General features: G+C 66.4%; 52 protein-coding genes, 1 tRNA gene and 1 pseudogene (2 of these 54 cut by a window edge). 29 read left to right on the forward strand and 25 right to left on the reverse strand.

All coding sequences use genetic code 11. The annotated features are described in order from the left end of the window. Positions 1 to 395, forward strand: partial view of a sensor histidine kinase gene (locus EF834_RS02685; RefSeq protein ID WP_127945517.1) — the 3' end only. Its footprint begins 757 nt before the window's first position; only the last 395 of its 1152 coding nucleotides appear in the window; its start codon lies off the left edge, out of view; it ends in the stop codon at positions 393 to 395. A gap of 303 nt (positions 396 to 698) precedes the next feature. Then, positions 699 to 1688: a rod shape-determining protein gene (gene mreB, locus EF834_RS02690; RefSeq protein ID WP_127945519.1), complete on the forward strand. Its 990-nt coding sequence runs from the start codon at positions 699 to 701 to the stop codon at positions 1686 to 1688. Positions 1689 to 2119: 431 nt separating this feature from the next. On the opposite strand, the gene EF834_RS02695 is transcribed toward mreB, so the two are convergent. From EF834_RS02695 to EF834_RS02715, 5 genes are all read right to left on the reverse strand, one after another. Continuing rightward, positions 2120 to 4975, reverse strand: coding sequence for an FtsW/RodA/SpoVE family cell cycle protein (locus EF834_RS02695; RefSeq protein WP_127945521.1), 2856 nt, complete (start codon positions 4973 to 4975; stop codon positions 2120 to 2122). After that, on the reverse strand, positions 4975 to 5535 hold the full coding sequence (locus EF834_RS18420; RefSeq protein ID WP_235870963.1) for a hypothetical protein: 561 nt from the start codon (positions 5533 to 5535) through the stop codon (positions 4975 to 4977). Before EF834_RS18420 ends, EF834_RS02695 begins: the two co-directional genes overlap by 1 nt. A gap of 1049 nt (positions 5536 to 6584) precedes the next feature. Then, on the reverse strand, positions 6585 to 7481 hold the full coding sequence (locus EF834_RS02705; protein WP_127945525.1) for a universal stress protein: 897 nt from the start codon (positions 7479 to 7481) through the stop codon (positions 6585 to 6587). A gap of 36 nt (positions 7482 to 7517) precedes the next feature. Then, a complete protein-coding gene (locus tag EF834_RS02710; RefSeq protein ID WP_127945527.1) occupies positions 7518 to 8558 on the reverse strand; it encodes an LLM class F420-dependent oxidoreductase in 1041 nt (346 codons plus the stop codon). Positions 8559 to 8609: 51 nt separating this feature from the next. Continuing rightward, on the reverse strand, positions 8610 to 9536 hold the full coding sequence (locus EF834_RS02715) for a universal stress protein (protein ID WP_127946049.1): 927 nt from the start codon (positions 9534 to 9536) through the stop codon (positions 8610 to 8612). A 248-nt stretch (positions 9537 to 9784) separates the two neighbouring features. On the opposite strand from EF834_RS02715, the gene EF834_RS02720 reads away from it, so the two are divergent. The 7 genes and pseudogenes from EF834_RS02720 to EF834_RS02750 all read left to right on the forward strand — a co-directional run. Continuing rightward, entirely contained in the window at positions 9785 to 10249 is a 465-nt protein-coding gene (locus EF834_RS02720) for an RrF2 family transcriptional regulator (protein WP_127945529.1), read from the forward strand. Between the two features lie 41 nt (positions 10250 to 10290). Then, positions 10291 to 11514, forward strand: a complete 1224-nt coding sequence (locus EF834_RS02725; protein ID WP_127945531.1) for a globin domain-containing protein — start codon at positions 10291 to 10293, stop codon at positions 11512 to 11514. 107 nt (positions 11515 to 11621) lie between these two features. Then, positions 11622 to 12644 carry a Dyp-type peroxidase gene (locus EF834_RS02730; RefSeq protein ID WP_127945533.1) on the forward strand — a complete coding sequence of 341 codons (1023 nt, stop codon included), beginning with the start codon at positions 11622 to 11624 and terminating at the stop codon, positions 12642 to 12644. Then, the gene (locus EF834_RS02735; protein ID WP_127945535.1) at positions 12641 to 13438 is read left to right on the forward strand and encodes a family 1 encapsulin nanocompartment shell protein; all 798 of its coding nucleotides are present in this window, start codon (positions 12641 to 12643) and stop codon (positions 13436 to 13438) included. The genes EF834_RS02730 and EF834_RS02735 overlap by 4 nt, the downstream gene beginning before the upstream one ends. Positions 13439 to 13533: 95 nt before the next feature. Further along, a tRNA-Arg gene (locus EF834_RS02740) sits at positions 13534 to 13606 on the forward strand. Positions 13607 to 14327: 721 nt separating this feature from the next. Further along, on the forward strand, positions 14328 to 15194 hold the full coding sequence (locus EF834_RS02745) for a YncE family protein (RefSeq protein ID WP_127945537.1): 867 nt from the start codon (positions 14328 to 14330) through the stop codon (positions 15192 to 15194). A gap of 163 nt (positions 15195 to 15357) precedes the next feature. After that, positions 15358 to 15501 (forward strand): annotated as a pseudogene (locus tag EF834_RS02750) (IS30 family transposase); the annotation flags it as partial. Between the two features lie 119 nt (positions 15502 to 15620). On the opposite strand, the gene EF834_RS18705 reads toward EF834_RS02750, so the two are convergent. Then, a complete protein-coding gene (locus tag EF834_RS18705; RefSeq protein ID WP_206615160.1) occupies positions 15621 to 16709 on the reverse strand; it encodes a YVTN family beta-propeller repeat protein in 1089 nt (362 codons plus the stop codon). 469 nt (positions 16710 to 17178) lie between these two features. Between EF834_RS18705 and EF834_RS02765 the strand changes: the two genes are divergently transcribed. The 5 genes from EF834_RS02765 (at position 17179) to EF834_RS02785 (ending at position 21778) form a co-directional block, all read left to right on the forward strand. Continuing rightward, on the forward strand, positions 17179 to 17898 hold the full coding sequence (locus EF834_RS02765) for a hypothetical protein (protein WP_127945539.1): 720 nt from the start codon (positions 17179 to 17181) through the stop codon (positions 17896 to 17898). Between the two features lie 210 nt (positions 17899 to 18108). Further along, positions 18109 to 19329 (forward strand): PucR family transcriptional regulator, encoded by a 1221-nt coding sequence (locus EF834_RS02770; protein WP_127945541.1) that lies wholly within the window; start codon positions 18109 to 18111, stop codon positions 19327 to 19329. 199 nt (positions 19330 to 19528) lie between these two features. Further along, positions 19529 to 20341, forward strand: coding sequence for a class II aldolase/adducin family protein (locus tag EF834_RS02775; RefSeq protein ID WP_127945543.1), 813 nt, complete (start codon positions 19529 to 19531; stop codon positions 20339 to 20341). Positions 20342 to 20400: 59 nt separating this feature from the next. After that, positions 20401 to 21063, forward strand: coding sequence for a TetR/AcrR family transcriptional regulator (locus EF834_RS02780; RefSeq protein ID WP_127945545.1), 663 nt, complete (start codon positions 20401 to 20403; stop codon positions 21061 to 21063). Continuing rightward, positions 21050 to 21778, forward strand: a complete 729-nt coding sequence (locus EF834_RS02785) for an HD domain-containing protein (RefSeq protein WP_127945547.1) — start codon at positions 21050 to 21052, stop codon at positions 21776 to 21778. The genes EF834_RS02780 and EF834_RS02785 overlap by 14 nt, the downstream gene beginning before the upstream one ends. Before the next feature lie 48 nt (positions 21779 to 21826). Here EF834_RS02785 and EF834_RS02790 read toward each other — a convergent pair whose 3' ends face one another. From EF834_RS02790 to EF834_RS02830, 9 genes are all read right to left on the reverse strand, one after another. Continuing rightward, on the reverse strand, positions 21827 to 24064 hold the full coding sequence (locus EF834_RS02790) for an ATP-dependent DNA ligase (protein ID WP_127945549.1): 2238 nt from the start codon (positions 24062 to 24064) through the stop codon (positions 21827 to 21829). A gap of 81 nt (positions 24065 to 24145) precedes the next feature. Then, the gene (locus tag EF834_RS02795; protein WP_127945551.1) at positions 24146 to 25474 is read right to left on the reverse strand and encodes a PucR family transcriptional regulator; all 1329 of its coding nucleotides are present in this window, start codon (positions 25472 to 25474) and stop codon (positions 24146 to 24148) included. Between the two features lie 95 nt (positions 25475 to 25569). Beyond that, a complete protein-coding gene (locus EF834_RS02800; protein WP_127945553.1) occupies positions 25570 to 27057 on the reverse strand; it encodes a class I adenylate-forming enzyme family protein in 1488 nt (495 codons plus the stop codon). Between the two features lie 150 nt (positions 27058 to 27207). After that, positions 27208 to 28830 carry a substrate-binding domain-containing protein gene (locus EF834_RS02805; protein WP_127945555.1) on the reverse strand — a complete coding sequence of 541 codons (1623 nt, stop codon included), beginning with the start codon at positions 28828 to 28830 and terminating at the stop codon, positions 27208 to 27210. 224 nt (positions 28831 to 29054) lie between these two features. After that, positions 29055 to 30251, reverse strand: coding sequence for a lipase family protein (locus EF834_RS02810; RefSeq protein ID WP_235870964.1), 1197 nt, complete (start codon positions 30249 to 30251; stop codon positions 29055 to 29057). 17 nt (positions 30252 to 30268) lie between these two features. Beyond that, positions 30269 to 31933 (reverse strand): Na+/H+ antiporter, encoded by a 1665-nt coding sequence (locus EF834_RS02815; RefSeq protein WP_127945557.1) that lies wholly within the window; start codon positions 31931 to 31933, stop codon positions 30269 to 30271. A gap of 79 nt (positions 31934 to 32012) precedes the next feature. After that, complete coding sequence (locus tag EF834_RS02820) at positions 32013 to 34478, reverse strand: HAD-IC family P-type ATPase (RefSeq protein ID WP_127945559.1); 2466 nt, start codon at positions 34476 to 34478, stop codon at positions 32013 to 32015. A gap of 127 nt (positions 34479 to 34605) precedes the next feature. After that, entirely contained in the window at positions 34606 to 35703 is a 1098-nt protein-coding gene (locus tag EF834_RS02825) for an MBL fold metallo-hydrolase (RefSeq protein WP_127945561.1), read from the reverse strand. A gap of 11 nt (positions 35704 to 35714) precedes the next feature. Continuing rightward, entirely contained in the window at positions 35715 to 36446 is a 732-nt protein-coding gene (locus EF834_RS02830; protein ID WP_127945563.1) for an enoyl-CoA hydratase, read from the reverse strand. 195 nt (positions 36447 to 36641) lie between these two features. Here EF834_RS02830 and EF834_RS02835 point away from each other — a divergent pair, with 195 nt between their 5' ends. Continuing rightward, entirely contained in the window at positions 36642 to 37712 is a 1071-nt protein-coding gene (locus EF834_RS02835) for an NAD(P)-binding domain-containing protein (RefSeq protein ID WP_127945565.1), read from the forward strand. Positions 37713 to 37722: 10 nt separating this feature from the next. Here the strand turns inward: EF834_RS02835 and EF834_RS02840 are convergent, their stop codons facing one another. Next, positions 37723 to 38781 (reverse strand): DUF1254 domain-containing protein, encoded by a 1059-nt coding sequence (locus tag EF834_RS02840; protein WP_127945567.1) that lies wholly within the window; start codon positions 38779 to 38781, stop codon positions 37723 to 37725. A gap of 69 nt (positions 38782 to 38850) precedes the next feature. Here EF834_RS02840 and EF834_RS02845 point away from each other — a divergent pair, with 69 nt between their 5' ends. Then, positions 38851 to 39333, forward strand: a complete 483-nt coding sequence (locus EF834_RS02845; protein WP_127945569.1) for a cupin domain-containing protein — start codon at positions 38851 to 38853, stop codon at positions 39331 to 39333. Positions 39334 to 39347: 14 nt separating this feature from the next. Here EF834_RS02845 and EF834_RS02850 read toward each other — a convergent pair whose 3' ends face one another. Beyond that, positions 39348 to 39920 (reverse strand): hypothetical protein, encoded by a 573-nt coding sequence (locus tag EF834_RS02850; protein ID WP_235870965.1) that lies wholly within the window; start codon positions 39918 to 39920, stop codon positions 39348 to 39350. 125 nt (positions 39921 to 40045) lie between these two features. Between EF834_RS02850 and EF834_RS02855 the strand changes: the two genes are divergently transcribed. Beyond that, on the forward strand, positions 40046 to 40774 hold the full coding sequence (locus EF834_RS02855; RefSeq protein ID WP_127945571.1) for a Crp/Fnr family transcriptional regulator: 729 nt from the start codon (positions 40046 to 40048) through the stop codon (positions 40772 to 40774). 68 nt (positions 40775 to 40842) lie between these two features. After that, the gene (locus tag EF834_RS02860) at positions 40843 to 41388 is read left to right on the forward strand and encodes a peroxiredoxin-like family protein (RefSeq protein ID WP_127945573.1); all 546 of its coding nucleotides are present in this window, start codon (positions 40843 to 40845) and stop codon (positions 41386 to 41388) included. A 63-nt stretch (positions 41389 to 41451) separates the two neighbouring features. Here the strand turns inward: EF834_RS02860 and EF834_RS02865 are convergent, their stop codons facing one another. The 4 genes from EF834_RS02865 to EF834_RS02875 form a co-directional block, all read right to left on the reverse strand. Next, the gene (locus tag EF834_RS02865) at positions 41452 to 41745 is read right to left on the reverse strand and encodes a DUF427 domain-containing protein (protein WP_127945575.1); all 294 of its coding nucleotides are present in this window, start codon (positions 41743 to 41745) and stop codon (positions 41452 to 41454) included. Positions 41746 to 41870: 125 nt separating this feature from the next. Beyond that, positions 41871 to 43364, reverse strand: coding sequence for a DHA2 family efflux MFS transporter permease subunit (locus EF834_RS02870; RefSeq protein ID WP_127945577.1), 1494 nt, complete (start codon positions 43362 to 43364; stop codon positions 41871 to 41873). After that, on the reverse strand, positions 43361 to 43486 hold the full coding sequence (locus EF834_RS18605; RefSeq protein ID WP_268960895.1) for a hypothetical protein: 126 nt from the start codon (positions 43484 to 43486) through the stop codon (positions 43361 to 43363). The genes EF834_RS02870 and EF834_RS18605 overlap by 4 nt, the downstream gene beginning before the upstream one ends. Before the next feature lie 67 nt (positions 43487 to 43553). Beyond that, positions 43554 to 44390 (reverse strand): aldo/keto reductase, encoded by an 837-nt coding sequence (locus EF834_RS02875; RefSeq protein WP_127945580.1) that lies wholly within the window; start codon positions 44388 to 44390, stop codon positions 43554 to 43556. Positions 44391 to 44540: 150 nt separating this feature from the next. On the opposite strand from EF834_RS02875, the gene EF834_RS02880 reads away from it, so the two are divergent. The 3 genes from EF834_RS02880 to EF834_RS02890 are packed head-to-tail and all read left to right on the forward strand — an operon-like array spanning position 44541 to position 45960. After that, positions 44541 to 45143 carry a class I SAM-dependent methyltransferase gene (locus tag EF834_RS02880; RefSeq protein WP_127945582.1) on the forward strand — a complete coding sequence of 201 codons (603 nt, stop codon included), beginning with the start codon at positions 44541 to 44543 and terminating at the stop codon, positions 45141 to 45143. Then, positions 45140 to 45688: a LapA family protein gene (locus EF834_RS18430; protein ID WP_235870966.1), complete on the forward strand. Its 549-nt coding sequence runs from the start codon at positions 45140 to 45142 to the stop codon at positions 45686 to 45688. Before EF834_RS02880 ends, EF834_RS18430 begins: the two co-directional genes overlap by 4 nt. Before the next feature lie 14 nt (positions 45689 to 45702). Beyond that, on the forward strand, positions 45703 to 45960 hold the full coding sequence (locus EF834_RS02890; RefSeq protein WP_127945584.1) for a hypothetical protein: 258 nt from the start codon (positions 45703 to 45705) through the stop codon (positions 45958 to 45960). A 170-nt stretch (positions 45961 to 46130) separates the two neighbouring features. On the opposite strand, the gene EF834_RS02895 is transcribed toward EF834_RS02890, so the two are convergent. From EF834_RS02895 to EF834_RS02905, 3 genes are all read right to left on the reverse strand, one after another. Beyond that, on the reverse strand, positions 46131 to 47324 hold the full coding sequence (locus tag EF834_RS02895) for a Dyp-type peroxidase (RefSeq protein ID WP_127945586.1): 1194 nt from the start codon (positions 47322 to 47324) through the stop codon (positions 46131 to 46133). After that, positions 47317 to 47904, reverse strand: a complete 588-nt coding sequence (locus EF834_RS02900; protein WP_127945588.1) for a copper chaperone PCu(A)C — start codon at positions 47902 to 47904, stop codon at positions 47317 to 47319. Before EF834_RS02900 ends, EF834_RS02895 begins: the two co-directional genes overlap by 8 nt. A 133-nt stretch (positions 47905 to 48037) precedes the next feature. Continuing rightward, positions 48038 to 48580, reverse strand: a complete 543-nt coding sequence (locus EF834_RS02905) for a hypothetical protein (RefSeq protein ID WP_127945590.1) — start codon at positions 48578 to 48580, stop codon at positions 48038 to 48040. A 112-nt stretch (positions 48581 to 48692) separates the two neighbouring features. On the opposite strand from EF834_RS02905, the gene EF834_RS02910 reads away from it, so the two are divergent. The 8 genes from EF834_RS02910 (at position 48693) to EF834_RS02945 (ending at position 57055) form a co-directional block, all read left to right on the forward strand. Next, on the forward strand, positions 48693 to 48983 hold the full coding sequence (locus EF834_RS02910) for a helix-turn-helix transcriptional regulator (RefSeq protein WP_127945592.1): 291 nt from the start codon (positions 48693 to 48695) through the stop codon (positions 48981 to 48983). Beyond that, positions 48976 to 49524 (forward strand): hypothetical protein, encoded by a 549-nt coding sequence (locus tag EF834_RS02915; RefSeq protein WP_127945594.1) that lies wholly within the window; start codon positions 48976 to 48978, stop codon positions 49522 to 49524. The genes EF834_RS02910 and EF834_RS02915 overlap by 8 nt, the downstream gene beginning before the upstream one ends. Next, on the forward strand, positions 49521 to 50420 hold the full coding sequence (locus EF834_RS02920; protein ID WP_127945596.1) for an ABC transporter ATP-binding protein: 900 nt from the start codon (positions 49521 to 49523) through the stop codon (positions 50418 to 50420). Before EF834_RS02915 ends, EF834_RS02920 begins: the two co-directional genes overlap by 4 nt. Further along, the gene (locus tag EF834_RS02925; RefSeq protein ID WP_127945598.1) at positions 50417 to 51619 is read left to right on the forward strand and encodes an ABC transporter permease; all 1203 of its coding nucleotides are present in this window, start codon (positions 50417 to 50419) and stop codon (positions 51617 to 51619) included. Before EF834_RS02920 ends, EF834_RS02925 begins: the two co-directional genes overlap by 4 nt. Positions 51620 to 51811: 192 nt before the next feature. After that, positions 51812 to 52264 carry a YiiD C-terminal domain-containing protein gene (locus tag EF834_RS02930; protein ID WP_127945600.1) on the forward strand — a complete coding sequence of 151 codons (453 nt, stop codon included), beginning with the start codon at positions 51812 to 51814 and terminating at the stop codon, positions 52262 to 52264. A 137-nt stretch (positions 52265 to 52401) separates the two neighbouring features. Continuing rightward, positions 52402 to 53919 (forward strand): acetyl-coenzyme A carboxylase carboxyl transferase subunits beta/alpha, encoded by a 1518-nt coding sequence (locus tag EF834_RS02935; protein ID WP_127945602.1) that lies wholly within the window; start codon positions 52402 to 52404, stop codon positions 53917 to 53919. 138 nt (positions 53920 to 54057) lie between these two features. Then, positions 54058 to 55983 carry a propionyl-CoA synthetase gene (locus EF834_RS02940; protein WP_127945604.1) on the forward strand — a complete coding sequence of 642 codons (1926 nt, stop codon included), beginning with the start codon at positions 54058 to 54060 and terminating at the stop codon, positions 55981 to 55983. Positions 55984 to 56221: 238 nt separating this feature from the next. Then, positions 56222 to 57055: a hypothetical protein gene (locus tag EF834_RS02945; protein ID WP_127945606.1), complete on the forward strand. Its 834-nt coding sequence runs from the start codon at positions 56222 to 56224 to the stop codon at positions 57053 to 57055. A gap of 67 nt (positions 57056 to 57122) precedes the next feature. On the opposite strand, the gene EF834_RS02950 is transcribed toward EF834_RS02945, so the two are convergent. Continuing rightward, on the reverse strand, positions 57123 to 57671 hold the 3' portion of the coding sequence (locus EF834_RS02950; RefSeq protein WP_127945609.1) for a cryptochrome/photolyase family protein. 783 nt of this gene lie beyond the right edge of the window; 549 of the gene's 1332 nt are visible here — the last part of the coding sequence; its start codon lies off the right edge, out of view; it ends in the stop codon at positions 57123 to 57125.

Here is a 57671-nt window from a genome sequence, read left to right on the forward strand (position 1 = left end):
CGCTCACCTCTCATGTTCCCGCGGACCTTCCCCAACTGTGGGCCGACCCGGTAAGGCTCGGGCAGGTGCTGGGGAACGTACTCGACAACGCTTTGCGCCACACACCCCGGGGTGGTCGAGTGAGCGTGACCGTGGAGCGAAGACACCAAGTGCTCGTGTTCGCGGTGACCGACAACGGCGACGGAATCCCTGCAGAACATCTCCCGTACCTGTTCGAGCGGTTCTATCGGGTCGATGCGGCTCGCGACCGTGAGCATGGAGGAGCGGGGATTGGTCTCGCGATCGCCAAGGCGCTCGTCGAGGCGCAGCAGGGTCAAATTGCGGCGAGCAGCCGTGGTCTCGGACTGGGAAGCACCTTCACCATTACCTTTCCTCTGCACCGGGACCAGAGATGAGGAGGTACCCCGGACGCGACACCGGACGTCGGCACGACTGCCACGCTTCGAGCGCGCCCTCAGTTGCTCTACGACACGGCGCTTCTCGCTGACGGCTGCGAGTAGAAGGGCTGGCATACTTCGCGAAACCGCTTGCAAAACAACGCATTGCCGACAAATGCGGCAGTATGCCGTCGAAACCACGCCGCATGACCACCGTACAGAGAACTACCTCGCGAAACCGGCCATGAATCTCCCTGGTGTGCGTAGCATCTAGACCATCTCGTCCAGACCATCTCGTTCGATTCCCTTCGGGAGGCCGGCGTGCGCGGACTTGGCATCGATCTCGGAACCACGAACACTGTCGTCGGGACCCTCGAAGACGGGATCGTCCTGAACGAACCGTCTTTCATGCTGGTGCGGAACAAAGATCCGCACCGCGCCCTCGCGATCGGCCACGATGCGCGGAACCTCATCGGTCGCACGCCTGCAGGGATCACGCAGGTTCGCCCCATGCGCGACGGCGTCGTCGTGGATCTGGACTCGGCCCGAGCCTTCGTCGCAGCCGTCATCGAGCGGGTCGCCCCGCGCAGGCTGTACCGTCGGCGGCCGAAGGCCATCTTCTCGGCTCCTGCCGGAGCCACTCCCCTCGAGCGTCGCGCACTTCTCGAGGTCGGGCATGAGGCCGGCCTGCGGAAGGTCGGCTTGATACCGGAACCGGTGGCGGGCGCAATCGGGTGTGGCATCAATCCACTCGAGGCTCGTGCCCATCTCGTCGTGAACGTCGGCGGCGGCACCTCTGAAGTCACCGCTGTCTCCTTCGGTGGCGTGATCTCCCACCGCACTTGCCAACTGGCAGGGGAGGAACTGGACGAGGCGTTGCACCACTACGTACGTGAAGAGCACCACATCATCGTTGGCGAGCTCACCGCCGAACGCGCCAAGATGGGCGCAGCCGACACCGCCGAGGGACAGTCGCTCGTGGTGGAGGGACTCGACGGCGTCACGGGCCGCGCACGGCTGATCTCCCTGGACGTCGAGGAGGTAGTGGAAGCGCTGCGGCCGACCACGACCGGAATCGTGCAGACGTTGACAGCCTGCCTGGATGACCTTCCCCCGCAAGCGATCAGCGACGTGATGGCCGAAGGTGTCCTGGTGATCGGGGGCGGCGCAGGGCTCCGCGGACTCTCTCACCTGTTCGAGGAGTCGTTCGGCCTCCCGGTGAAGACGGCCGAACGGCCGCTGACCTGCGTCGCCGAGGGGGCTACCGCCTGCCTCGATCACCCGGAGCTCGTCGCCGCCTACAGCAGCTGACCACCGAGGCGGCGCCTCGCGAACTCACCGAGGCGGTGCCTCGCGAACTCACCGAGACGTGCCCCGCGAACTCACCAAGGCGGCGCCTCGCGAACTCACCGAGACGTGCCCCGCCCTAGGTAATTGGGGCGGGGCACCGCGACGTCACAGATGCGGTGCCTCGCCTGAAGTCACCGTGCCGGGCGCCGACGGATCCCCCCACCTCTCCGGTCTCGGCGCCGGCCGTCACCGGCAAGGCGGCGAGCTGACCGGATGAGGTCGTAGCCTCCCACAGCGGTTGATCGCCCAGGCGGCGCCTCGCGGGTATCACCGAGGCCGCGCCTCGCGGATATCACCGAGGCCGCGCCTCGCGGGTATCACCGAGGCCGCGCCTCGCGGATATCACCGAGGCCGCGCCTCGCGGGTATCACCGAGGCCGCGCCTCGCGGGTATCACCGAGGCGGCGCCGGGACGGGACGTTCCGCGAGGTAGCGCTCGAGGATCGACATGGCCACGGGGCCGGACGTCGCCGATCCGAATCCCCCGCCACGGACCATTACTGTGACGACGATTTCGGGAGACTCGAAGGGCACGACCGCGGAGAACCAGGCGTCGAGACCATCGCCCGGCGCCGACGGATCCTCCGCCGTTCCGGTCTTGGAGCCAGCCGTGATCGGCAGACTGGCGAGCTGCCCACCCGTACCGGCAGCGGCCGAAGCCCGCATCCCGGCGCGGACCGGACCGAGCTGATCGGCGAAGGGAAGCGGATCAGGATCCGCCGTCGGAATCGGCGCGCCCTCCCCGGTTCCGTAGGCGGCGGCGAGTTGCGGAGTGACCATCGCCCCGGTGGCGATGCCGGACGTCCACCCTGCCACTTGCAGCGGGGTCGCCGTCACTGTGCCCTGCCCGATCCCCATCAACACCGTCGAGCCCGGGTACCAGGTGGCCCCGATCTCGCCGACCGTCTCCGGTGTCCCCAGGAAACCCGCGGACTCGCCCGGCAGATCGATCCCTGACCGTCGCCCCACACCCAATTGGTCGGCGACAGTAGCGATCTGCTCGGGACCGAGCATGAGGGCGAGCTTGTAGAAGTACACGTTGTCGGACCATTGGATCGCCCGCAACAGGTTGTTCGGACCCATCGGCTGCCAGTTCGCGAACGTGTGTCCTCCGTAGGTGAAAGCGCCACCGGTCGGGATCGCCAGGTCCGGATCCAGTACCTGATCATCCGCGTTCGCCGAAGCGACAACGATCTTGAACGTCGAGCCGGGTGGCGCGGCGGTCTGGAACGCGTGGTTGAGCATCTTGCTGGGTCCCGGGCCCTCTGTTTGGGCCGCCAGCGCGACGGCGTCGACTGGAGGACCGTAGACGTTGTTGTCGTACCCGGGAACGCTGGCGAGCGCCAGCACTGCGCCGGTGCGCGCGTCCATCACAAGCGCCGCGCCCAGGTCACCCCCGCTGCCGCGGACCGCCTGCGCCAAGGACTCCGTCGCCAGGTTCTGCAATCCGATGTCCAGGTGCAGCCGCAGGTTGTGGCCCGGTACCGGATCTACCCGCTCTCCCGCGCCGACCGGATTTCCCCTCGGATCGACGTATACGCACTGCTTGCCGTCGGTGCCGCGCAGCAGCGCGTCGTATTGCTTCTCGATTCCTGCACTCCCGACCCGCGACCCGAGTGCGAGCTCCGGCCAGCGTTCCATGTCGTCCGGATCGCCGACACTGACGTATCCGAGGACGGAGGCGAGCGTATCGCCGTACGGATATTGCCGACGGCCGGAGGGAAAGACGAGCACGCCTGGGATCTGCGCATCGATGATTCGCTGAGCCTGATCAGGTGCGACCCTGCCGACGACGGTCTGCATTTCCCCTACGCCGCGTTCAGCCAAGATGTTCGTCAGCTCTTCATGAGGAATCCCGAGGGAGGCGAGGAGCGCACCGCGCGAACCGGAGTCGTTCTCGTCGAACATTCCGGTGACCACCGAAATGGAGTATTCGGGAGCGTTGACCGCCAACGGCACGCCGTTCCGGTCGACGATTTGACCACGTTCGGCAGGCAGGCGGACACAGCGAGTCATCTGGCTATCGCTCAACGCACGCAGCTCCGGACCTCGATCGGTCTGCAACTGCCAGGTGAACACCGACATCGCGACGAGGAGTGCGGTCACCGCGGCGGTACCCGCCGTCATGCCCCGGGGCCGTCGCCTGCGTACGGACGGCTCGGCCCACAGGGGCCGAGCGACACCGTCACGGCGCACCGCGAGCACCAGCCCGATCGCGACGAACCCGACGAGTGCGACCGTGCCCCCGTAGCTGAACATCGGGAGCGGCATTCCGGTGTGGGGCAGCAGCGACAGGCTCGCCCCGATCGACAGCACCGCGTGGATCCCGAACAGCCCGCCGATACCCGCGGCCACGAGGGCAGCTTCCTTGGTTCTCGCCCGTCGGGCGGCGAGCGCGGCGCGCCAGGTGATCACCAAGCTGGCCGCCACGACTGCAATGCCGGCGAACAGTCCCCACCCGTACACGACGCTCGCGAACGCGAGGTCGTGCTCCGCTTCGGGAAGATACTGAGCCCTCAGGTCGTACAAGGGGTCTCGTGCCAGACCCCACAGCCCACCGCTGCCTACGGCGATGTCGGCCTGAAGCGATGCCCACCCCGACCCGCTCGGGTCGGCATCGCTCGACACGAACACCTGGATCCGTTCGAGTTGGTACGGACGGAGAAACAGCGCGGCAATGGGCAGCGAGGCAAGTCCCAGAGCGAACAGCGGCAACAGCGGCAACATCGGCACCCTGGCGAGGACCAGCATCAGCGCCGCAACCGCTGCCAGCACCACGGCGCTCGACAGGTCGGGCTGCAGGGCGACCAGTGCGACCACGCCGGCTGCGATCGCCAACGTCGCCGCCAACCGACCGATGTTGTAGCCGCCGGCCAGGACGGTCGCCGCCACCATGACCAGACCGAGCTTGGCGACTTCGGCCGGCTGAATGGTGAACACACCGAAATCCAGCCAGCGTTGCGCACCCTTGACCGACACCCCGACGAGCGGCACGGCCACCAGCATCGCGACCGACACCCCGAGGGTCACCAGTCCGAATCGTCGCAGGTTGCTCACCCGCATCCGCGACACCAGGAACATCACCCCGAGGCCGACGACGGCAAAACCCAGGTGACGGACCGCTTGCGATGTGAGTCCGATCGACACCAAGTTGAGGAGGCCGAAGATGGTGAGAACGACCGCCGCAATGACGATCCAGGGATCGGATTCGCGATCGTGTCCCTCCACACGACCACCGTCCCCGCGCATCAGCAGGTCACTTTCTCGGCAGGCACGTACAGCGGCTCCGAGGCAGCGACTGCCGGGGCGCTTGTGATCGCAGCGACACCCAGAGCGAAACCGGGCGGCAGGAACGTCTTACTGAGGCCGTACACCTCATCACGACCCGGTTCCACTCGCATGGTGACGTCACCACCGGCGTGCACTTCGCCGGAGCAGCGGTCGTAAACGTTCAGCTTCCAGGTGACCGTGTCGACGGGCACCGCCGGGTCGAGCCGAACGTCCACTCGTACCGCACACGATTGACCAGGACTACACGATCCGTCCGCGAAACTCGATGTGACGCTGGTGATCTGGCCCGCGTTGGGCGGGGCACCGGTCTGGACGGCGGCTGGCTCCACGGCGCCGGGCGCGGCCATGGCCGGGTCCGCGGGCACGACCGGCGGCGGCGACACCGGCCTGAGGGTGTTCTGATCCGCGAGGTCCACCGGATTGACGACGGTGTCCCAGCCCTTCTTTACCTCCGTCCATGCGCGGGGACCCGTCACTGCCGCCGTGAGGACAACTACGATCGCGACGAAGGTAAACACAACCTGATTCCGGGATGGCCGCCACCGACGGTGGTGCCATCCAGTTCGCACCGGCGGATACCAGCCTGTGGTTGACACGAGCGACCCGGCCGGCACATTGGTCGAATCTTCCCCCGCCCGATCATCCGGAAGCGGCCGTTCCATTGTCGCCCTGACGAGTTCGCCGATCTGGCGCCTCCGCCTGGTCTCGTCGGCCGGATCGAGCTCGGGAGCGATTGCTTGACCAACCCGGTGCACTTGGTCCCCCAGATTTGTTGTCTCTGATACCGATTCGATCACAAGATCACCGAACTCCGGCCCTCGACAGTTCGTCGCGATACCGCGAAGCAGGCTGGTGATCGCTTCGTCCATCTCGATGGACGGTGATCCTCTCCGAGTGCCCTCGATCGTGAGCCGTCCTCCGCCGGAGACCATCACGGCGTCGTCCCGCAGGATGGTCGGACGACCACCCCCGCTACCCGCCAGGTCGAGCTGGTCGGCCAAATCCGTGACCAGTTGCGCAGCCTGTGCCGGAGTCAACCTCGTGAACGCGAGCAGCATCGGGAGTGCGATACCGGCAGAGCCGCCACCCGAGTCGTCGTCGTTCGGTTCAGACGGTTCTGGTCCAGCTGAGGGCTCACTGCTGCTCCCGTGGACTCCCAAGGCTGCTTCGTTCATCGCGCATCCTCGAAACGATCGGCCTCCCGCAGCGTGACACCGAACCGAAGCGGGTGGGCGGTGGACTGGTATGTGCTTATTCCTGTCGAAATCCATTGCGCCTGCGCGAATCCACCCGACTCCGATCCGTATCACGGAGAAGAGAAGACGCGAAGACGAAAAAGTCTCGGGGACAGGGCCGGTGAGCAGGGGAGGAACCGGACACATTGCCCCCCAAAGTTCCTCCGAAAGTGCCTCCGAAAGTGCCTCCGAAACTTCTTCGGTCCACCCTCGCAGCATTTCCCGTTCTGTCAGACTCGATCGAGAGGTCGAGATCGAAGCGACACCTGACCGAAACGACGCCGGGACCGCGCGGTGAGCCGCGCGGTCCCGGAAAGTACGGATCTAGGGAACTAGGTGCCGGGCGGCACGATCAGCACCGGGCAGTCCGCGGTGTGCAGCATCGCCCGGCTGGTCGAACCCAGCAGCATCCCCCTGAAGCCGCCGCGCCCACGGGTGCCGACGACGATCAACTGGGCCTGCTCGGCGTACTCACTGAGGACGCGCACCGGCCGGTCGCGCGCGACGACCCGTTCGACGGTGACATCGGGGTAGCGCTCCTTCCATCCGGCGAGCCGCTCGGACAGCACCACTTCCTCCCCGGTCTGGATGCGGCTCCATTGCGGGTCGTCGGGGGTGGCACCGAGGGACGGCTGGACGCTCACATCGCTCCACACGTTGACCGCGATGAGATTTGCGCCCCGGATCGCCGCCTCCTCGAAGGCGGCCCCGACCGCCGGCTTGCACGACTCGGAGCCGTCGACACCCACGACGATCGGCCCCTCCGTCGGCGGGAGGCCGTCGAGGGTCCGACCGCGGACCACCGTGACGCGGCACTCGGCGTGCGCAGCTACCGCCGCAGTGACGGACCCGACGACGAGTCCGGCGATCTCTCCGTGTCCGTGCGACCCAAGCACCACCATCCAGGCCTGCTTCGACAGGTCGATCAGGGTTGGGGCGGGACGGCCATCGATCTGTTCGGTGGTGATGTCGATGGAACCGATGTCCTCGGCGGTCTGCCGAGCGAGCACCTGCGCGCTGTCGAGACGCGAGCGTGCCGTGTCGCGTAGCTCGTCCTGAAAACTCCGGGCCAGGTACGGCTCGGAGTAATAGAACGCGGGGATGTGCACGGCGGTGACGATGTGCAGGCGACGCTGGTGGACGGCGGCGGCGCGGGATGCCCACACCACCGCGTTCGAGGCCGCTTCGGACCCGTCGACAGCAACGACGATCGCTTCGGTTGCGCTCATGGATTCGGCTTCTCCTTCACACGCGCCCGGTAGTCGTCAGTCAACGATCGCGCGCAGCTTCTCGACCTGCGCGACCCGGCCGGCCCGGTCTGCGGCCAGCGGGGCCACGGTCAGCGTCGTCACCCCGGCCGCCTCGAACGCGGCGACCCGCTCCTTGACGAAGCTCTCGGTGCCGATGAGCGATACCGCCCGCACGAGTTCATCGGGAACCGCCGCCGTGGCTTCCTCCTTCTTTCCGGCGAGGTAGAGGTCCTGGATCTTCTCGGCCTCCTCCTCGTAGCCGTACCGGCAGGCGAGGTCGTTGTAGAAGTTCTTGCCCTTGGCACCCATTCCGCCGATGTACAGCGCGAGATGAGGCTTGATCCACTGCAGCATCGGCTCGACATCGTCTCCGATCGCCAGCGCTGGACCTGCGTAGATGTTCAGCTCACCCAGGCTCGGGTCCCGCTTGGCCTTGCCGGCTGCGAGCGCCTCGCCCCACACCGACTCCGCCTTCTCCGGGTGGAAGAAGATCGGCTCCCAGCCCTCGGCAATCTCCGCAGTGAGCGCAACGTTCTTGGGGCCGAGCGAGGCAATGACGACCGGAATTTGTTCGCGCACAGGGTGGTTGATCAGCTTGAGTGGCTTGCCCAGCCCGGTGCCCTGATCGGCGGGCAGCGGGATCTTGTAGTACTTGCCGTCGTACTGGACCTTCTCCCGACGCCACACCTGGCGGCAGATGTCGACCAACTCGCGGGTGCGGCCGAGAGGGGCGTCGTACTTGACGCCGTGGAACCCCTCGATCACCTGCGGGCCCGATGCCCCGATGCCCATCACGAATCGACCGTTGGAGACGTAGTCGAGGCCCGCCGCCGTCATCGCGGTCAGGCTCGGGGTGCGGGTGTAGATCTGGAAGATGCCGGAGGCCAGTTGGATCGTCGAGGTCTTGGCCGCGAGGTAGCCGAGGGCACTGACGGCGTCGAACGAATACGCCTCGGGGACGAAGATGATGTCCAGGCCTGCCCGTTCGAGATCCGCGACTTCTTCGCTAGCCTCCGCGAATCCTCCGCTGTAGTTCAAAGCCATACCGATGCGCACTGCTGCGACCCCATTCCGTGTTCCAAGTAACGGACGTTACGACACAGGACTCTACGACCGCTCGGGCCGCACCACCATCACAGGGCACTTCGCCTTCTGCACCAGCTCGTTGCTCGTCGACCCGAGCAGCAGTCCACGGAACCCGCCCCGACCACGGCTGCCGACGACCACGAGCTGCGCCTTCTGCGACCACGCGAGCAGATGGGTGCGCGGCCCGTCGATGTACAGCTCGCGGCGGACCTCGACGTCCGGGTACCGCTCACTCCATCCCGCGAGACGCTCGGCGAGCTCCACCTGCTGTGCATCCTCGAAGGCCCTCGGGTCAACGATCGCGCTGCGCCCGCCGGCGAGCGTGCCGTGCGGGGTGTCGCTCCACGCGTGGATCGCCACCAGCGGGACACCACGCTGCGCCGCCTCGTCGAACGCCACCGCGGTGGCGCGCTCGCTCGTGGGGCTGCCGTCGATCCCGACGACGACGGGACCGTCGCTGGGAACCTCGCCGTTGCGCTGGTGGACCACGACCACGGGGCACACGCCGTGGCTGGCGGCGTTCACCGCGGTCGAGCCGATGCCACCCGCCGCACCGCTCCCCGATGCCCCGAGTACGAGTGCCCGCGAATCCTCGGAGAGCGACACGAGCCAGCGAGCACCGCCGAGGGTGGAGATCTCGGTGGAGATGTCGAGGTCGGGCGACACCTCGCGCGCCGCGGCGGCTGCGCGGGCCAGGATCTCCTTGCCTTCGTCCTCCATCCAGTCGAAGATGCCGGCCACGTCGAGATAGGGCGCTCCGTAGGTATAGGACGAAAAGTTCAGGGCGTGGATGATCCGCAACGACAGGTTGCGGTCCGCGCACATCCGCGCAGCCCAGACGACGGCCGCCTGTGCGGCGTCCGACCCGTCGACCCCGACCACGACCGCGTTCGCGTCCCGTGCGGCCGACGGTTCCTTGACTCTGTACTCCATGCCCTCCGAGGTCATCCCGCTCACCCTCTCCCGTGTACCCGAAATCGGTGCGGCAGTCGTGGTCGATCCCTTGATCGGGCCGATCGCAGTGCCACCCTCGACGTTAGTCACTCGCGCGGGGGTACGTGGGGATCAGTCAGTCCCGCACTGCTCAGGACCAAAGTCCCTGCCGCCGAGGCCCAAGGTCGGGACCTGCGGTCGGCGGGCGCGAGCCCGGTCACATTTAATTGGAATCGCATTTACCAGTTTTTACTGTCGGGTTCATGCAGTTGACGCAGTTCACCGACCTGGGCCTGCGGATCGTCATGCGCCTGGCGGCCGGGTCCGCCACCGACGCAGGATCGGCACCCAGCACTCGCGTGATCGCGCAGCAGCTCGCCGTGTCATACACCCATGCCACGAAAGTTGTTGCGCGACTGGGTGAACTCGGCATCGTCACCACCCGCCGGGGCCGCGGCGGCGGACTGGCCATCACGGAGTTGGGCCGGACGGCGGCGCTCGGCTGGCTGACGCGACAGCTCGAGGGCGACGCCGAGGTCGTCACGTGCGAGGGCGACAACCCTTGCCCGCTGCGCCACGGCTGCCGACTCCGCTCCGCCCTGCGCGACGCCCAGAACGCCTTCTACGACGCCCTGGACGCCCTGACGGTCCAGGACCTCACCACCGCTGGATCGTCCCCCGAGAACGTGCTGCTGACGCTCACCGCGCCGACAGCGAACAAGCCCTGAGTACCCGTAAGACCGCAGCACCCGACCGACAGGAGAATCCGATGCTCACCGAGGCCTCGAAGGAAATCGTCCGCGCGACGCTGCCCGTTGTGGGAGCGGCGATCGGCGACATCACGCCGCTGTTCTACCGCAAGATGTTCGCAGCCCACCCGGAACTCGAGCGCGACCTGTTCAACCGTGGCAACCAGCGTCAGGGTGAGCAGCAGAAGGCGCTGGCCGGGGCCATCGCCGCGTTCGCGACACTGCAATCGGAACCCGACCAGGCGCGCGTCGACGCGATCCTGTCCCGTATCGCCCACAAGCACGCCTCGCTGGGCATCACCGCGGACCAGTACGAGATCGTCCACAAGTACCTGTTCGAGGCGATCGTCGAGATCCTCGGCGAGGCCGTGACGCCGGAGGTCGCGTCCGCCTGGGACGAGGTCTACTGGCTGATGGCCGAGACCCTCATCTCGATGGAGGCCCGACTCTACGAGCAGGCCGGCGTCGAGGCCGGTGACGTGTGGCACCCCGTTCGGGTGGTGCGCCGGACCCTCGAATCGACCGACACCGCCTCGTTCACGCTTGCCGCGAAGGACGGGTCCGCGTTGCCGACGTTCGCACCGGGCCAGTACATTTCGGTCGCCGTGCATCTACCCGACGGAGCCCGACAGATCCGTCAGTACAGCCTCGCGTGTGGCCCCACCGACGACGAGTGGCGGATCACCATCAAGCGGATCACTGCCCACACCCTGCCCGACGGCTCCACCGCTCCGGCCGGTGAAGTGTCGAACTTCCTGTACGACAACGTCTTCGAGGGCGACGAGTTGACCGTGTCGCTCCCCTTCGGTGATCTGGTCCTGCCGGAGGACGATGCACCGCTGCTGCTGATCTCGGCCGGGATCGGTTGCACGCCGATGATCGGCATGCTCGAGCACCTCGCCTCGACCGACGACAAGCGCAGCGTGTCGGTGCTGCACGCGGATCGCTCCGCGGCACACCATGCACACCGCGCCGAACTCACCGAACTGGTCGAACGGCTGCCATCCGGCATCATGCACCGTTGGTACGAGGACCTGGGTGCGCGCGAGGCCTTCGCCAGGACCCGGCTGGGTCGCGCCGATCTGGCCGACGTCACCCTGGAGCCCGGCACCCGCGCCTTCCTGTGCGGTCCGCTGCCGTTCATGCTCGCGATGAAGAAGTCTCTCATCGCGCGTGACGTGCCCGCCGAGAACATCCACTACGAGGTGTTCGGCCCGGACAGCTGGTCCGGCACGTCCGCATAGACACCGCAAAACGGAACCCGGGTCGTCGGCGACTCACGTCGTCAGGCCCGGGTTCTTGGGAGACCAGGTTCCCGGGCGACCGGGGCGAGAGTGTTCTAGCGTGAGGTGTGGCCCGACCGCAGTTGATTTTGACCCCGCTGACCCCGGCGGCGATCTTCCTCGTGCTCACCATCGACGAGGGTGGAGAGAACGCCACCCGAGAACTGATCGCGGACATCGACGGCCTGCGCAAGTCCGTCGGATTCCGGGTGCCCGACTCGGGACTGGTGTGCGTCACCTCCATCGGTTCGTCCGCGTGGGACCGATTGTTCGACGGCCCCCGGCCCGCCGAGCTGCACGCTTTCGTCGAACTGGACGGTGGCCGGCATCGAGCTCCGGCGACCGACGGTGATCTCCTGTTCCACATCCGCGCTGCATCGATGGATCTGTGCTTCGAACTGGCCTCGAAGATCGTCGGACGGCTGCGCGGCGCGGCGACCGTCGTGGACGAGACGCACGGGTTCCGATACTTCGAACAGCGTGACCTGCTCGGGTTCGTCGACGGCACCGAGAACCCCGAGGGCGTCGAGGCGGCCGAGGCGGTTCTGGTGGGTGACGAGGACCCCGCGTTCGTCGGCGGCAGCTACGTGATCGTGCAGAAGTACCTGCACGACATGGACTCCTGGAACGCGATCTCCACCGAGGAGCAGGAGCGCGTCATCGGCCGCACCAAGCTCGACGACATCGAACTGGACGACGACGTCAAGCCGTCGAACTCGCATGTCGCGCTGAACACCCTCACCGGCGACGACGGAGCCGGACGCCAGATCGTGCGCGTCAACATGCCGTTCGGCAATCTCGGCGACGGCGAGTTCGGCACCTACTTCATCGGGTACGCGGCCACACCCTCCGTCACCGAGGAGATGCTGCGCAACATGTTCATCGGCAAACCCGAGGGCAACACCGACCGCATCCTGGACTTCTCCACGGCCGTCACCGGCGGCCTGTTCTTCACCCCCGCCGTCGAGTTCCTCGACGAACTCCCACCTGCGCCGGGTACCCGGCAGATAGGTACCGAAGACACGAGCCCGTCCTCTGCCGTCGACGGATCGCTCGGAATCGGCAGTTTGAGAAGGAGTTCCACGCGATGAACAACCTCTACCGCGGTCTCGCCCCCATCACCGACGCCGCCTGGACGTCGATCGAGGAGGAGGCGACCCGAACCTTCAAGCGGCACATCGCAGGACGCACCGTCGTCGACGTCTCGGGCCCGCACGGCAACGACTTCTCCGCGGCGGGGTTGGGACGCACCACCGCAATCGACGCTCCGGCGGCCGGCGTGCAGGCGCGCCAACGTCGGGTGGCCCCACTCGTGGAGTTGCGGGTGCCGTTCACGCTGTCGCGCGAGGAGATCGACAACGTCGAGCGTGGCGCGCAGGACGCCGACTGGGATGCAGTGAAGGAGGCCGCGAAGAGGATCGCATTCGCCGAGGACCGCGCGATCTTCGAGGGCTACGCCGCCGCGGGTATCGAGGGGATTCGTGCGAGTTCGTCGAATCCGCCGCTGCGTCTGCCCGAGGACGTTCGTGACGTACCCGAGGCGATCAGCCAGGCCCTGTCCGGGCTCCGTCTGGCCGGCGTCGACGGACCGTACTCGGTGCTGCTGAGCGCCGAGGCGTACACACAGGTCAGTGAGACGTCCGACCACGGCTACCCGATCCGCGAGCACATCCGGCGTCTCGTCGACGGCGACATCATCTGGGCCCCTGCGATCGACGGCGCGTTCGTGCTCACGACCCGCGGCGGCGACTTCGACCTGCAGATCGGCCAGGATCTGTCGATCGGCTACCTGTCACACGAAGCGGAACGCGTCGAACTGTACTTCCAGGAGTCGTTGACATTCCTCACCTACACCGGAGAGGCATCTGTAGCCCTGACTCGGTGATCGGAGGCGTGGCTCGCACTACCGGTTCAGCGCGTAGGCCCCCCGACCGCTACACTCCCTAACTGCGGTTCGGCGCGAAACAGGTCGCCCGCCCCGCCCTCGTAGCTCAGGGGATAGAGCACGGCTCTCCTAAAGCCGGTGTCGCAGGTTCGAATCCTGCCGGGGGCACAGATCCAGCAACATTCCACGCATCAAGAACCATCTTGACCAGCTGGAATCCAGTTCCGGACCAATCCCGATGGCGAGTGATCGGGCGTTTTGGGACTCAGCCACCCGACCCGCCTCGCCGTACCGATTGCGGCGGGGATTCGTCGTGGTAGCGGCTCTTCGCGAGCTCCCAGTGCTCGGAGTCGATGGGCTCGCGTAGTTGAGGGCGTCTTCATTGCAGCCTTCGACTCGAATCACGGCCGCTCTGATCGGGTCCACGCCTGTCGTTCTCGAGATCACCGACGAACTGTTGACCGGGTCGTTGGGGTCGCTCGGGTCGTCGGGGTGGCTCGGGTTCTCGGGGGTGGCCGGGTCAGTGGGGTCGGCCGGGTCCTCGGGGTCGTAGGTCCAGAGCCGATGAAATGCCCCTGCCCGACGAGGGTGGGGCGTTTGTCGTCCTGCCGGAGGGGACCGTCCGCGCCTAGTGACTGCACCCGGTGAATCGAGTCACTTCGGATGAATGGCCCGAACTGCGCCGGCGTATCCCGTAAAGTCCCCACCCTCACAGGAAGACAGTCCGTTTCAATCTTTCGGCGCTCTGCACGGCGCGCCCGTCGAGATGCAAGTACCGCCTGCCTCCCCCATTGGTCGAAGGATCCCGATCGCATTGCCTCACAACACCATTGACCTGTCCCGCCTCGGAGGTAACCCAAGTTCGGGGCTCCGCACCCGACGTCGGCGCATGGCAGGGCTCGTCGCCGCCCTTGCGACGGGGCTCATGCTCACGGCCGGCCCGCTCGCGCACTCCGACACCGTCAAGACCACAATCCCGGTGGACGTCAGTCCGATCGGGGCGGCTATCGCCCCCGACGGCAACCGCGCCTACGTCGCCAACATGGGCGACGACACCGTGTCGGTCATCGACACCTCCACCAACACCGAGACCACCACCATCGACGTCGGCAACGGTCCACGCGCTGTGGCGTTCACCCCCGACGGCACCCGCGCCTACGTCACCAACCAAAACGACAACTCCGTGTCGGTGATCGACACCGTTGCCAACACCGTCACCATCACCATCAACGTCGGCGGCGCCCCGGAAGGGGTGACGATTACCCCCGACGGGACCCGCGCCTACGTCACCAACTATCTGGGCAACACCGTGTCGATGATCGACACCGCCACCAACACGTTCACCACGATCGACGTCGGCAACGGTCCGCGCGCGGCGGCGATCACCTCCGACGGCACCCACGCCTACGTCACCAACCAGCACGACAGCTCGGTGTCGGTCCTCGAGATCGACACGGCCCCGACCTTGACCGGCACACCCCCGGCTGGGGCCGTCGGACAGCCCTACGAGTACGCCTTCACCCTCACCGGGCAGCCCGCCCCCACCACCACGGTTACCGCCGGCGCACTGCCCGGCGGATTGACCCTCAGTGCTGATGGCGTGCTGTCCGGAACCCCCACCACCGCAGGACACTTCGCATTCTTCATCGCAGCCACCAACGACGTCGGTGGCGACGCCTCCATACCCGTCGTCCTCGACATCGCCGACACAACGTCGACCGGGCCCTTCGGGTCCCTCGGGTCCTTGGGATCGTAGGTCCTGAGACGACGACACGCCGCCACCAGACCGGCGGGTTCACGGTCGCCGCAACACTCTCGATGTGGGAGGTTGCGGCGACCGTGTCGTTTTCGGAGGACTGTGTTCGGTTCGGTGATCGGTCGGCGAGGTTGGTCGATTCCGGGGTGCCGGTGAAGGATGCCTCCGCAGGGACTTCCCGGACGACGAGAGCATGCGGGTGAGCCACGAGACGCCCTACCAGGCGCTGTACTTTCAGGCCCGCGGCGGCCTCAAACGGGAAGTTCAGCAAGCGCTTCGGACGGGCCGGGTGCGGCGCACACCGCGGCGCGGCGCGGATCGGCGCACCCACCCGCAAAACACTCGACTGGGAAACCCCAGCCGAGCGTCTGCGTGATCTACTGACCGCCTAGAACCAGACAGTGCTGCAACGACCCCTGGAAACCGTCAGCTACCGGCGCTGCCCGTCGATCCGGCGCCGGCACCGGCACCCGCGAACGAGCCCGCACCCGCCGAACCGGAGCTGCCCGCCGACCCGGCACCGGCGAACGGCCCTGCGAACGAGCCGGTGTCGATGCACAACGAGCCCAGGCACTTCTCGACGGCGATCACCGACACCGTGTCGTCAGCGTTGTTGGTGACGTAGACGCGGGTCCCGTGCGGGTTCACCGCCACCCGGATCGGTTGGTCCCCGACTGTGATGGTGTCGACGACCGTGTTGGTGGAGGTGTCGATCACATCCACCGTGTCGTCACCGAAGTTGGTGACGTAGACGCGGGACCCGTCCCGGTTTACCGCCACCCCTGCCGGTTGGGTCCCGACCGTGATGGTGTCGACGACCGTGTTGGTGGAGGTGTCGATCACATCCACCGTGCCGTCACCGAAGTTGGTGACGTAGACGCGGGACCCGTCCCGGTTGACCGCCACCCCGTTCGCGCTCCCGACCGCGATGGTGTCGATGACCGTGTTGGTGGAGGTATCGATCACCGACACCGTGTTGTCAGCATTGTTGGCGACGTAGACGCGGGACCCGCCCCGGTTGACCGCCACCCCGAACGGGTCGTTTCCGACCGTGATGGTGTCGATCACCGTATTGGTGAAGGCGTTGATCACCGACACCGTGTCGTCGTTGGCGTTGGCGACGTAGACGCGGGATCCGTCCCGGTTCACCGCCACCCCGAACGGGGCGTCCCCGACCGTGATGGTGTCGATCACCGTGTTGGTGAAGGTGTCGATCACCGATACCGAATCGTCGGACCGGTTGGTGACGTAGGCGCGGGTTCCGAGCGGGTTCACCGCTACTATGAACGGTTGGTCCCCGGCTGTGATGGTGTCGATCACCGTGTTGGTGAAGGCGTTGATCACCGACACCGTGTCGTCGTTGGCGTTGGGGACGTAGACGCGGGTCCCGAGCGGGGAGACTGCTACCCCGACCGGGGCGTCCCCGACCGTGATGGTGTCGATGACGGTGTCCGCCACCGCGGCCCCCGCCCCGATCCCGGCCATTCCCAGCGCCATCGCGGAAGTAGCGGTCATCCCGAACACCAGGCGGGCTGTGCGCCCCCCGACTGTGCGGTGACTTCGAAAACCACTGAGCCGATTCACATTTTTCTCCTACACCAGAGGAATAAAACGGACAGGCCATGCAGTTACACAAACCCGGCGGCCGAATACGACCACCAGCCGAAAGGAGGCTAACAACAACAATCCAGATCAGACCGCGGAATCACCGAAAGGCCGCATCACCGAAAGGCCGCACAATAACCAAGACATCAGCAATCGGCGCCGCTGCGGCGTCGCAATCCTCATGCGCCGGTGATCATCGACGCGGCCGTATTGCCCCCTATGTTCTTATCGACCGGGAGACCCCGGCCGATCGTCTGCGTGATCTACTTACCGTCTAAACCAGGCGGTGTTGTAACGACCCCCCGGCATCCGCCCTCAGGGTGGGGGCGTTCTCGTGCGCGGGGTAGGCACGGAACAGGACGCGTGGTTTGATCCCGGTATGAAACGGACAGTTGGAACGCGCAGCATCACGGCGGTCGGGATCCTCGCTATATGCACAGTCGGGCTCTCCGCATGCGCCGGCGCCGACACCGCCGACACCGACGGCAACTCGGTCTCCATCTCGAAGGCCGCAGCAGCCCCTCGCCCTGCCACGTACACGCTGAGCGAGATCGGCGATTACGGATACACGGCGACCGTCTCCACCGCCGACACCGACTCGATCGGCGCGGCCTGGACCATGATCCGCGGCCAACTCCTCGACACCAAACCCGACGGCGCATACTTCGTCAACTTCACCTGCGCCGACCCTGCACCCGGTAAGGATCCCCTTCTGGGCACCGCCAAGGTCGCGGTCGGACAGCTCGGCGCCACGCAGACCGGGATCGACGCCGGCAAGGGCTCGATCGACTACGTGCCAGGCGCCCGGTGCGGCGAGGACCCCGGCTACCAGTCCCAGGTCGATCGCAACGCCCCCCTCGACGCCGATGCGGTCAACGACCTCTGCCGCGAGTTCATCGAAGAGAAGTACGTCGTCCAGCAGCTACCCGTCGACATCGCCAACGAACGCACCGAGCAGAACTCCGACGGCAAGTGGACCGCTACCGGAACCTCTCAGGGCGCAAGCAAATACGGAGCCGAAACCGCGACGATCACCTACACCTGCACCGTCTCCAACACGACCGGCGCACTGTCCAGCAACGTCGAGTTCACCACGTAGCAGTGGTCATCGCGGACCGACTCCATGTGCGATGTCGTTCTGGGCACGCAGGCCATTCGATGGTGAGGGATTGACAACTGTCCGAAACCGATATCAGATGATCCGAAGCGTTGCTTCGACCCGAGAAGCGGTTGTGGGTTGATTGCTGGTCGCGTGGCGTTGCGCATACGTTTCCCTGTCGCGCGCCACCACCTACCGAGGAGTGGGGTGTTGCCGACGCACGACTTGCAGGAGTTGGTCGATCACCTAGCTGCGCGGTTGCAACGATCCGTCACGGTCACCGACCCGGATATTCGAATCCTTGCCACTAGCGCGCACTACGGAGACGAGGACGAGGCCCGGGTTCGGGCAGTGTTGGCTCGGGTTGCGCTACCCGAGGTCTATCGACACATCCATTCCTTCGAGGTCCGAAGTTGGAGCGAACCCGGTACCGTTTCTGCCGCACCGGAGTTGGGCTTCGAGCAGCGATTCGTGATCCCGATCCGGCAAGGCCGAACCCTGCTGGCCCTGCTCATGGTCATCGATCGGACCGAGAGCGGCCTCACCGATGTCGAACTGAATGCGGCGATGCAGACGACTCGAGCGATAGTCGGCATTCTCGATCGCGACCAGGCAGGCCAACAGCAACGGCGGGCACAACGCTCCAAGCTCCTCTCCGACCTTCTCAGTGATCACGATGCCGCGCGAGAGCAGGCTCGCTCGCAAGCAGCCCACATCATGGGCGGTCCAGTCGAGCAAGCCGTGGTCATGACGATGAAGATCGGCAGCGCGAGCCTCTACGGCACTGAGGTTGACCTCGAGGTCGATGCCGGGCTGGCAAACGCGGAGCTGAGGGAGGGCTCTCGGCTGGCGCACGTGTACGAGGGCGGAGTTGCGACGATTTGCTCGGTCACCGAACAGCCACCAGGCAAGGACCGCATTCTCGAGCAAGGAAGACACATCCTGGACTCGGTGAGTTCCCTTCTCGACGAGAGTTCCTGCTGCACAATGGGATTGTGCGATACCCCGACACAGCTGAGTATGATGCGTACGGCGCAGAAGAATTCACGACTGGCCGCCGAGGCTGCAACGCTGCTCCCCCAGTTCCGACCGTTGGCGACGTATTCCGATCTCGGGGTGTTTTCCGTCCTCTTGCGGCTACAGCGCGAGGATCTCGGAGAGGTAGTTCCGTCAAATCTGCGCCGACTTCTCGAGAATGACTCTCACGGTGTGCTCGGCGAGACACTGACGCTGTACCTAGCCTCGGGCGGATCGATACCTGTTACCGCCCAACGCCTTAGGTTGCACCGCACGTCGCTCTACTACCGCCTGAACCAGATCGAGACGCAGCTCGAGATGAGCCTCCACGATGGCGAGGTACGCCAACTTCTCCACCTCGGTCTCAAGGCAATGGAACTACTCGACGCCTACACCCGCTTGCAAGACAACTGAGCGGAACGGCTGCCCAGGTGATCGACTCCACAGCCGACGCGGAAACCGCTCGACGAGCGCATTACTACGAACCGTGAAAGTAGCAGCCTCATCTCGCGACAAAGCGCGGTTGTACGCTACGCCCCTCACGCCGACGATTGCGTTAGGCATCCAAGACAGGTTGCGAGCGCGACATCTACTCGCCGAAAGGAGAGACGCCATGACCGACACGGCGCAGCGCCAATCCATCTACCAACCCGTGCAACCGGGGCTGAACTTCCCTGAGCTACCAACGTTCAAATCTGCGGAAGAAGATCGCAAGCATCGAAAAGAACGTCTCGCGGCAGCGTGCCGCGCTTTCGACAAGTTCGGCTTCAGCTACGGAACTGGCGGTCACCTTACAGTCCGCGATCCGGAAGACCCTGATCTCTATTGGACGAATCCATTCGCCGTGCCGTTCGCGCACGTCAAGGTGTCAAACCTGATCCTTGTCGATCACAGCGGCAGGGTCGTGGAAGGCAACTATGCCGCGAATCGCGCCGGCTTCGTCCTGCACTCGGCAATACATGAGGCGAATCCCGACATCGTGGCGTCCTGCCATGCCCACACGGTTCACGGGGCGGCCTGGGCCGCCATGGGGCGGCTGCTACCACCCAATACACAGGATGTCTGTGTGTTCTTCGAGCACCACGCCGTCATCGAGGAAGAAGCCGGCGCGATCGTCGTCGAAGTCGATGCGGGAAAGGCTGTCGGTTCGAGGTTCGGCAACAACAAGGCCGTCATCCACCAGAACCACGGGCTGTTCTCGGCCGGAACACACAGCATTGACGAAGCGGCCTGGTGGTTCATCGCCCTGGAGCATGCCTGCCGGGTGCAGCTGTTGATCGAGGCGTCGGCAACGCCGCCGAAGCCGGTCGCACCGGAGGCGGCGCGGCACACCCGCCACCACTTCGGTACCCCGTACATGGGGTGGCTCAACTTTCAGCCCATCTACGAGAGCCTTGTCCACGACCAGCCCGATCTGTTGACCTGACGGGCACTTGCGAAAGTGAAACTAGACTGCGGTTCTGAAATTGGACTACGGTTTTGCTCATGGACTCCCTACTCGACAGCGACCGCGACCGGCGGCGGCGGCGCACCCGCACATCGGTGCTCGATGCTGCCGAGGCCCTGTTCACCGAACGCGGGTACCGCCAAACCTCGGTAGAGGACCTCGCGAAGGCTGCGGACGTTGCCGTGACCTCGGTCTATGGCAACTTCGCCGGCGGCAAGGCGGAGGTCTACGCAGTGCTGGGATGCCGGACCGCGCGTGACCATGCGGCCCGGATGGCGGAGGTCGTCGACGCCGCACCGGACGGCGCGGCCGCTGCCCGCGCGGCACTGGCCGAATACATCCGGTTCCATCGGGACTGCCCCCTGGCCTTCCGCCTCCTCGGCTTGACCGACATCGCCGACACGGCATCAGGGCACGAATCGAGCGGGGCCGACGTGGCCGGGCGGGCGCGGGCAGAGATCGCGACCCGTCTCGGTGGTGTGGTCGACCACGTTGTGCGGCGGGTGTCGCGATCGACGGGCGACGAGGACGACGCCCGGACGGCTGTCCTGCTCGGGTGGGCATCCGTCAACGGCATCCTGAGCCTGCTTCAACAGAACCTGATCGACGAGAAGACTGCCGACAACCTGCTGGGCGCGGCCGTCGAAGCCTCCCTGTCCCGCCTGGCGCAGACCGATTGGAGCGACATTGCAACCCGGTGAGAAGACTCGGCAACCCGGTGAGAAGAGCCGCGGCGAACGAGTCCGCCTCGGCGCCCGCGCACTGTTGAACGCCACCCTCGAAGTCCCGCGGGCCACGCTCGGCCCCCGTGTCGGCACCGATCGACCGCTCACTACCGCGCCCGCCACGCCCGTCTGCGTCGAGGCCGACGAGCTGGCGAAGCAGACGCTCACGCCCGCCATCTACGAGCACAGTCGACGCTGCTGGCAATGGGCTTGTGCGCTGGCCGATATCGACGAGATCACCCCTGACGCGGAAGCGCTGTTCGTCGCCTGCATGCTCCACGACATCGAACTCGGAACCAAAGAGCCCGGCGTCGGGTGCTTCGTCACCGCCAGCGGCGCGGTCGCCGCCGGGCACTGTCGCGATGCCGGTCGTCCGGAACTGGCTGATCTGGTCGAGCCCGCCATCCTCGGGCACTTCGATCCCACCCCTGGCCCGGCGCCCGAGCAGCGTGCACTCCACGACGCAGCGCACCTCGACGTCGTCGGGTACCGGCTTCGCGAGCTCACCCGAACCTTCGTCACCCACGTACTCGACGCCCATCCACGCGACGGGTTCCCGCAGGAGTTCCTCGCTGCCATGCGGACCGAGGCACGCCTACGGCCTCGTTCGGTCGCTGCCACCATGTATCGATCGGGGCTTGCACTGCCGCTACGCCTCAACCCACTCGATGGGCGCGGTTCACAAGCTTGAGGGCCTCGAGACCGCACTCATCCGAGGGTCGCCCAGAAACTTTGTGGTTCAGCCGGACTCGTCGCGGACGTCGTCAGGTGACTTGTCCTCACGCAGCCCCCGCCAGCTCGGATGTCGGAGCCGACCGCTGTCGGTGCGGTCCCGGAACCGGACCTCCCCGACGATCTTCGGTGTCACCCACACGGTCTCGCGTCCGCTGACCGCGGGTACGTCACCGATGAAGGGGCTGGTCCTGCGTTCGAGCGGGGCCAGCACCGCGCCCACACGGTCGAGTTCGCGCTCACTGAATCCGGCGCCGACACGGCCGATGTAGCGGAGACCACCGTCGCCTGGCACCCCCAGCAGCAACGAGCCGAACCGCCCACTTCGTGCGCCGTATCCACTGACCCAGCCACCGATGACGGCCTCCTGGGTGTGCCAGTTCTTGGTCTTGATCCACGCCGACCCCCGCCTGCCGGGCAAATAGATCGAGTCACGGCGCTTTGCGACGATGCCCTCGAGGTCACGGCTGCGTTCGACGACGTCTTGGGCCGAGCCCGTCAGCTGCGGCGGGACGACGAGCCCGTCCACCGCCGCCGCGAGCGCATCGAGCACCTGCCGACGGTCGTCGTAACGCTTGCGTAGCAACGACACACCGTCCAGGTACAGGATGTCGAAGGGCCAGAACACCGGCGCTCCTCCAGCCTGCAGGCCCGTGAAACTCGTGTGTCCGGCTTCGTCGAGGCTGACCACCTCACCGTCGAGCACCATCCGGTGCCCGTCGAGGGTGGTCGCCAAGGTCTGCAACGCCGGGTACCGGTCGGTCACATCGTTGCCGGCGCGGCCCCGCAGGGTGATCCTCTCGCCGTCGAACTCGACGATCAGCCGGACTCCGTCCCACTTGCCCTCGAAGGCCCACTCGGCGGGATCGAGGCCGTCGATGCTCCCGGCGGTGGCGAGCATCGGCCGCAACGCGCGCGGCAACTCTCCGCCGTTTCCGCCGTCCTTCATCCGGTGCATCAGCCACTGGTCGCCGTCGGTCCGGATGAGCGCGAACTGTCCCTCGACGCGCTGACCGAACAGACGAACGATCACCTCGTCATCGAGCCACTTGATCGGCTCGTAAGTGCCTGCATCCCAGATGCTCACGGTTCCACCACCGTACTCACCCTTTGGTATCGATCCCGAGAACGTCGCGTACTCGAGGGGATGGTCCTCGGTCTGCACGGCCAGTCGGTTCTCCTCGGGAGAAGTCGGAACACCGCGCGGCACGGCCCACGAGACCATCACACCGCCACGTTCGAGCCGGAAGTCGTAGTGCAGACGCCTGGCGTGGTGTTCCTGGATAACGAACGAATTCCCTTCACCCCCTTCGGCTTCCGTTCGTGGCATCGGTTCCGGGGTGCGCGCGGGATCACGCTTGCGCCGGTACTCGGTCAGGGTGTCCATCTTCGCGTCGAGATCGGCGAGCAGATCACCCATCCGCCGGTAGCGTTCGAGGACCTCGTCGAACCGCAGATGGCGCAGCAGCGGATCCTCGAGTTCCTGCCACGTGCGGGGCGCGGCGACGGTCGGCGCGGCGCGACCGCGCATCGAGTAGGGCGCGATCGTGGTCTTGGCGGGATTGTTCTGGCTCCAGTCCAGGAACACCTTTCGGTCCCGCACCGACTTCGACATCGTCGCCGTCACGAGATCGGGATGGAGTTGTTCGAGACTGGTGGCGACCTTGCGCGCCACGGTCGACGCACCACCGGGGGCGAGCGTGCGGTCGAGCGACACGTAGACGTGAATCCCCTTGCTACCGCTCGTGACCGGGTATGCGGTCCACCCGAGCGTCGCGACGAGATCCCGCACCGCAATTGCCACCCGCGCGCACTCGAGCAGGCCGACACCCTCGCCGGGGTCCAGGTCGAAGACCAACCGGGTCACCGGCCCCGGCTCGCCATCGACGAATCGCCATTGCGGTACATGCACTTCCAGCGCAGCCTGCTGCCCGATCCACGCGAGAGCGGCCGCGGAGTCGATGATGGGATAGCGGACGGTGCGGTCCTTGTGGTGAACGGCGTGGCTCGTGAGCCACTTCGGCGCCGACGCCGCGAGGTTCTTCTCGAAGAACGACGGCGCATCCACCCCGTTCGGCCAACGCTTACGGGTGACCGGACGGTCGACGACATGCGGAAGCATGGCGGGTGCGATCGCGGTGTAGTAATCGATCACCTCGCCCTTCGTGGTACCCGTGGCCGGGTACAGCACCTTGTCCAACCTGCTCACAGCCACGCGACGGCCGTCGATCGTCCGTGTGGGCATGCGGGCACCTCCCCTGGACCGACACCCTGTACGCACATTGTGCGCCGTCGACTCACCCGCGGCACGGAACTGCGCTATTACTCAAGCGTCGGAGGTCCGGAGGATCGTCGGCCCGAGGAACCTGCACACCTCCAGGGCAAGCGCCAGATCGAGCTTGCTGTGGTCGGCCAGACCCGTCTCCGGGTCCCCCAGAGTCTTGTTGATGCGGTACTTGACCGTGTTGCGGTGGACCTGCAACTGCTGCGCGGTGTGCAGGTGACTCTCGCCGGCATCGAGGTAGGTGCTCAGGGTGGTGCGCAGTGTGGCCGCCTGATCGGTGTCCTCGGCGAGTGAGCCGAGCACCTGCCACACCCACGCACGCGTCGACTCGAGATTCTCGGCGAGGAGCGCGACCGCGGCGACGCCGGGGTCACCGAAACTCACGATCGGGCGCACCGGTGCATGGGAGACACTCGTGACCGCGTGGGCCGCCAGGGCCTGCTCGTGGGACCTACGAAACCCATCGATGCCGACACCGGGAAGACCGAGCACGGCTCGAATGGCGCTACCCGCAGGCAGCTCGATCGTGAGGGCGGCGGTGTCTACACACGGCCATCGGTCTCCGAACGGCAGCCACGCCCAGACCGTGCTGCGATCTATGGCGCTGGTGATCGGCGAACCGTCCGTCCCCAACTGCTGGGCCATCGACCGCGCGAACCGACAATGGCAGGCCACGACGTCATCACCGCAGCGCGGGGACCACAGGATTACTGCGATGTGCGTCTGGTCGAGACGATAGCCGGTCTCCGCTTCGAAAACCTTCGTAGAGGTTCCCGCTCCCGTTAGCAGATTGCAGATCGCCGAGGAATGAACACTGCCGTGAGCTTCGATCCACCTCCGACGTTCCTGCTCGTAGGCGTCGAACACGTAGATGGTGATCCAATCGACGTAGCTGTAGAGCACATCAGAAACGTGTTCGAGCACCGCCATCGCCTGGCTGCCCGGCAACCCCAACGCCTCGACTTCGCAGTAGCACGCCTTCATCAGGGCTTCCTGCCACATGTGATACGCCCGAACCAGCCAGTGTGAGGGCATGTCACGTTGCGCCAGACGCAGCGCGTACTCCACCGCCGCGGTGGTCGGCTGCATGTGATCGACGGAGACGTCGTTGGCCAACACGCCCAGGATCGTCGACATGTTGCCGTGCGCGCACGCTTCGCCCAGCTCGAACAGCTGCGGATCCTCGTCGAGTTCGTCGATCTTCCGCGTGAGCGTCGCGGTCATCGAGCGGATTACCTGCGACTTTCGGGCGTCGATCCGGCGGGCGATGACACCGGCCGCCTCGAGGACGGCGTCATCCGCGGAAGCCGGGACACTCGCGAGCCGACGCCGCGCCACCGCTTCTGCATCCCCGGAGACGGCACCGCTCATGTCCCATCTCTACCGGCGCTCCTCCCCTGCCGCAACGCAGGCCCGTTACACCCGAGGACGTCGGCCGGAGTGCCGTGGGATCAAGCGCGGTGGGATCAGCTGTGCGTGGTCAGCGGCTTCTCCATGTGACGCCTGCGCAGCTCGGGCTTGTCCACCTTGCCGACGGGGTTCCGCGGCAGTTTGTCAGCGTCGACCAGGTACACCTTCGTGGGCACCCTGGTTCGCGGCACCCGTTCGGCGGCGTGGGCGAGCAGTTCTCCTTCGGTGACCACGCTGTCGGGGTAGGTCACGACATAGGCGACAGGGACCTCTCCGAAGATCTGGTGCTCGGCACCGATCACGGCGGCCTCGACCACCGCGGGGTGGGACGCGAGGGCCTTCTCGATCTCCTTGGGGTACACGTACTCTCCGCCCCGTACGATCATGTCCTTCATCCGATCGAGGACCGTGAGATAGCCGTCGTTGTCGAATCGTCCGACGTCGCCGGTGTGGAGCCAGCCGTCGACCACCGTGCGGGCTGTTTCCTCTGGCCGCCCCACGTATCCGGACATCACATTCGGTCCCTTGATGAGCACCTCACCGGTGCCGCCGATGGGCAGGTGTTCTCCGGACGGCCCGGCAATGGCGACCTGCTGGCCGGGCATCGGCGGCCCGACGGTGCCGATCTTGCGCACCCCTTCGACCGGGTTACATGCCGAAGCGCAGGTACCCTCGGTGAGCCCGTATCCCTCGACCACGGCCAGGCCGAAACGCCTCTCCACCCGATCGAGAAGCTCCTTCGAGATCGGAGCAGCGCCGCATATCCCGAACCGCAACGACGACGTGTCGGATGCAGTGTCGGCGGGCAGAGCCGCCAGAAGTGCATAGATGGCGGGCACAGCGGAGAAATAGGTCGGACGCAGCCGACTGACGTCGTCGAGAAAGCGCTCCGGTGAGAACTGGCCGGTGATGCTCAGTTGTCCGCCCGCCAGCATCGGCGTGAGGAAGCTGATGATTATCGCGTTGGCATGGAAGAGCGGCAGGATCAGCAAGCAGTGATCATGCTCGGTCACCCGCAGATGGCTCCGGATGGAATCGGCCATGAACTGTAGGTTCGCGTGGGTCAACTGCACGCCCTTCGGGTGCCCCGTCGACCCAGATGTGTAGATCAGCAGGGCCAAGTCCCCTCCGGCCGGCGTCACGCTCCAGGTCCGATCCGGCGATGGGGCGGCCGTCATCTCGTCGACCGAGACGGTCGGGCGCCCGCCGTCGGGTGCCTGCTGTCCCTCGTTGACCACCAGCACCGCGCCGGCATCGTCCATCTGGTAGTCGGCTTCGGACTCGGCGAACGCAGGGTTGATCGGAGTCGGAATCGCACCGACACGCCACGCCGCCATCACGGCGATCAGGAGTTCGGCACGGTTGGGCAGCATCACGGCTACGACGTCACCGGCGCCGACACCACGATCTGCCAAACGTTCGGCAAATGCCAACGCGCGATCGGCGAACTGGCGGTACGACAATTCGACATGGTCGTCGCGGACGCACGGTGCGTCGGGACGTTCCAGTGCCAGGTCCCACGCGAAATAGTTGATCTCCGACACAACATCACCCTTCCGTAGTGTCTCGGACACAACGGTGCCGATCACCACACTAAAGGCGTCCGGGCCGAGTCGAAACAGTCCCGCGGGCTCAACTTTCCCGCACCGATTGTCCCGACGGCACAAGCGACGGATGGGCGGTCGTGCTCCGCGTCAGGCCGCGGCGCGACTGCGCATTGCGTCGACGAAGACACCGGGAATCTCGGCGGGTGTGCGCGCGATATGACTGGTTCCCCCAGTCGCGGCCGAGATCTGCTGCAGCGTCTCGGCGTCGGCGTCGGCGGTAATGCCGATCGTGACGATGATGACAGGACGTGCGGGGTCTTGTTCCTTCTCGAATGTGTCGAGCAATTCGTCGAGCGTGATGCTCGACGGATCCTCGTTGGAGCCGTCGGTCAAGAGAATGACACTGTTGATCGCGGCGGGGTCATAGCTCTCCTTGACCTTGCGGAACGCCGCGAGCGTCGTGTCGTACAGCCCGGTGCCACCGTTGACGAGTGTCGGCAGCTCGCGCACCGCATCGGTGAGGCGCTCGCGGTGGCTGACACCGTTCCTCTTCTCGTCCAGACGGCGGATCGGCGCGAGTTCCCTGTAGTCCTTCCCGTTCTCACCGAGCCCGATCGAGAACGCCCACAGACCGAGTTGCGCGTTGTCCGGGAACAACTTTGCCCCGGTCTCGCTTGCCTGGACCGTCAAAGCAATCCGTGTCTCCGTGCCGGCGGTCTCGGACATCGATCCGGAGACGTCCTCGACGACGAGTGCTCGCGACGGCAGCGCCAGCACGGCGTATCGCTTCAGCAACTGCGACGCCGCCTCGGGGTCGGCCACCGTCAACTCCACAATCTCCCCGACTCCCCGACCGGCGTCGAGCGGAGCGCGATCCGGCCCCCGGAAGCCACCCTCCGACAGTGCGGTCTGCCCGGCTGCAGAGCGCATCACCTCCGCCAGCGCGACGCCGGCTTCCTTAGCCTCGTCGCGGCGAGAGTCCGGCGCAGTCACCACCATCGGGTAGTCGAGAAACACGGCCCCCGTGTTCGGTGCGGTGACCGTCAACCCTGCCGACTGATCCCCCCGGTTTCCTACCTGCTGTTCGGTCGCGATCGCAGTGCCGCCATCCGACACGACGGCCTCGAGACGCTTCCCGGCGTCGGCCTCGAGCATGTTGGTGGCCTGCGTCTGCGCGAGTGGGACCAGGGCCCCATTGACAGAGTCGGCGGGGACCTGGCCCGTGTCCGCTTCGACGAGTGCGCCGACGATCGGCCCGCTCGAGATACTGCTCGACAGCGGGTCGCCGGTCCGCAGCCCCTGCAGTTCCAACGCGCTCACCCAGTTCGCGAAGAACGGCATCTCGCCGTCACGTGCCGCGATCACGATCGGCGTACTCGCAACCGACGGGGCCGCGACGTCGAACTGGGTGCCCGACACGCCACTCGCGTGAGCGACCCACCGCGTGGAATCCGGAATCCACAGCTCAGGGCCACCCTCACGGCCCGGTGCCCCGAGTTCCTCGACACCGGACGCGGCCTGAATCGAGAAGCTGCGACAGCCGAGGTCTTCTGCCGAGGTTCCGCTGGAGACCTCGCTGAGAACGGGAGCGATCGAGGGATCTGCGGCCACGGTGTAGTCGCTCACCGAGTCACACTTGTTGCCGACCAGGCCGCCGACGATGGCAAAGGCTCCGACGCCGACGACGACCGCGACGGTGATCCCTATCGTCGTGTACTTGACTCCGGGCGGAACCGGTTTCGACGGTGGGGCACTGTGGCGACCGGCCATGGACTTCGAGACCTCCGTGATGAGCGCGAGGCGGCGATGCGCACGTTGCGCGGGTTCCGCCGATCAGATGTGGACGGTGACGAGCACCTTCGACTTGGGCACCGATGGTATCCAATCTCGAGAGTGACGTGCACAACAGTGCCCAACCGCGGTGGCTCCAACCGCCGCGGCGGCTACCGGCACGGTCCACGGTGGCTACCGGCACGGTCCACAGCGTGGCACACTCACGGCGCTACTGCTCCGGCGCACGTGTTCGCGACCGGCGCCCCCGAGAACCGCCCCGCAACCCAGTCGACCGCACCGGGCAGTGCGCGCGAATCGGCGTGGTGGTCGTCGGCGCGGTACCGCAGTTCGATGTTGTCACCGAGAGCGCACGCTCGGTCGACAGCGTCGACGGTCCAGTCCGGCTGGATGAGCTCGTCAAGGCCGGAGACCACCACCAGCATCGGTGCCGCAGCCGGTCGCTGCGGCAGGGCGTCCTGCATTAGCCACTCGCGCATTCTCGTGACGTCGGCGTTGCTGCGTGGGGCCGTGTCCGCGGGGGTGAGGCTCAATGCGATGGCCAGCTTCTGGGGCAGGAGATCGCGCGTACACGAACGGAGCACGTCGCGATTCTCGAGGAGCGGGCCGTGGATGTAGGCGCTCGCGTCGAGATCGGGGTGCGCCACCGCCAGCCCGTCGAGCAGCATCGGCAGGAACATCTGTTGCGGCACGCTGAGGTTCGGCGGGCCATCGGACACGACCGGGCTGAGGTCAGCCGGCGGCGACAGACTCGCAGCCCCGACGAAGTCGAGTCCTTCGCCGTACACCGCGGCCTGCTCCGCGGCCGCCCACGACGCCTGACCACCCTGCGACTCCCCTATCGCCGCCCAGCGCGGTGAGGTGTCCGGAACGAGGGACCGTGCCGCCCGAACCACGTCGATCAGGTTGTACGCTGCGGTGATCGGTTCCAGGTAGGGATGCGGGCCGGGCGTGCCCAACCCCTGGTAGTCGGTGACGGCGACGACGAATCCATGGCCCAGCAGGTCCCGGACGAGCCCGTCCGACCCCAACAGGTCGGGGGCACGCGAGGGCGCACACTCGTCGAGCAGACCGGTCGTCGGATGCCCTACGGTCACCACGGGCCAGCCGCCGGGCGGGGCCTGCCCAGGCGGGGCGAACACCGTACCCGAGACCTCGGTTCCGCTGCCGTCGATCCCGGACGTCGACCGATACAGGATCCGCTGCCCCAGCAACCCGATGCCGATGAACGGTTCGGCGGACACCACGAGGCCGCGCTCGGCTGGGTCGGGAGCTGGGACCACCGACTCGGCCGCGGTAGTGGCGGCGGTCGCGGACACGAACTCGGGCGCCGTCGTCGCGCAGCCGACGGCAGTCGCGGCGCAGACGAGCAAGGTGAGCGCCATCCGGGTCAGGGTCACGGATCCGATTGTGCCCGTCATCCCCTCCATCGGCGCACGCGCTGTTCCGCGGCCGCCTCCTCGATGTCTCGCGATTCGAGTTCGGCGCGCAGGACCTCGTCGTCGAGGTATCCCTCGTCACGCGCGGCTATGAGTGCGCTGCGTTGCGCCTGGAGCACCCGGCGCCGCACCGTGTCGAACAGGGCCCCGGCGTGGTGCAGCCTCGTGGTATTGCCGTCGTCGCTGCCATCGTCACCACTGCCGTCGTCATCGCCCTCGGCCTCCTCGACCTGCGCCTGGGCCCGGATCGACACGCGCACCCGGTCGAGAGCGTGCGCGAACTCCTCCGGGTCGACCCCTGGGGGCGGACTGGCTGCTGCTTCGGTGAGAGCACGCTCGGCGGCGACGGCCGAGATGCGGCGTGCGAACTGCACCTCCCGGCGGCCACGTTCGGCCTCCTCGTGGTCCGCGACGTCGAGCCGTTTGATCACGAAGGGGATGGTCGAGCCCTGGATCAGCAACGTGCCCACAGCGACGGTGAACGCGATCGCCTGGATGACGCCGCGCCCCGGGAACGGGTCGCCGGCCGCAGTCAGCACCGGGACACCGCCCGCGGCGGCGAGGGTGACGACGCCACGCATACCTGCCCAGGAGACGACGACTTTCTGCCGCCAGGTCATCCCGGTCTGTACCGCGGCTCCCTTTGCGGGGTCCCGGCGAATTCTCAGCCGACCCCAGATGACGAACACCCACAGTGGCCGCACGAGCATGGCAACCAGCAGGACCGCGAACCCGTACGCGAACACGTGGTAGACGGGAAGTCCCTCGTTGGCGACGTCGTCGATGACGAACTTGAGTTGCAGCCCCATGTACGCGAAGACGAACATCTCGAGCAGCAGGTCCAGTGTCGCCCACAGCGAGCGCTCCTGGATCCTCGTCGGGATCGAGGCGTTGGTCGCATGATGGCCCATCACGAAGCCCGCCACCACGACCGCCAGTACACCGGAGGCGTCGATCTCCTCCGCGGCGAGGTAGGCCGCGAACGGCAGCACCAGCCCCAGAACAGTTTCCAGCGGTGAGTCGAACATGCGGTCCCGGACGAGCCTGACCACAGTGGCCATCACGGCACCGATCACGACGCCGCCGGCGACCTCGTAGAGGAAGAACAGTACTGGTTGCTCGATCAGCACGCGGGTTCCGGCGACGGTGCCGACGCTGACAGTGAACAGCGTCAGTGCGGTCGCATCGTTGAGCAGTCCTTCACCGGTGAGGATCGCCAGTACGCGTTTCGGCAGGCCCAGCTTGCGTCCGACGCTCACCGCGCTGACCGCGTCGGTGGGCGCGACAACCGCGCCGAGGACGAGGGCCGCCCCCAGGGTCAACTCGGGGACCAGCCAGTTCGCGAAGAACCCGACAGCAAAGGCCGTCACCAGCACGAGCCCGACGCCGAGCCGCAGGATCGAGGCGAGGTTGCGGCGCAGGCTCGCGATCGAGAAGTCCAGTGCGGCCGAGTACAGCAGCGGAGGGAGCACGACCCCGAGGAGGATCTCTGGCGTGAGTTCGAGCCGGGGCATGCCTGGGATGAATGATGCCGCGGACCCGAACGCGACGAGGACGAGAGGAACCTGCAGATCCCGCCGCTTCGCCAGGCTCGTCACCGCGATGGCGGCGATCATGACGAGCAGTACCAGGCTCAAGCTCACCTGTCGATTGTGCCGCCAACTTCGCCCGGTCGGCGGCGACAGTGGGCGTCAGATGGTCATGACCTGCTGGAACAGCACATCAGTGCACGCCTGGCAGGTCGTCGCTCGAGGCGAACAGTCGACGGCGCTCACCGTGGACCCGTCCGGTCACCCACCAAGCGACCTCGACCAGCAGCACGCCCAACAGCCCGATCACGAACCCACCGGTCGTCGCGGCGACGTTCGACGGATCGAGCTTGAAGAATTCGCGCGTGAAACTGAACCCGAACAGGACGACGTAGCCGAGCACCGAGCACACGAGCAGCACGATCTTCCACCACGTGTACGGGCGGGCGACGACGGCCAGGACCCACAGCGCGATCATGATGAGGGTGATCAGCGCCGTTGTCCCGGCCTGCTCCACTTGCTGCTCGCTGGCTTCGGGGCCCGCGTATGCGAACAGATACGACACGTACGTCGCGACACCGATGATCACGCCCGACGGGATCGCGAGCCGCATGACACGGCCGACGAATCCGGTGCGAGCACGCTCGTTGTTGGGTGCCAGCGACAAGATGAACGCGGGGATGCCGATCGTGAACCAGGCAACGATCGTCACGTGTCGCGGCAGGAACGGATACGGCAGCGGGTCGAAGTCGAAGATCTGCGCCACGATGCCCGAGACGCCGATGAGGAAGGCAAGCAGCACCGAGTAGACGGTCTTCGTGAGGAACAGGTTCGCGACCCGTTCGATGTTGCCGATCACGCGCCGGCCCTCAGCGACCACGTACGGCAGCGTCGCGAACTTGTTGTCCAGCAGCACGATCTGCGCGACCGCGCGGGTAGCCGGGCTGCCCGAACCCATCGCTACTCCGATGTCGGCATCCTTGAGCGCGAGGACGTCGTTGACACCGTCCCCGGTCATCGCGACGGTGTGGCCGCGTGACTGCAGCGCACCAACCATCGCGCGCTTCTGGTCGGGGCGCACCCGGCCGAAGGTGGTGGCCTCCTCGAGCGTGTCCGCAAGTGCCTCGGGTTCCTCTGGCAGCCTGCGCGCGTCGACCGCGTTGTCCCCACCCGGCAGGCCCAACGTCGACGCGACCGCGCCCACCGAAACGGCGTTGTCACCGGAGATGACCTTGACCTCGACCTTCTGACCGGCGAAGTAATCGAGGGTCTCGCGGGCGTCGGGGCGCACCTTCTGGTCTAGGATCACCAGCGCCCGCGGCGTGACGCCACCGGGCGCATCCGGAGCGTCGACCGGCCGGTCGCTGCTGCCGAGCAGCAGCACTCGCAGGCCCCGCGCGCCGACCTCCTCGGCCTGCCTCGCCATGTTGCTGTCCGGGTCGAGCAGGACGTCCGGGGCGCCGAGGATCCAGTTGCCGTTGTCTCCGTAGGACTGGCCACTCCACTTCTTGGCCGACGAGAACGGTGCGACGGCGGTCGGTTCCCAGCCCGGATCGTCGGTGAGCGACTCCCGGATCGCGAGCATGCTCGCGTTGGGACGCGGATCGTCCGCGGCTATCGCGGCCAGTGCACGGGCGGCCTGCTCGTCGTCCGGCTTGGCGGTGCGCACCTCGGCGAGCCTCATGCCGGTCTCGGTGAGGGTGCCGGTCTTGTCCGCGCAGACGACATCGACCCGGGCGAGGCCCTCGATCGAGGGCAACTCCTGCACCAGGCACTTGCGCTGTCCGAGTCGAACCACCCCGACCGCGAACGCGATCGACGTCATGAGCACCAGACCCTCGGGGACCATCGGCACGAGGGCAGCGACCATTCCGGTGAGCGCCGGTCCGAGTGCCTGACCGCTCGAGAACAGCTGGTTGTAGATGATCAGCAAACCAGCCGGGATCATCAGGTAGGTGATGAACTTGAGGATCTTGTTGATGCCGGAACGCAACTCGGAGTGCACCAGCGTGAACTTGCTCGCCTCGTCGGCGAGCTTCGCGGCGTACGCCTCGTGCCCCACCTTGGTCGCCCGGTAGGCGCCGCTGCCGGCAGCGACATAGCTGCCCGACAGCACCCGGGCACCGACAGGCTTGGGCACCGGATCGGCCTCGCCTGTGAGCAACGACTCGTCTACCTCGAGGACCGACGCTTCGACCACGATGCCGTCGACCACGATCTGGTCGCCCTGGCCGAGTTCGATGATGTCATCGAGCACGACCTCCTTGGGCGGCAGCGGCGTCGCCGTCCGGTCGCGGCGAACCACCGGCTTGGCCTGGCTGACGATCGCAAGGCGGTCGAGCGTCCGCTTGGCGCGGATCTCCTGGATCATGCCGACCACACTGTTGGCGATGATCAGCAGACCGAACATCCCGTCGACGATCGACCCCGTCGCCAGCACGATGATCAACAGGACGCCGAGGATCGCGTTGATCCGGGTGAACACGTTCGCCCGGACGATGTCCTTGACAGAACGGCTCGCTCGATCCGGCACATCGTTGGTCTGCCCGTTCGCGACCCGCTGCGCCACCTGATCGGCAGTGAGGCCGTGCTCGATGTGCCGAGGATCGGTGTCCAAGGTGCCGACAACGCCACCTTCGATCGGCTCGTCCGTTGCCATGACACGAAGGCTATGCCAACCTGCCGCGGCCGCCACTGAATGATCCACGTTCCGGCGCGGTCATGTCGATCACACGATCACCGGGCGCCTCCGCACTGTGGTGCAGGTCAGGTGACCACGATGCGGCTCAAGCCAGGTCTTTCCACCACTTCTCTTGCGCGGCGGGACGCATCGCGTCGACGCGCTGGCCCACCATCGGAACCGACATCTCCACCCCGGCGGTGGCGGCCGCGTCGGTCAGACGGGTGATCGGCTCACCCCAAGAGTGGAACGCGAGGTTGAACGTGGCCCAGTGGATCGGGATCAGCAGCGCGCCTCCCACGTCGAGGTGTGTGCGGACCGCCTCCTCGGGATTCATGTGGATGTCCGGCCAGTGCTCGTCGTAGGCACCGACCGGCAACAAGGTGACGTCGAACGGACCGTACCGGCGGCCGAGGTCGGCGAAGCGCGGCGTGTACCCGGAGTCGCCGCCGAAGAACACCTTCCGTCGTGGACCGGCGATCACCCACGACGCCCACAGCGTGGTGTCGCGGGAGAGCCCCCGACCTGAGAAGTGGCGAGCCTCGGTGCAGGTCAGGGTCAGTCCGGCCACCTCGACGCTCTCGTCCCAATCGAGTTCGACGATCCTCGCGTCCGGGACGTTCCACCGTCGCAGATGCGCGCCCACCCCGACGGGGACGACGAACATGGTGTCCTGGGTACGGGCGAGAGCCGCGATCGTCGCCTGATCGAGGTGGTCGTAGTGGTCGTGAGATATGACTACGGCGTCGACCGCGGGCAGGTCTGCCAGCGCCATCGGCACCGGATGCATGCGTGAAGGCCCCACGACGGTGGACGGCGAAACCCGTTCACTCCATACGGGATCCGTCAGCACTCGGCGGCCATCGATCTCGACCAGCACACTCGAATGCCCGACCCAGGTGACGGCCAGTTCGCCGGCGGTGGCCGGTGCCAGCGGCGTCGCAAGTGGGATCGCGCGTCGTGGCCGGCCCGTGCTGCCGCGTGTGAGGAGGGCCTTCGCGAGGCCAGATTGCGATCCGGCCGGCAGTGACGAACTCGGGTCTGAATTGTGGAACCGGTTGTCGCGGTACCGCGGTGACTCCGACGCGTACGGTTCGATATCCGCGCGGGACGCTCCGAGCGCCGGAATCGTTCCCCACGCGGCCCGGGCCACCCATCCCAGTCCTGCCACCGCCGCTGCGACGAGTGCTCCTCTGCCGATCATCGTCTTCCCCTCTATCGACCCCGGAAGTCCGGCTCGCGGTTCTCGAGACGCGCTACCCGCGCCTCCTGCGCATCCTCGCTGCACCATGCCGCGAACATTGCGGCGAGCTGCTCCTCTGTCTGCGGTTCGCGGGTGCCGTCGTCGTTGAAGACCAGCTTGAGGTGCCGCAAAGACAGAGGCGCGAGTTCCGCGATGCTCCGTGCCCAGTTCTGCGCGGTACCGATGTCGCCGATCTTGTTCACCAGACCGCGTGCGAAAGCCTCATCCGCCGAAAGCGTCTCGGCACCGAGAAGCATCGTGCGAGCCGGGCCGCCGCCTATGAGCGACACCAGGCGATGCACCGTCCACTTGTCGACCGCGATTCCGAGCTTCGCAGCGGGGATACCGAAGCTGGCTTCGGGCGCGGCCACGCGCAGGTCCGACGCAAGCGCGAGCTGGGTGCCGGCCCCCACCGCAGGACCGTTGATCGCGGCAATGACCGGGACCGGGATCTCATCGATCGTGTGCAACATGGCGAGTAGGTGGTCGGTAAATCCCTCGGCGTACACATCACCGGAGAGGTCGGCGCCCGCACAGAATGCGGTGCCCTGTCCGGTCAGCACGACCACTCTGGCCCCATCGGCCACAGCCTTCTCGAGAGCCTCGCGCAGCGCAATGCACAACTCGGTATTGAGTGCGTTGCGGCGATCCTGGCGCTGCAACTCGAGCGTGACCACGTGGCCGTCCCGGCTGGTCCCGATCATCGGATCTCACTCGCTTCCTCGAACGCTGGCGCCATCCACCGTGGACGGTCCCCGGCAGGTGCGATCCGAACAGTACCCGCAACGCGAGATCCACCGACCGAGCCCTGTGGAACAACGGAACCGTCGCGCGCGTTGCGGAAAAATCGGACGGCAAATTCAGGCTATGCCAGAACGAAACGGGCAGGACGGAGCGGGATGGACACCCAGCTGGAAGTGGTTGTGATCGGAGCCGGTCAGGCCGGCTTGTCCACCGCCTACCATCTACGCCGATCAGGTCTGGCGCCCGAGCGCGAGTTCGTCGTCCTCGACCACGCTCCCGGTCCGGGTGGAGCCTGGCAGTTCCGATGGCCGTCGCTGACGTTGCAGACCGTCAACAACGTGCACGACCTGCCCGGAATGTCGTTCGCCGAGACCGTCGGACCCCGCGCCGACGCAGTACAGGCCGCCGACGCCGTCCCCACCTACTACGAGCTCTACGAGAAGCGGTTCGAATTGCCCGTGCATCGGCCGGTGCACGCCACGGTCGTGTCCGATCGCGGCGAGCGGCTCGCCGTCGAGACTCCGGAGGGGACGTACCTGACCCGTGGCCTCGTCAACGCGACGGGAACGTGGGAGCGACCGTTCGTCCCCGCCGTTCCCGGCGCCGAACGGTTCGAGGGCCGCCAGCTGCACACACGCGACTACCACTCGGCACACGAGTTCGAGGGAAAGCACGTGATCGTGGTCGGCGGCGGGATCTCTGCGATCCAGTTGCTCGACGAGATCTCGTGGGTGACGACGACCACGTGGGTGACCCGCCGGGAGCCGGAGTTCCGCGAGGAACCGTTCACACCCGAGATCGGCCGCGCCGCCGTGGCACTTGTCGAGGATCGAGTGCGGCGTGGACTTCCACCGGGTTCGGTGGTGTCGGTGACCGGTCTGCCCGTCAATCCCGCGATTCGGGCCGCGCGAGACCGTGGCGTCCTGCAACGTCTGCCGATGTTCTCGGAGATCACCGAGACCGGCGTCCGGTGGCGTGACGGATCCGAGCAGCGGTCCGACGTCATCCTGTGGTGTACGGGGTTTCGTTCCTCGCTCGACCATCTCGCGCCGCTTCGGCTACGCGGCCCCGGCGGCGGGATCACCATGACCGGCCGACTCGCGACGCAGGTCGCGGCGGACCCGCGCGTCCATCTGGTCGGCTACGGCCCATCGGCGTCGACGATCGGCGCCAACCGAGCCGGACGCGCGGCAGCGCGGGAGCTGACTCAGTTTCTCGGGCACTGACAGCGACAGCTCAAGCGTCGGACTTCACGATCGGCGGGATCCCGTAGCTGCCGTCGAACACGGTCTCGTTCGGGGAGTACATGTGCAGCAACGGCCGGAAGCGACCGGTCGGGGTGGGCAACCAGTTGGCTCGTGCGGTCGGCTCCGACGGCTCGGTGGCGCTCAATGTCATGGTCAGTGAACCATCGTCGCCGTAGACCAGTCCCTCCGTGCGATCCCCGATCGAGTACCGCTCGATGGGGTTCGATACGAGATGGAAGTGCGGCATGCTGTACATCGTGATCGACCAGAAACCGTCCACGGGCGGCGTGGGCGCGAAAGTGATGGTGTAGCGACGATCGCCCGCCAACTGGTCACCGTCCGCGTCCGTGCATATCGGAGTGACGGCGGCCTCGTGCCCGTGGGTATCCCACCGCACACCCGTCGCCGCGGCAGCGGGCACCCCGATTTCGTTGGCACGAAGCCGGACTCGCCATCCGGTGCCGTCGATCACCCCGATCGCGGAGTCGCTCGCGAAGAGCGGTGTCAACGAGATCTGCTGCTGGAGTTTGCGGGCGCGACCGATATCGTCCACGCCGTCGCATGCCCACCGCCCCACCATCGACACGATGCGGGTCGGGCAGTGCACCGAGGTGGCGTCGGCTGGTAGTTCACCTGGCCATCCCGGCGGAACCAGGACGTAGCGACCCGCCTTGGTGCCCGTCGCGCGCTTGCCGATGTACGCGAAGGTGTTGGTCCACCCGTCGACGAACTGGAGTACGAAGTAGACAGCGGTGGTATCCGGCACGTCCAGGACCAACGGACCGGCGCCGAGGTCGAGGTGTGCAATCGAACAGATGGTGTCGTTCTTGACCGAGGCGGACGTATCACCAGGGCCGGCCAGGCCGCCGGCGTGGTTGAGGGAGTTGAACGAAACAGCCGAATTCGCATCCACCCCGGTGGTCGCGAACCGCTCCACCCGGGACCGGTTGCCAACCGGAGCGAACCCATGAACGAACGCCCTGACGGCCGCCTCGATGCTGACCGCCGAATTCGAACCGACTACCGAATCTCCACTCGGGTGGGTCATGGCGATCATTCCACCATCAGCGACGGGGCTACGTTCGCGTTACGCCAACATTCGGTTCATCATGGTGTCGTGACCTCCTTCCCTGAGTGGGCCAGAGCCCTCGATCTCATCCCGCACCCCGAAGAAGGCGGCTGGTACCGCGAGACCTGGCGAAGCGACATCGAGTTGCCTGGCGTCGCGTTGCCGAATATGTTCGGCGGATCGCGGTCGGCCGGCACCGCGATCCTGTTCCTGCTCGAGCCCGGGGAACAGTCCGCGTGGCACACGGTGCGTGGCACCGAGATCTGGCTGTACCACCGTGGCAGTCCTCTGCTACTCGAACTCGCCGGCGACGGCGACGCACCCGGACCGGTGACGACGCACGTTCTCGGACCGGACATTTCGTCCGGCCAGATTCCCCAGGTGGTCATACCACCTAACTGCTGGCAGCGAGCTCGGCCGATCGGGGACGAGGCGGGATTGGTCAGTTGCATCGTCGTTCCCGGCTTCGACTTCGCGGACTTCCGCGTAGAGGGGAAGGAATACCCGATGCCCTCGCCTTCGCAGTTCTAGGCGTACGTTCCGGTTCAGCGCCGGCTGGGACGTACCGCCAGCAGCACGCCGAGGGCAGCACCGTAGAGCAGGTGTTCGACGAGGAAGGTGGGGTATCCGACCATGCTCGCCATGGTCCGGATCGGGTCGCCTCCGCCGAAGAGTGCGGCCGCAATGGGCAGCCCGACCCAGACACTAGCCGCGAAAACAACTAGGCCCCAGCCAATTCCGGAGACGACAACGCTGATGCCGCGCAGTTTGGCGAGCGACACCAGAAGGCCGAAGATCGCCCCATACACGGCGCCGACCATCATGTGGATGACCGCACCGAGCACCGCTGGACCAACCGAGAAATAGAAGACGTCGCCAGCGGCGGCGCTTTGCATCGAGCTCATCATCGTGTCGGGGGCAATGAAGGTCGACGCGATGTGGTACAGCGGCGTGAAGAAGCCAGAGTCCTGGTAGGTGGCCGCGGCGATCATCGCATATGCCGCCATCACGATCGATGCCACGACACCGGCAAGCGCTCCCCGGGCGATGACGCCGCCGACAGTTCCGCCGGTTGCGGCGCTCTCGGGTAACGAACTGCTCGAAGCTGGAGTAGTCATGGAAGGTCCTCTGCGTGTTGGGAAGGAAGTTCTCTCACCAGCAGTCAATCCCGTCGCGACGATTAACGAGCCAAGAATGTCAGCGTGCTGACAGGATGGGGGTCCAGTGGATAGGGGAGGCTGAGATGGACCGGTCACAGCGGCCATTCGCGCACCTGATGCGCGCACTGGGCGGGGAGTCGTTCAGCGACGATCAACTGCGCCAGGCAGCCTGGATCTCACGCTGTGTCGGTCGCGGCGCCGCCGCGCCGCTGCGAGCCGAAGACCTGGTGGCGTTGGCCGATCTGCTCGAGGTTCAGTCGTTGCCGACCGGGTCGGTCATGTTCTCGGCCGGCCACTCGGCCGACGGGGTATGGATCGTGCGGGCCGGACAAGTGGAACTTGCGGTCGGTTCGGGGCGTCGTCGTGCCGTGGTCGACGTGCTGCGACCCGGCGACGTCGACGGCGACATCCCGCTGCTGCTGGACATGCCGTTGACGTATACCGCGCGCGCACTGACCGATTCGACGTGCTTGTTCCTGTCGCAGGTCGCGTTCGAGAAACTGATGGCCGGACACCCGGCGATCGCGCGCCGCTGGCTATCGAGCGTCGCGCAGCGCACTGCCGCGACCCAGACACGTTTGATCAGCGTCCTTGGGCGCTCACTGTCGATGCAGGTAGCTCAACTGCTCCTGGACGAGGCGGCAGACGGCACCGTGCTGCTGGCCCAGCGAACGCTGGCAGCGATGCTCGGCGTGCAGCGGCCGTCGCTGAACAAGATCCTCAAGGATTTCGAGCGGGACGGGCTCATCGCGACACGGTATGCCGCCATCGACATCACCGATCCGGACCGGTTGCGCGCACTCGGAGGGTAGACCTGATTCGGGGCAGAACGGATGATGTCGGCGAGTAGCTCGGATGAGTCTGTGCTTGACTGATATTCATGGCGAAGCTAAGCGTCGGTGACCGCTTCGAACCCCGCCGCCTGGAGACGATCGATGGGGACACCGTTGCGGTGCCCAGTCCGGATCGGCTGATCCACTTGCAGTTCCGCCGCTATGCGGGCTGCCCTGTCTGCCACTTGCATCTGCAGTCGATCCTGAGGCGGTACAAGGAGATCACGGCCGCTGGTGTGACCGAGGTCGTGGTGTTCCATTCCGCCCCCGAAGCACTGCGCCGCTCTTTGGCCGACATGCCGTTCGCCGTCGTCGCGGACCCGCAGCGAAGCCTCTACTCGGAAGTCGGCGTCGAATCGGACCCCACCGCGATTGCACACCCACGGGTTTGGCTTGCTGCGGTACGCGGTGCGGCAAGCCAGCGTTCGATCAGATCCGCTCTCGGTCGGGGTGAGAACCACTTCGGAAAGCCCGCGGATTTCCTCATCGCCTCCGATGGCCGCGTCCTGGCCCGCAAGTACGGCACGCACGCCGACGACCAGTGGTCGGTCGACGAGATCCTCACGCTGGCAGATCAATTGCCCTCGCCTTGACGCCGGGCGACATCGTCCAGGGCCGACATCCGAGCGCAGTACCACGCACCGTGTTATTCGGGGCTATTCGGGTTCACCCTCGACCTGGATGCCGTTCCAGAATGCAACGTAGTCGCGGATCTGACTGGCCTTCTCTTTCGGTTCGGGGTAGTACCACGCCCCGTCCTCGTTCTTTTCCTCGCCGACCGTGACGTGGTAGTAGCTGGCAAGCCCCTTCCAGGGGCACACCGTTTCGGTGCGACTGTCGCTGAAGTACTCGCGGCTTAGCGACTCCGGCGGGAAGTACTGGTTACCCTCCACCTCGATCGTTGACGGCGCCTCGGCGATCACCGTGCCGTTCCAGATTGCGCGCATCATCTCGTGCATCCTCCTTCACGGGTCCTTCCTCCATTCGAGCCTTCCACGGCGCACAGCCTGTGTCGAATGTCGGCGTGATGACACGACCGGGGTAGCCGGTCGGGAGAACGGCAGCCTCGATTCGGTCAACCCTCAGCAGGGACCGGTTCTCTGTCGTCACGCGATATCGAAACATGTTGAGTTCCTGTGCCCTTACGGGGATCGACGAAGAACAGGACGGCTACGAACCCGAGCATCAGCGCAGCAGCTGGAAGCATCGTCGACTGCGCCATTGCGGTGGAGAACGGCTCGCGGACCAGTTCCGGTAGCTGACCGACGAAAAATCCCTCATGCACCGAAGCACCACCGGCACCCGGCACTTCCGCGGTGATCCGCGACGTCATGAGTGCACCCATCGCAGCGCTGCCCAGAACGGCTCCGACCTGACGCGTGGTGTTGTAGACACCCGATCCGGCGCCGACGTGTGCGGGCGGCAGGTTGCGGGTCGCCGTAGCGGCCAGCGGCGCCCAGATCAAGGCGTTGGATGCACCAATCATCGTGGTCGAAGCCAATATCTGCCAGATTGGCGTGGACGGGGTCAGCTGTGTCGCCAGCCACGCGATGGACAGCGCGAACATCAGGAAGCCTGGACCGGCTATGTACCGCGGGTGGGTCCGGTCGACCAGCCGTCCGACGAATGGCGCGAGGACGGCGGTGACGACGGCCAGCGGGGCCATCAGCAGAGCCGAGCGAGTCGGGGACAGTCCGGTCACGCTCTGCGCGTAAAACATGAACGGCAGCATCACCGAGGTGACCGCGAACCCCATCGTCGCGATGCCGACGGTTGCGACCGAGAAATTGCGGTCCTTGAACAATCCGAGCGGCACAAGCGGTTCGTCGCGGTTGACCTTCTGCCACCATACGAAACCACCCATGACCACTAGTCCGGCGCCGATCAGACCCCAGGTGCGGCCGTCCCAGTCGTAAGACCCGCCTTCCTGCAGACCGAAGACGATGCAGAACAGGCCGATCGCACTGAGCGCAACACCGATCATGTCGAACTTGTGGTTGTTGGTCGGCAGCGACGGGACCAGGCGCCAAGCGAGCAGGAAGCCGATGGCGCCGACCGGGAGGTTGATGAAGAAGATCCACTCCCAGCCGAGGTTGTCGACGAGGACGCCGCCGAGGATCGGGCCGACAAGGGTCGCGATACCGGCCACCGAACCCCACATTCCCATCGCAGCACCACGCTTGTTCGGTGGGAAGATTCGCGCGATGACGGCCATCGTCTGCGGCGTCATCATCGCGGCGCCGAGGCCCTGGAACACGCGGGCGACGATGAGCATCGCGACGTCGCCGGACAACCCGCACCACAGCGACGCGAGGGTGAACACGACCAGGCCGATCAAGTACAGGTTCTTGGGTCCGAACCGGTCACCTAGGCGCCCGGTGACGAGCAGCGGCACCGCGTACGCGAGCAGGTAGGAACTCGTTACCCAGATGACCGCGTTGACGTCGGTGTTCAAGTCGGCGGTGATGACCGGGTTCGCGACCGCCACGATCGTGCTGTCGACGATGATCATGAAAAATCCCAGGCAGAGCGCCCACAAGGCCGGCCACGGCCGGATTTCAGTCTTCATCGTTTGCCCTTCCGATCATCGAGCTTCAGTGATGCGAGGAGTTCCTCGGTCACCCACGGAACGGCGCCCGCACGGACGCGACCGACGGAGGTGTTCAGCCAGCCCACTTCGGCCCGCGTCATCGCCCGGGTGTACAAGAACGGGATACTAGCGGTTCGCGATAGCTACCTCGGACCGCACCGGCAGTCGTCAGCCGAAGGTCTCCGGGTTCCCCCCGAGGCGACCGTCGGGTCGATCGAGCGAACAGATCGCAAACATGTCGTCGGCGGTCAGTTCGAAGTCGAAGACATCGAAGTTGGACGCGATACGCTCCGGCGTCACCGACTTCGGAATGACCACGTTCCCGAGTTGAATGTGCCAGCGCAGGATCACCTGGGCCGGCGTGCGGCCATGCGCGTCGGCGATGGTACGAATCGTCGCGTTCGCGATGCTGGTCCCCTCCCCCAGCGGACCCCACGCCTCGGTGACGATGCCCATGTCGGCGTGGACCGAGCGCAGATGTGACTGGGTGAACTCCGGGTGCAGCTCGATCTGATTGAGCACGGGGGTCTCCCCCACCGCCTCGACAAGCCGCTCGAGGTTCTCGGCGGTGAAGTTGGAGACGCCGATCGACCGGACCCGGCCGTCAGCCTTCAGCTGCTGGAACGCCTTGAACGTGTCGATGTATCGGTTCTTGGCGGGGACGGGCCAGTGGATCAGGTAGAGATCGATGTACTCGAGCCCCAGTCGGGCGAGACTGTCGTCGAACGCCCGCAGCGTCGAGCCGTATCCCTGGTCGGCGTTCCGCAGCTTGGTGGTGACGAACAGATCCTCACGGTCGATGCCGGAATCGGCAAGCGCTCGCCCCGTCCCGGTCTCGTTCCCGTAGATGCTCGCGGTGTCGACACTCCGATAACCCACCGTCAACGCCTCCGAGATGGCGGCGTATGCCTGGTCGTCGGGCACCCGGAACACTCCGAATCCCAACTGCGGAATCGAATTGCCGTCGTTGAGCGCAATGTCCGGTACCGGATCGATCGAGGTCATACTCGGGCAACGAGAGCGACCGCCGGACTGTTCCCACAGCTCCGAAGCCGGCAACCGCGGACACCTGCGTATCCGTTGCGCCGCGACCTCGGCGGGGCCTACGTTGGGGCCTACGTGCGATCCAGGTGGTCTGGTCGGAAGGGGCGGGCGATGAACCTCGGTTACCGGCTGGCGTATCGACTTGGCGTCACCCCTTGGGAGCACGCTGGACGCATCATCTTCGGCAAGCAGCTCGACAGGTTGCTCGATGGGGCCGCGCCACCCGCGTCGGGCGCGAAGGCTCTCGACCTCGGCTGCGGCACTGGCGACCACTCGATCCAACTCGCCATGCGCGGTTGGTCCGTTACCGCGGTCGACGCAGTACCCCTGGCGATCAGCCGGGCCCGCGCCAAACTACCGATCGCAGGCGCGGACGTGAAATTCGTCCTCGGCGACGTCACCAACCTGCCTGCGTACGTCGCGCGGGGGTACTCCCTCGCGCTCGACATCGGCTGCTTCCACGGGCTCACCGATGACCAGCGCACCGCGTACGGCAACGGACTCACCGCGGTCACCGATCCCGGAGCACAACTGGTGATGTTCTCCTTTTCGCCGGGCTGGCGGGGACCGCTGCCACGTGGGGCGTCCCAGCTCGACGTGGAGCGGGCGCTGGGCGGCTGGACCGTCGTCGGCGACTATCCGATCGACCCCGACGCCTCGCTCGGCTTACTCGCGAAGGCCGACCCCCGGTTCTTCCGCCTTGTCCGGAGTTGACTGCCACCGATGCGAGTCAGCCGAGAAATCTGCGGCAATACCAAATCGGCGGCAATACCTCTGACAGTGATGAAACACCCCTAACCGCGATGAGCCTGTCTACCGGGCAGCCGACCACTAAGCTGAAGAGCGGGGCGGATGCGGTCAGCGTGCCGCCTGTGGTCGACGTGGGGTGCGAGGAGACGGCCATGAACAACCCAGTCGCCGGCGCCGGTCCGGAGCCGGGCAACGAACAGAACGAAGACGCCGCACCGCCGCCTCGCGGCTCCAATCTTGTACCCACGCGAGCCGGGATGGCATGGACTGCTGTGGCGGTGGGCGCAATCATCGTTGTCGGCATGCTGATTTTCATCCTGCAGAACACCGAGGAGATCGACATTGCCTTCCTCGGCTGGAACTTCACTCTTCCACTCGGGGTGGCGCTGCTGTTTGCTGCGATCGGCGGTCTGCTGGTCATGGCGTTCATAGGAGGGGCACGCATATGGCAATTGCGCAACGCCTACAAATCCGCCAGTGCTGAACCTTCTCGGCGGGACAGCACCTGAAACAGGAGGCCGCCATGCTTGTCATCGTCGGATTGATCCTGCTAATTGCCGCTGTGGTCGTCGTAGTCGCAGCTGTGTCCGCGAACAGCGCTGACGAACACATTCTTCCCCGCGAGTTCGAAGTTCTGGGCATCGACATCACCGGATCGACGGGAGAGCTGTTTCTGTACGGCGCCGCGGTCGGTGCTGTCGCCATGCTCGGGCTCGCCCTCCTCGTCGCAGGCATGCGTCGCCCGGCACGCCGGGTGACGGCCCCTACCGAGTCGGCGTGACCTGGTCGGCGGGCAATGCCGCTACTTCAAGGGCCCCCCGCGACCGCCGGATGCTGACACGATGGCGCCGCACCCGGCGGCGGCGGGTGGGCGAAGGCCGGCTCAGGCAGTACCAGCGTTGATCGGCTCAGCCGATACGAAGCATGAAACCGACTGTCGCCCAGGATTTCTCACCCGAGGAGTCCCTCCCCCAGGTACTCGCCCTCTCGACACCCGGGAGGGATCGCGAACACTGCAGAACCGATCGGCGTCGACCACTCGTTGAACATGTCGGCCTCCGCGAGTCGCTGCTGCACGGGTAGGTACTGGACATCGACGTCGGCCTGGTACGCGACGAAGATCAAACCGGAGTCCGATACCCCGATTCCGTCCGGTGCCTCGTCATAGTTGTAGCCCCGCCGCAGGAACCGTTCCCGCGGCGCGAGGGGTCGGGCGCGCGCGATGTGCGAGAACTCCGGGATGATCTCGAGCCCGCCAGGTCCGACCGCATCGAAATCGGGCGTGTCGAACTCCGATTCGCCGGTCAGGGGCGCACCGTCCGACATTCGGCGTCCCATCACCTCGTCACGGCCCGGACGGTCGAGTTCGTCCCAACCGTCGAGATCGAGGTGGATCCGTCGAATCACGACTGACGTTCCCCCCGCCATCCACGGCTGCTCGATGCCGTCGTTCCACACGACCTGCGCGAAGTCGTCGCTGCCCTTCCGCGGATTGATCGTGCCGTCCACCTGGCCCATGAGGTTGCGCATCGTGGTGCCCTCGGGTTCGCTGCCCCGCGCACGTCGGAACCCGCGCTGTACCCACCGGACCGTCGCAGTGTTCCGGGCGTTCTTCAGCAGTACTCGCAGCGCGTGCGCGACGGAGACCGGGTCGTCCGAACCCACCTGCAACAGCAGGTCACCATCGTTCCACTGCTCCTCCAGTCGGTCGATCTCGAACGGTGGCAGCGGATTGCACCATGAGGGGCGACGGTCCTCCAGGCCCGCTGCCCGGAACACCCCGGGACCGAACCCGACCGTGATGGTGAGCCGGGCAGGCGCGGTCGCCAGATCGGGCTCGGTGTCCGCCAACGCACCCCGCCCGTCCGTGAGCCGTGAGGCATCGTCGGTCCAGACCCGCATCAACCGAACCAGCGCCGCCCGGTCGGTCCCGGGCACTAGGTCGAGGCCGACGAACGTGGCGTGCGCCTGCGGCGCCGTCTCGATCCCGGCCTGGTGATCGCCGTAGAACGGAACGGTTTCCGAAACTTGCTCGGGCTCCACGGCCGGCCGCGCTATCGCGACCCCCGCACCGAGGCCGAGCCCGGCGCCGCCGACCGCGGCGGCACCGAACCCGAACAACTGCCGTCGGCTGATGTCAGCCACTGTGTGCCTCGCTGTCGTTGTGGTCGTGGTCGCTCGTCTCGTACCCGTGATCGTCCGTCTCGGTACGGGTCTCGCCGTGGGAGTCATACTCTTCACGGGCACCGGCGAAGTCACGGACCTGCGCCGTGACCTCGGCAGTGGCTCCGTCCGCGAATGTGAACGTGAGGTCCACGTCGGTACCGGCCTGTATCGGGGCCGGGAAATCGAACAGCATGATGTGATCGCCGCCCGGCGCGAGCTCGTGCGAGCTATGGGCGGCCACGGTAATGCCGCCGTCCTTCTCGCGCATCTTCATCGCACCGGTACCGTCGGCGGCCATCTCGTGCAGTTCGACGCGCGGAGCCGCCTGTGTCGTGACCGTCGTGAGCGTCACTGCGCTGTCCGAATCGTTGACGATCGTGCCGAACATGGCGGTCATCCCGCTGTCGGCCGCCTTGACCCACGAATCCTGCAGCGAGACTACGGTGTCCGTACCGGTCGATCTCGTCTCGTCTGAGTCGCTGCTGCATCCGGCGAGAGCGAGACCGGCCGCAAGGGCGACACCGATCGAGAGAACGCTGGCTCGGGTATATGCCTTCATCCAATGTGCCTTTCGTATGCGGGCGCGCGGCAGCCATCGGGCGTGCGGGCGCTGCCCGGCAAGGGTGTCCGGGATACCCCGGATGGGGAACGCGCGTCGACGACGCCGTCGCAACGCGGTGAAGTGCGGAAACTCAGCAGAAGGCCGGCGGACCGCGGCGCGCGATCGATCCCGAGCACGGATCCGACACCACCGGGCGCACATCCGCGAGGACACGCGGCGATGCCGGCTCGATCAGTACCGGTACCGAGGTGACGATCCGCGGCAGGATCCGGCGAAGCGCGGCGCAAGCGCGCGGACCGATGCGCTCGGCTGCCGCGATGAGTGCCGCGCACGCGAGGACCGCCGTGGAGTGCGCCAGAAGCATCGGCCCGGTCAAGTGAGATCCGGCGTGCATCCCGCCGTGGGCGTCTCCCAGAGACAACGTCAGGTGCGATACCGCCTGCCCGGCACCCAGCACGGGAACGAGCCAGCTCCTCCGAACGGCGAGGGTCGGCACCGCGGTCACGGCCGCGGCAAGTACCGCGGCGATGCCGGCGAGCAGTAGGAGCGTTCCGGCCTGCGGCATTGCGCCGCCCGCCAGTCCGTGGGCACCGATCGCAAGGGCGTTCGCGGACCCGGCCACGGAGAGGCCACGCACTTGGCGGGCGAGCTCTCCACCTGGGCCGTTCCGCATGGCCAGAGGTTACTACAGACCGTCGTACAGGATCGTGTACAGGACGTGTTTCGGAACACCCGTCCGTTTATTCGATTTGACACGTTGTTGGGTTTTTGCAACATTTGGTTGCATGAGTCCGGCGCGACGTGGGGCGAATCTCCCCATCTTCAATCGCATCGCGGTGCTGCGGGCGGAACGCAGGATGAGCCGCGTGCAGCTCGCCGAGCTGATCGAGGTGAATCCGCAGACCGTCGGGGCACTCGAGCGGGGCGACCACTACCCCAGCCTCGACCTCGCGCTAAGGATCTGCGCGGTATTCGAGCTTCCGGTGGAGGCTGTGTTCTCGCGCACCGAGTTCGGCCCCCTCAGCACCGAGCTCTACCGACCCGTCCGATCACAAGGAGTCGACAAGGATGGCTGACATCGGCCTGCTCGAGCGGTATCAGGACTTCCGCAGGAGGCGCTTCCTTCGCCGCGCCGAGCGCTACCGGCACTGGCTCCCCCGGTGGCGGACCCAGAAAAGGCGGCGCGTCCTCGTCGTCACCAACGCGGCGATGCTGGCGGGCCTGGCGGCGGTTGGGGTGGTGTCCCTGACGAACATCCTCGTCTTACCCCTGCTGTGGGTGCCGGCGAGCCTGGTCTTCCTGGCGATCTGGGCGGTCCTGCAGATCGTCTCGGGTCGGCAGGGCGATGCGCCGCGCGACGCCCTCGACGAATGGGAGATCCAGCAGCGCGACAGTGCCCGATCGATCGGACTCACGGTCACCCAGTTGCTGACTTTCCTCCCCGCGACATTCCTCCTCTACGCGGGGGGAGACCTCGACATCGACCGCCCCAACCTCGCCTTTTCCGCCGGAGTGTTGGTCATGACCGCACTCGTCGTCGGCGCCTGCGTGCCCACGATGATCCTGGCCTGGACCCGACCCGACCCCGACCCCGACGACTACCAGGAGCCTGCATGACCGGCCATACCCTCACCTTCGACGGCATCTCCAAACGCTACGGTGACGTCGTCGCGCTCGAGAACCTGAGCTTCGACGTCCGCCCCGGCGAGATCTTCGGATTCGTCGGCAGCAACGGCGCCGGGAAGACCACCACGATGCGGATCGCGCTCGGAGTCCTCGCGGCCGACAGCGGCGCGGTCCGACTCGGCGGCCGAACCGTCGACCTCGAGGTGCGGCGCTCGATCGGCTACATGCCCGAGGAGCGGGGCCTCTACCCGAAGATGCGGGTGGGACGGCAGCTCACGTACCTAGCCGAACTGCACGGGCTTTCGCGCCGTGAGGCAGCCGAGTCGGCGCACCGGTGGACCGAGCGCCTAGGCATCGCCGAGCGCATGAACGACACTGTCGACGCGCTGAGCCTAGGCAACCAGCAACGCGTCCAGCTCGCGGCCGCCCTGGTCCACGACCCGTCAGTCCTCATTCTCGACGAGCCGTTCTCCGGACTCGACCCCGTTGCCGTCGACGTCATGAGCGAGGTACTGGTGGAGAAGGCCAACACCGGTGTCCCCGTGATCTTCTCGAGCCATCAACTCGATCTTGTGCAGCAATTGTGCGATCGCGTCGGGATCATCACGAAGGGCCGGATGAACTCGATCGGCACCGTCGACGAGCTCCGCGGCACCGGCGAGGTGCTCCTCGAGGTGCACGCGCCCGAGGCTCCCGACGGGTGGGCCGACCACCTGTTGGGGGTGTCAACCGTCAGTCACTCCGACGGACGCACGGTGCTGTCGCTCGGCGCGGGTGCCGACGACCAGGCCGTGCTGCATGCCGCCCTGAAGACCGGGCCCGTGCGCGAATTCGCGCTACACAAGCCGACCCTGACCGAACTGTTCCGAAAGGTGGTGTCCGCATGAGCGACCGGGCAACCCTCACCTCAGTCCGCGCGATCGCCCTGGTAGCCCGGCGCGAATTCATGACCCAGGTACAGAAGAAGAGCTTCCTGATCAGCAACGCGGTCGTCCTACTGGTGATCATCGGCGGCATCGTCGCCGCCTCGGCTCTCTCCGGCACCGGCGACGAGTCCAGCTCGAAGGTGGGAATCGTCGGCGACCAGTCGCTCAGCGCGGCACTCGTCGCGACCGGGGACGCAGTCGGCAACCCGGTCGAGGTGACGGAGATCGGCGACGAGCACACCGCCCGGAGCCAGGTCGAGCATGGCGACCTCGACGTCGCACTGATTCCCCACGCCGACGGCGCCGTCACCGCGATCACGCAGTCTGAGATCGACGCACCGCTGCGGATCGTGCTCGACGGCGCGGTCGCCGCGCAGGCACAGACCGACGCACTCGCAGCGCAGGGAGTCGATGCCTCACGGTTGGCCCAGGACACCAGCTCCGCAGCCATCACCGTCGATGCCATCGACCCGCCGGACCCCGAACGCGGACAACGCATTGCGCTCTCCATGGCCGTCGTGGTGCTCCTTTACATGCAGATTCTCGCCTTCGGTATGTACGTCGCCATGGGCGTCGTCGAGGAGAAGTCGTCCCGGGTGGTCGAGCTGCTCCTGTCCACGCTGCGACCGCTGCAGTTGTTGTGGGGAAAGGTGATCGGCATCGGTGCCGTGGGATTGGCACAGCTGACCGTCTACGGTGTCGTCGGCGTCAGCGCCGGCACCGCTACCGGGGTCCTCACCCTGGGTAGCACCGCATGGGGCACGCTCGTGGGCACGCTCGGCTGGTTCGTCCTCGGCTTCGCGTTCTTCGCGGTGCTCTACGCCGCAGCCGGTTCGATGGTGTCGCGGCAGGAGGACGTCAACTCCACCGCCATGCCGCTGACCGTCCTGGTCATGGGGATGTTCTTCGCCGCGTTCTTCTCGTCCCAGGAGCCGGAGGGCACCCTGTCGAACGTGCTCAGCTGGGTTCCGCCGTTCTCCGCGATACTCATGCCTCTGCGCATCGCCGCCGGAGTCGCGAGCACAACTCAGGTCGTGACCACGGTGGTCTTGATGCTGGGGGTCACCGTCGCGATGTCAGCTGTTGCCGCCCGCATCTACCAGCGCTCGATCCTGCGGATGGGCAAGACCGTCTCGTGGCGCGAGGCGCTCGCCCGGTAATTCGACGCCGCCGCATCGAAATCCGTTTGCCTCACCCCGGAAGGGCTGTGCCAGCCGGCCGATGTTACCCTCCGGATCGGCGGTGAGACCAACGCCGGCCACACGAGCTTGTGGCCGGCGTTGCCAGTACCCCCACACTGATCCACGCGGGTACGCGCCACTACATAGTGACAATCGGATACAGGAGGACGGGTGGCCGCGACAGACGCAATGAAGACAATGCCGTGGATTGAATGGCTGGACTTGGACACCGCACTCGGTGAGGACGGCTCGGTGCGGTCCATCCTGCGCCGCCCCAAACCCGAGCACATCAACCACAATGGGCACGTCAATGCTCCGGTCATCTACGGTGTGGCCGAAGTTGCGGGAGCCGGCGCGGCGGTAGTGGCTGCCGGCGCGGCCGCAACGAGTGCGTACATTGTCATCCGCAGCGCGACGATCGAGTATCAGCGACCGGCGCAGGAAGGTATCACCGCCAGCGGCAAGGTCGATCCGTCTGTGGCTGCAGACCTCCAGCGAACTCTTCAAGCCGGGGAGGGTCGTGACATCGACGTTGCGGTCTCGTTGACAAACGAAGACGGGACATCTGCTGGGACTTGCACATTCGTGGTCAGCATACGGCCGAACAGGGCCGATCGCGACTGATCGATCACTTCGGTTCCGGGCAATCAGACATGGTGCTCGGCCGAAGAGGCCCTCGCCCGCTGACTAGGCTGGGTCACGGCGACCGTCCCCCCTCGGCCACGGTCGCCGTCGGCAGTCGTCGGACGTAAGGAATCACCATGTCCCGCACCACGATTTCGGCTCGGGAACTGATCGGGCGGGTGTTCGACGTCGACAGCTTCGTCTCGTGGGACACCACACCGGTCGACGTCTCTCCGGACGCGAGGTACCGCCACGAACTCGATGCGGCCGCGTCGAAGTCCGGGATCGACGAATCCGTGATCACGGGCACCGCCACCCTCGGCGGTCGCCGGGTTGCAGTCATCGTGTGCGAGTTCTCGTTCCTCGCCGGATCGATCGGTGTAGCCGCGGCCGAGCGGATCGTCGCGGCGATCGAGCGTGCCACCGCTGAGCGACTGCCACTGCTGGCATCACCGACGTCCGGCGGAACGCGCATGCAAGAAGGCACCGTCGCGTTCGTGCAGATGGTCAAGATCACCGCCGCCATCGCCGCGCACAAGACCGCACACCTGCCGTACCTCGTGTACCTGCGCGATCCCACCACCGGCGGCGTATTCGCGTCGTGGGGATCGCTGGGGCACGTGACGATCGCCGAACCGGGGGCACTCGTCGGCTTCCTCGGACCCCGCGTGTACAAGGCCCTGTACGGTGCGGAGTTTCCCACGGGTGTGCAGACGGCGGAGAACCTCTACCGCAAGGGCGTCATCGACGGTGTCGCGTCCGTCGACCAATTGCGTGAGCTGGTCGATCGAGCACTGCGTGTTTTGAGCGATCCGGCCGACGACAAGGTCCCGGTCCCGGAACACAAGGCAGGGGACATCGAAGCAGGGGACATCCCGGACGTGCCGGCGTGGCAATCGGTGATCGCATCGCGTCGTGCCGACCGTCCAGGAGTCCGCGAGCTGGTGCGGCACGCCGCGTCTACCCGCGTGCCCCTCAGCGGCACCGGGCAGGGCGAGGTCGACTCGACGGTGCTGCTGTCGCTCGCGCGTTTCGGCGGCCAGCCCTGTGTGCTGTTCGGTCAGGACCGGGCGGGCCAGTCTGCGCTCAACACGATGGGCCCAGCCGCGCTGCGGGAAGCCCGACGTGGCATGCGAATGGCCGCTGAACTCCGGGTCCCGCTCGTACTCGTGATCGACACGCTCGGCGCGGCACTGTCGCAGGAGGCGGAGGAACGTGGCCTGGCCCCCGAGATCGCACGGTGCATCTCCGATCTCGTCACCCTTCGTACCCCGACCATCTCGGTGATTCTGGGCCAGGGCACCGGTGGTGGCGCGCTCGCCCTGCTGCCGGCCGATCGTGTCCTGGCCGCTCAGAATGGCTGGCTCGCGCCGCTTCCCCCCGAGGGGGCGAGCGCCATCGTGCACCGGGACACAACCCACGCCCCGCAGATGGCTGCGGCGCAGGGTATCCGGGCGTTGGATCTCCTGCGCGACGGCGTCGTCGACGCCGTCATCCCGGAACTACCGGATGCCGCCCTCGAACCGGTGAAATTCTCGGAGCGCGTCGGTGCGGCGATCGCGCGCGAGATCACCGCACTGCGAGACTTCGCCGATGACGACCGGATGTCCTCCCGTCTCGCGCGCTACCGCACTCTGGGCCTCCCACCGGCCTGAGCGCCCACCCCTTCGGATTTCGCGCGGAACCCGCCCGCCAGGCCAGAAACGGGCGTTCAGGACGATCCACACCAACGGGGCACTAATGAGGCGTGCCTCACATAGGGTGTCGTTCGGAACACGAGAGGACACGAACAGATGAGCCGAACCGAGCCCGCACCGGGCACGAGCGCCGAAGCGTATGCCACCGCCTTCGAGGAGAGCCTCGAGCATCCGAACAAATTCTGGCTCGCGGCCGCCGACGCTATCGAGTGGGACTCCGCGCCGACCGTCGCGCTGGACCGCTCGAACGCTCCGATGTACCGCTGGTTCCCTGATGCCACCCTCAACACGTGCTTCAACGCCCTCGATCGGCACGTGCGCGACGGGCGCGGCGACGAGCCCGCGCTGATCTACGACTCGGCGATGGTGCCCGCGAAGCGGACGTACACGTACTCCGAGTTGCTCGCCGAGGTCGCTCGCTTCGCCGGCGTACTGGCCCACCAGGGCGTCGCGGCCGGCGACCGCGTCGTGATCTACATGCCGATGATCCCCGAGGCCGCGATCGCGATGCTCGCGTGCGCCCGCATCGGCGCCGTTCACTCGGTCGTGTTCGGCGGGTTCGCCGCCAAGGAGTTGGCCACCCGCATCGACGACGCCCAGCCGGTCGTCCTCGTCACCGCGTCCGGCGGTCTCGAGCCCGGACGCACCATCGAGTACTTGCCGATCGTCGACCAGGCGCTCGAGATGTCGGCCTTTCCTCCGCACACCGTCATCGTCAAGAATCGCCGCAGCATCCGCGGCTCCGCCGCCGATCACCACGGCGGCGGCACGATCTGGTCCGACTGGGACGAGCTGGTAGCCGCCGCCACCGACGCCGTCCCGGTCTCGGTCGCGGCGACAGACCCGCTGTACATCCTCTACACCTCCGGCACGACCGGGAAGCCCAAGGGCGTCGTCCGTGACAACGGCGGTCATGCCGTCGCGCTGGCCTGGTCGATGCGCAATGTCTACGACATCGGGCCGGGCCAGGTCATGTGGAGCGCATCGGATGTGGGCTGGGTCGTCGGCCACTCCTACATCGTCTACGCACCACTGCTCGTCGGCGCGACGACCGTGATGTACGAGGGCAAGCCGGTCGGCACGCCCGACGCTGGTGCATTCTGGCGAGTGATAGAGGAGCACAACGTCTCTGCGCTGTTCACCGCGCCGACCGCGATCCGTGCAATCCGCAAGGCCGACCCGGAGGCGGTCGAGGTCGCCAAGTACGACGTCTCGTCGATGGCGACGCTGTTCACCGCGGGTGAGCGCCTGGACCCGGACACGTATTCGTGGGCCACCGAGAGGCTCGGCGTCCCAGTGGTCGACCACTGGTGGCAGACCGAGACAGGCTGGGCGATCTGTGCAAATCTGCGCGGGCTCGATCCGATGCCCATCAAGGCGGGCTCCTCCACCGTCCCCACACCCGGCTACCGCGTGGGTATCGTCGACAGCGAGGGCGTCCCGGTTCCGTCGGGAACCGAGGGCAACATCGTGATCGCCCTGCCACTCCCTCCCGGCACGCTGGCCGGACTCTGGCGCGACGAGGAGCGTTACGTCAAGTCGTACCTGTCGGCGTTCGACGGCTACTACCTCACTGGCGACACCGGCTTCATCGACGATGACGGCTACCTGTTCGTCCTGGGCCGCAGCGACGATGTCATCAACGTTGCCGGACACCGCCTTTCGACCGGCAGCATGGAGGCTGTCGTCGCCTCGCATCCCGCTGTGGCGGAGTGCGCGGTCATCGGGATCCACGACGATCTGAAGGGACAGCGTCCCAGCGGCTACGTCGTACTCAAGGCCGGCGTCGAGATAGAAGAGGAAACTCTGCGCTCGGAACTCATCGCGATGGTTCGCGAGCAGATCGGTGCGGTGGCCACCTTCCGGGATGTGACGGTCGTCCCGGCTCTCCCGAAGACGCGCTCAGGCAAGATCCTGCGCAAGACGATGCGCCAGATCGCCGACAACGTCGAGTACACGGTTCCGTCGACCATCGAGGACCCCTCGGTTCTCGACGCACTCGAGGAACTGCTGCGCGGATAGCAGCGGGTGTCCAGGAAGGCTCCGCACTCGCACGTGTGCGGGGCCTTCCAATTCGGTAGGAAACGGGTCACCCTCACCAATTTGACCAAACGACATATGAGTTCGGTCACCTAAATCAGCAGGTCAGCCTGTAAATTTGACTCTTGACTATCACAGTCCGATCACGGTAGGTTTACGAACAGGATTCACTCGATCCTCGATTCGACGCCCATTGATTCGCCCTGCCCGAGGGGGAGAAGTGTCTGTAGTCACCCCAACCGTCCGCACTACACTGCGCGGTCTCGTCGCGAGCAGCCAGCGGCGTCATTTCCTGCATGATCCTGAGGGGATCGAGCTGTCCAACCAGGCTGCCCTGATGCGCGAGCTCGTGGTCACCATCCAGACCTGCCTGGAACCGGACCTGGCCGCCATCCGAGAGGCCGCCCGCACGGTCCCGTCGGCGGACCCGCGCCGCGTCGACACCCCCGGGATTCACCTGATCGCCTCGATCGCCCAGTACGAGGAGATCCTCGACACACTGCTCGACATGACCAGCCTGATCGAGCGTGGACGCATGAGCACCGCGTGGACTTTGCTCGCCGGCGCGGCGGAACGGCTTCGCATCCTCACCGCCCTCGACTCACCCTCCGGAAACGATGTGGCCAGGCAGTTGGCGGCCGCATCGGTGCGCACCCGCGCCCGGTTCACGGCCGCGGCGGCCGACAACGTCGACCTCGGGCTCTCTCCTGCCGTCGAATCGGCGGGGATCCCCGCACAGGAGCCCGGCCCGCTGACCCTACCGGCGCCGACGCCGGACGTCGTCGACCTCCTCGAGCTCGTCGAACTCGGTACGGCAACCAGCCGCGGCGGCGATCTACTGGCGGCTCTGTCCCTGGACGACTCGCCACCCGAAACCGACTACGATCATCTGGCTACGATCGGCGGCTACCAGTTCCATCTGGTACTCGAAATCATCCGTTCCGCAACCGATTCCCTGTGCGGGATTGCTGGCCCACTCACGACCGACGAGATCTGGTCAGCATGGGCCGACGACATCCACGAAGCCCTCGAGTTCGCCTGGGACTGCATCTAGAACAGACCGAACCTGGGACGAGTCCCGTTGTCGGTAACGTCGTCGACGGGCACGGCGACACGGTCGATCACCCCAGTTCGCGGTATCGCGCCAGAGCCTCGCGCCGCTCCTCGGCGTGATCGACGATCTGGTCGGGATATCCCTCCGGCCGAACACCTTTCAGGGTATGGACAGCCTTTCCGCCGACCCCACGCAGTTCGGGTACCCACCGCCTAACGTAATCGCCTGTGGGATCGAACCTCTCACCCTGGACAGTCGGGTTGAACACGCGGAAGTACGGTGCGGCATCGGTGCCGGACCCGGCCGTCCACTGCCAGCCGTGCTGATTCGACGCGAGGTCGCCATCGACCAACTTCTGCATGAAATACCGTGCTCCGCGCCACCACGGTAGGTGAAGGTCCTTGACGAGGAACGACGCCGCGATCATCCGGACCCGGTTGTGCATCCACCTCTCGGCGGCCAACTGTCGCATGCCGGCGTCGACGATGGGGAATCCGGTGCGGCCCGTGCACCAGGCCTCGAACAGCGCGTCAGCGTCGCGTCCGGCGTCGAAGCGCATGGCGTCGAACTTGTTGTCGTAGTTGCAACGCGCACTGTCCGGGCGCTGGAACAGGAT

The sequence above is a fragment of the Rhodococcus spongiicola genome (assembly GCF_004011835.1).
Lineage (GTDB): Bacteria > Actinomycetota > Actinomycetes > Mycobacteriales > Mycobacteriaceae > Prescottella > Prescottella spongiicola.

Coding starts and splice junctions, on each gene's coding strand:
- EF834_RS02780 (WP_127945545.1), top strand. CDS start 20,401: ATGGACTCCCTACTCGACAGCGACCGCGACCGGCGGCGGCGGCGCACC.
- EF834_RS02890 (WP_127945584.1), top strand. CDS start 45,703: ATGCTTGTCATCGTCGGATTGATCCTGCTAATTGCCGCTGTGGTCGTC.
- EF834_RS02765 (WP_127945539.1), top strand. CDS start 17,179: ATGAAACGGACAGTTGGAACGCGCAGCATCACGGCGGTCGGGATCCTC.
- EF834_RS02840 (WP_127945567.1), bottom strand. CDS start 38,781: ATGACCCACCCGAGTGGAGATTCGGTAGTCGGTTCGAATTCGGCGGTC.
- EF834_RS02860 (WP_127945573.1), top strand. CDS start 40,843: ATGGCGAAGCTAAGCGTCGGTGACCGCTTCGAACCCCGCCGCCTGGAG.
- EF834_RS02935 (WP_127945602.1), top strand. CDS start 52,402: ATGTCCCGCACCACGATTTCGGCTCGGGAACTGATCGGGCGGGTGTTC.
- EF834_RS02695 (WP_127945521.1), bottom strand. CDS start 4,975: ATGCGCGGGGACGGTGGTCGTGTGGAGGGACACGATCGCGAATCCGAT.
- EF834_RS02900 (WP_127945588.1), bottom strand. CDS start 47,904: ATGAAGGCATATACCCGAGCCAGCGTTCTCTCGATCGGTGTCGCCCTT.
- EF834_RS02850 (WP_235870965.1), bottom strand. CDS start 39,920: ATGACTACTCCAGCTTCGAGCAGTTCGTTACCCGAGAGCGCCGCAACC.
- EF834_RS02940 (WP_127945604.1), top strand. CDS start 54,058: ATGAGCCGAACCGAGCCCGCACCGGGCACGAGCGCCGAAGCGTATGCC.
- EF834_RS02875 (WP_127945580.1), bottom strand. CDS start 44,390: ATGACCTCGATCGATCCGGTACCGGACATTGCGCTCAACGACGGCAAT.
- EF834_RS02795 (WP_127945551.1), bottom strand. CDS start 25,474: ATGAGCGGTGCCGTCTCCGGGGATGCAGAAGCGGTGGCGCGGCGTCGG.
- EF834_RS02705 (WP_127945525.1), bottom strand. CDS start 7,481: ATGAGCGCAACCGAAGCGATCGTCGTTGCTGTCGACGGGTCCGAAGCG.
- EF834_RS18605 (WP_268960895.1), bottom strand. CDS start 43,486: ATGACGCGGGCCGAAGTGGGCTGGCTGAACACCTCCGTCGGTCGCGTC.
- EF834_RS02855 (WP_127945571.1), top strand. CDS start 40,046: ATGGACCGGTCACAGCGGCCATTCGCGCACCTGATGCGCGCACTGGGC.
- EF834_RS02820 (WP_127945559.1), bottom strand. CDS start 34,478: ATGGCAACGGACGAGCCGATCGAAGGTGGCGTTGTCGGCACCTTGGAC.
- EF834_RS02915 (WP_127945594.1), top strand. CDS start 48,976: ATGGCTGACATCGGCCTGCTCGAGCGGTATCAGGACTTCCGCAGGAGG.
- EF834_RS18705 (WP_206615160.1), bottom strand. CDS start 16,709: ATGACCGCTACTTCCGCGATGGCGCTGGGAATGGCCGGGATCGGGGCG.
- EF834_RS02805 (WP_127945555.1), bottom strand. CDS start 28,830: ATGGCCGGTCGCCACAGTGCCCCACCGTCGAAACCGGTTCCGCCCGGA.
- EF834_RS02735 (WP_127945535.1), top strand. CDS start 12,641: ATGAACAACCTCTACCGCGGTCTCGCCCCCATCACCGACGCCGCCTGG.
- EF834_RS02925 (WP_127945598.1), top strand. CDS start 50,417: ATGAGCGACCGGGCAACCCTCACCTCAGTCCGCGCGATCGCCCTGGTA.
- EF834_RS02825 (WP_127945561.1), bottom strand. CDS start 35,703: ATGATCGGCAGAGGAGCACTCGTCGCAGCGGCGGTGGCAGGACTGGGA.
- EF834_RS02725 (WP_127945531.1), top strand. CDS start 10,291: ATGCTCACCGAGGCCTCGAAGGAAATCGTCCGCGCGACGCTGCCCGTT.
- EF834_RS02920 (WP_127945596.1), top strand. CDS start 49,521: ATGACCGGCCATACCCTCACCTTCGACGGCATCTCCAAACGCTACGGT.
- EF834_RS02715 (WP_127946049.1), bottom strand. CDS start 9,536: ATGACCTCGGAGGGCATGGAGTACAGAGTCAAGGAACCGTCGGCCGCA.
- EF834_RS02870 (WP_127945577.1), bottom strand. CDS start 43,364: ATGAAGACTGAAATCCGGCCGTGGCCGGCCTTGTGGGCGCTCTGCCTG.
- EF834_RS02745 (WP_127945537.1), top strand. CDS start 14,328: ATGGCAGGGCTCGTCGCCGCCCTTGCGACGGGGCTCATGCTCACGGCC.
- EF834_RS02880 (WP_127945582.1), top strand. CDS start 44,541: ATGAACCTCGGTTACCGGCTGGCGTATCGACTTGGCGTCACCCCTTGG.
- EF834_RS02865 (WP_127945575.1), bottom strand. CDS start 41,745: ATGATGCGCGCAATCTGGAACGGCACGGTGATCGCCGAGGCGCCGTCA.
- EF834_RS02790 (WP_127945549.1), bottom strand. CDS start 24,064: ATGCCCACACGGACGATCGACGGCCGTCGCGTGGCTGTGAGCAGGTTG.
- EF834_RS02720 (WP_127945529.1), top strand. CDS start 9,785: ATGCAGTTGACGCAGTTCACCGACCTGGGCCTGCGGATCGTCATGCGC.
- EF834_RS02775 (WP_127945543.1), top strand. CDS start 19,529: ATGACCGACACGGCGCAGCGCCAATCCATCTACCAACCCGTGCAACCG.
- EF834_RS02910 (WP_127945592.1), top strand. CDS start 48,693: ATGAGTCCGGCGCGACGTGGGGCGAATCTCCCCATCTTCAATCGCATC.
- EF834_RS02830 (WP_127945563.1), bottom strand. CDS start 36,446: ATGATCGGGACCAGCCGGGACGGCCACGTGGTCACGCTCGAGTTGCAG.
- EF834_RS02835 (WP_127945565.1), top strand. CDS start 36,642: ATGGACACCCAGCTGGAAGTGGTTGTGATCGGAGCCGGTCAGGCCGGC.
- EF834_RS02905 (WP_127945590.1), bottom strand. CDS start 48,580: ATGCGGAACGGCCCAGGTGGAGAGCTCGCCCGCCAAGTGCGTGGCCTC.